We start from the raw sequence: 55,715 nt of genomic DNA, 5'->3' as shown, positions 1-55,715 counted from the left end.
TGGTTGTCGTATTGGCCTTCAGCGCGACCGGATAATAGGCCGCGCCCTGGGGCAGTTTCCAGACGCCCGCATCATGCGTGGCCTTGGTGCGCAACGCCTGCGCAAGGGCGATCTGGCGGTCGAGCGCGGGGAGGATTTCGGCGTCGTAGATCTGGGTGGCCTGCTGCCCGTAACGCTCGCCCAGCCCCTTTTCGGCGGTGCGACGCGCCAGCGACTGGACCACCAGCGCTTCCGACGCGGGCTGGCGGGTCTTGCCCATCTGCTCGAGCGCCAGATCGAGGATGAAGTCGGGCGGCACCACCCCCTGGCCTGCATCATGGCGCATCCGGTCGGTCTGTGCGTCGATCTGGCGGGCAAAGGCGCGCAGCCGCATCACATAGGCATCGGCATCGCCCGCGCTCGCGATCTTGTGCTTGGTGTCGAGAAAGTCCGGCACCGACTGGTATGCGCCCGACAGCTGCGACACGACATAGGGGCTGGGACCGTATGAGCTTCCGCCGAAGTCGAATGCCTGCACCGCCTGTGCCGAGCGGCGGGTGTAGAGGATCGATTCCAGGTCGATCCGCTCCTCGGGCGACAGGGTGGCGGGGTCGATCGCCTCCAGCCGCGACAGATCGGCCCTGGTCGCGGCCTTTGCCGCCGCGATCCCGGCGGGCGACTGGTCGGAGAGCTTGCTGCGCAGATCGGCGTTGGGACCGGTGTCGAGCCCCAGATTGGTGGCGCCCTCGGGACCACGGCGAAGCTGTTCCTGGACCAGCGTGTCGAACAGCGCCGTGAGTTTGGCCGAGGGGGTGTCCTGGGCGACGATGGCCTCGCTTTGCGCAGCGACGGCCATGGCGGCGGTCCCGCCCAGGAAATGGCGACGGTCGATCATGCTGGTCCCCTATGTGTCTTTGGGGGCAGCGTAACGGGATTTGGCGGGAATTGAACCGGTTATGTGGTGGGTTCAGCCCATGGCCTTCGACTTCGCTCAGCCTGAACAGCGGTTGGTATGGAGCCGCGCTTACCCCACCCCCGTTCAGCCTCAGCCAAGTCGAAGGCCACGCCCCACCCCCACGAAAAAGGGCGGCGCGTCCTCCGACGCACCGCCCTTCCCCGTCTCACCGGGCGAAGATCATCCCGCGCGTGTGCCCGACAGCGGGAAGCTGCCGAACGCGCCCGCGCCGACCGATCCGGTCAGCGTGTCGCCATCGGCGGTCGCTTCGCAGTCCAGCGTCATCGGCATCGGCGAGGAAATGGACATCTTCCAGTGGATCGTGTTGCCCGACACGTCGCCCTCGATATCCATTGCGCCCATCTGGCCGCCGCCCGAACCCGTGAAGCGATCACCCTCGGTCGTGACCGTCAGCGTCATCTCCTGGTCGCCCAGCGGCGACTTCACGATGCAGTCCCAGGTTCCGTCGATATCGGCCATTGCCACTCTCCCTTATTGTGCCGCCGGGGCGGACGCGACGACCGCCGATGGTTCGATCACCTCGACGGGCAGGCCCAGCGTATCGAGCTGCGGCTTGACCGTCTTGGCATCGCCGACCACCACCCAGACGAAGCTCTTGGGGTTCAACGCCGCCTGGATCGACTTGTTCAGCTCTGGCAGGGTCATCGCCTGATAACGCTGGGTGATCGTCGCATAGTAATTGTCCGGGCGACGATACAGGTCGTTGGCCTGCATCGCCGACAGGACCGCGCCCGAGGTTTCGAAATTGCCCGACAGCGAGCGGATCGCGCCGGTGATCGCGCGGTCGAACTCGACCCGATCCATCGGCTTGGTCGTCAGGAACTCCGCCACGTCCACCCGCAGCGCGTCGATCGAGGGGCCGGTCTTGTCCGCCTGGACCGGTGCCGACATGATGTAGGGCGCCGCGAATTCCGATGTCTGGAACCCGCCCCGCACGCCGTAGGACCAGTGCTTGTTCTCGCGGATGTCGGTGTTGATCCGGCTGAGGAAGCTGCCGCCCAGCGCGTCGTTCGCCGTGTTCTGGAGCAGCAGATTGTCGATGCCCTTCAAGGACGTCGGCGCACCCGCCATGATCATCGACTGCGGGCTGTCCGGGCGGTTGACCAGCACGATCTTCGGCGCGGAGGGCTGGCCCGCGGTGAAGTTCTTCACGCCGCCCGTACCGGTGGCGCGCCAGTCGCCGAACACGCGATCGAGCGCGGCCTTGACCTCGGCGAGCGGACGGTCCGAGGTCACGAACACCTTGGCCTTGTCGGGACGCAGCCAGGCCTGCTGGAACGCGACCAGCTGGTCACGGGTCATCGCCGCCACCGCCGCCGGATCGCCCGCGCCCTGCGCCTTGGCATAGGGGCTGGTCGGCCCATAGACGAGCGGCGGCAGGACACGGCCCGCCAGCCCCTGCGGGCTGGTCAGTTCCTGCTTGATGCCCGCCAGCGTCTGCGTCTTCACCCGCGCCAGTTCGGGATCGGGGAAGGCCGGGTTGCGGACGATATCGGCATAGAGGTCGAGCGCGGGGACCAGGTTGGCGCTCGGCACGTCCAGCCCGACGACGGTGCGGTCGTTCGACGCGCTCGACCCGATCGTCGCGCCCAGACGCTCCTGCTCCTCGGCGATGGCGATCGTGTTGCGGCGCGTGGTGCCCTCGTCCAGCATCGACTGGACCATGCGCTGCGTGCCCAGCTTGCCAGGCACGTCGGCCGCGATCCCGGCGTCGAAGGACATGGCGATCTGCGTTACCGGCACCGCGGTGCGCTGCGCGTAGATCAGCTCGATGCCATTGGCCAGGCGGCTACGCTGGACCGTCGGGAAGCTCAGCGGCTTGACCTGACCCACCTCGGGCAGGGCACCGCGCGTGCCCTTGGCGGGCTGGTCGGGCGCTGCGGGCACATCGGCGCGCGGCGGCACCTTGGCCTCTTCATAGGCGTCGCGGGCGCCCGGCACGACGGTCAGCGTATAGGCCGGACGCGACAGCCACTTGTCCGCCGCCGCCTTCACGGTCGCGGGCGTCTGCGCCGCGATCTGTTCCAGCTGCTTCTTATATTTGCCCGGATCGTTCGAATAGAGCGCGCCCTCGGCCAGCGCGACCGCCTTGCCGCCAAAGCCGCCGACCGATTCCAGTCCCTGGACACGGCCCGAGACATAACGGGTCACGGCGCGCTGCACCTCGTCGGCGGTCGGCCCCTTGGCCAGGAAGTCGGCCAGGATTTCCTGCATCCGCTTGTCGACCATTGCGGGGTCGACGCCGGGGCGCACGATCGCGGTCATGTTGAACATGCCCACCTGCGCGAAGGGACGGTCGCTCGCCGACACCTGCACCGCCAGCTTTTCCTGCTTCACCAGGATATTGTCGAGCCGCGACGAGGCCAGGCCGCCCAGGATCGAACCCGCGACCACCAGCGAGGCGCTTTCGGGATCGTTCAGGCCGGGCACCGCCCAGTTGCGGCTGACCATGACCGCCGCCACGCGGTCCTTCATCACCTCGTTGACGGGGGCGGGCAGCGTCGGGATCGTCACCGTCGGCAGCACGCTTTCTGGGCCCGCTTTGATCGCGCCGAAATACTTCTCGACCAGCGGCTTGGCGGTCGCCACGTCGATGTCACCCGCCAACACCAGCACCGCGTTGTTCGGGCCATAATGGCTGCGGAACCAGTCCTTCACCGTCTCCAGCGATGCCTGGTCGAGATCGGCCATCGAACCGATGGTGCTGTGCGCGTACGGATGGCCCTCGGGGAACAGGCCCGACAGGATCTTGTACTGGGTCAGGCCGTAAGGCTGGTTGTCGCCCTGGCGCTTCTCGTTCTGGACGACGCCGCGCTGCTCGTCGAGCACGCCCTGCGTCACCGCGCCGAGCAGATAGCCCATGCGATCCGATTCCAGGAACAGCGCACGGTCGAGCGCGGCGGTCGGCACCGTCTCGAAATAATTGGTCCGGTCGAAATAGGTGGTGCCGTTATAATCGGTGGCACCCACCGACTTGAGCGGTGCGAAGAAGTCGCCGGGGGCGTTTTCCGAGCCGTTGAACATCAGATGCTCGAACAGATGCGCAAAGCCCGTCTTGCCCTTGGGCTCATGCTTCGAGCCGACATCGTACCAGACGCTGACCGCGACGACGGGTGCCTTGCGGTCGGTGTGGACGACGACGCGCAGCCCGTTCTTCAGGGTGAAGGTCTGATAGGGAATATCGACCGCCTTCACGAGGGTAGACACGGGCGCGGGCTTTGATGCGGGCGCGGGCTTCGATGCGGTCTGGGCCAGCACGGCCGGGCTGGACATGGCAAATGCCAGGGCGGCGGCGCCGGTCAGCGCCACGGACTTGATACGCATATTGTTTGAGTCTCCCCACTCAAGTGTATGGCGCGACCATAGCGGGCGTGCGGCGGACCGCAATCCCACCACGACGAACCGATTTCGTCAGGAATGGCGGCGGACCCTTTCGTTATCGAAACGGCCATCCCATGTTGCGGACAGGAAATTCCGCCAACCCCTTGTGTTGCACAAATGCAACACCATCTGACCTGGAAAGCGACAGGAACCCCAGATGAACCTCGAAAAATTCACCGACCGCGCAAAAGGCTTCCTCCAAGCCGCGCAGACCGTGGCAATCCGCAACAGCCATCAGCGTATCGCCCCCGAACATCTCCTCAAGGCGCTGATCGAGGATGATCAGGGCATGGCGTCCGGCCTGATCCAGGCCGCGGGCGGCGATGCCAAGCGTGTCGAGCGAGAGACCGATGCGGCGCTTGCCCGTATCCCGGCCGTCTCCGGCTCGGGCGCGCAATCCTCGCCCGGCCTCGACAATGATCTGGTCCGCGTGCTCGACCAGGCCGAACAGGTCGCGCAAAAGGCGGGGGACAGCTTCGTCACCGTCGAGCGGCTGCTGCTCGCGCTGGCACTGGCGTCGACCAATGCGGCGGGCAAGGCGCTGGCGGCGGGCGGCGTGAACCCGCAAAGCCTGAACGGCGCGATCGAACAGCTGCGCAAGGGCCGCACCGCCGACACGGCGGGCGCGGAAGACCGCTATGACGCGTTGAAGAAGTTCGCCCGCGACCTCACCCAGGTGGCGCGCGACGGCAAGCTCGACCCCGTGATCGGCCGCGACGAGGAAATCCGCCGCACCATCCAGATCCTGGCGCGCCGGACCAAGAACAACCCCGCGCTGATCGGCGAACCCGGCGTCGGCAAGACCGCGATCGCCGAAGGGCTGGCGCTGCGCATCGCGAACGGCGACGTGCCCGACACGCTGAAGGACCGCAAGCTGATGGCGCTCGACATGGGCGCGCTGATCGCGGGTGCGAAGTATCGCGGCGAGTTCGAAGAGCGGCTGAAGGGCGTGCTCGACGAGGTGAAGGCCGCCGAGGGCGACATCATCCTATTCATCGACGAGATGCACACGCTGATCGGGGCGGGCAAGGGCGACGGGGCGATGGACGCCTCCAACCTCCTCAAGCCCGCCTTGGCGCGCGGCGAGTTGCACTGCGTCGGCGCGACCACGCTCGACGAATATCGCAAATATGTCGAGAAGGACCCCGCCCTCCAGCGGCGGTTCCAGCCCGTCTTCGTCGGTGAGCCCACTGTCGAGGACACCATCTCGATCCTGCGCGGCCTGAAGGAGAAGTATGAACTCCACCACGGCGTCCGCATCACCGACGGCGCGCTGGTGGCGGCGGCGACCTTGTCCAACCGCTACATCACCGACCGCTTCCTGCCCGACAAAGCGATCGACCTGATGGACGAGGCCGCCAGCCGAATCCGCATGGAGGTGGAGTCCAAGCCCGAGGAGATCGAAACGCTCGACCGGCGCATCCTGCGCCTGAAGATCGAGCGCGAGGGGCTACGCCGGGAGAGCGACGCCGCCAGCATCGACCGGCTCGGCCATCTGGAGGGCGAACTCGCCAATTTGGAGGAGCAATCGCACACGCTGACCCAGCGCTGGCAGGCCGAAAAGGACAAGATCGCGGGCGAAGCCAGGCTCAAGGAGCAACTGGATCAGGCGCGGATCGAGCTCGACCAGGCGCAGCGGGCGGGCGACCTCGCCAAGGCGGGTGAGCTGTCCTATGGCCGCATCCCGCAACTGGAAAAGCAGCTTGCCGAGGCGCAGTCCGCGACCGAGGGCGCGATGCTGCGCGAGGAAGTGACCGCCGACGATATCGCGGGCGTGGTCAGCCGCTGGACCGGCGTGCCGGTCGACCGGATGCTCCAGGGCGAGCGCGAGAAACTGCTCCGCATGGAAGAGGTGATCGGCAAGCGCGTGATCGGCCAGGAGGATGCGGTCCGCGCCGTCTCCACCGCCGTGCGCCGTGCGCGTGCGGGCTTGCAGGATCCGAACCGGCCGCTGGGCAGCTTCCTGTTCCTGGGGCCCACCGGCGTCGGCAAGACCGAGCTGACCAAGGCGCTCGCCGAATTCCTGTTCGACGACCCCAGCGCGATGGTGCGCATCGACATGAGCGAGTTCATGGAGAAGCACAGCGTCGCGCGGCTGATCGGCGCCCCTCCCGGCTATGTCGGCTATGAGGAAGGCGGCGTGCTGACCGAGGCGGTGCGGCGGCGGCCCTATCAGGTCGTGCTGTTCGACGAGGTGGAGAAGGCGCATGGCGATGTGTTCAACATCCTGCTCCAGGTGCTGGACGATGGTCGCCTGACCGATGGCCAGGGGCGGACGGTCGACTTCTCGAACACGCTCATCATCCTGACCTCGAACCTGGGCAGCCAGTATCTGGCCAATGTCGAGGACGGGCAGAGCGTGGAGAGCGTCGAGCCGCAGGTGATGGAGATCGTGCGCGGCCATTTCCGCCCTGAATTCCTCAACCGGCTGGACGAGATCATCCTGTTCCACCGGCTGGGCCAGAGCCATATGGGCCCGATCGTCGACATCCAGGTCGGCCGCGTCGCCAAGCTTCTGGCGGACCGCAAGATCGCCCTGCACCTGACCGATGCGGCGCGCGAATGGCTGGGCCGGGTGGGCTACGACCCGGTGTACGGCGCGCGCCCCCTGCGCCGCGCGGTCCAGCGCCACCTCCAGGACCCGCTGGCCGAGGAAATCCTGCGTGGGAATGTGAAGGACGGCTCGACCGTCACGGTCGACGAGGGTGACGGCAAGCTGGCGCTGTCGGTGGGGTAAGCATGGTGTGAAAGCCGGGAGAACCGCCCCGGCTTTGCCCCCTCAGGCCCGAACCGGCCCGCGTGGCAACCAGCCGGTGATCTGGTCACGGCAAGGCAGCGCGGCGCGGGTCGTTCCCAACACAGCTGCCCCATCCGACACACGGATCGTTTCGTGGCGATACTGGACGCCGGTATACGCGCCAGCCCAAGAAAAAGGGGGCGGCCCGTCAAGGCCGCCCCCGTGGAGTGAGGGTTTCCGGGGTAGGAAACCCTGGGGTTAGAGGTTGAACTTGGCGCCCGCGCGGAACGAGCGGCCGAAGATGCCGTCGCCGCCCTGCACCGCATTGTAGAGATATGCGCCGTAAGTGACCGGATCGACCGGCGGCAGGCGGTTGAAGACGTTCAGCACGTTCACGTAGAATGTGAAGCGGTCGTTGACCTTGAACGACGCGTTCGCATCGGCGGTGATGTAGCTCTTCACGCGGCAACCGAAATAGGCCGGAGCCTGGCCGCAATCCTTGTACGCGTCGCCTTGGTCCATGGCCGACAGGTCATAGCCCGAGGTGTAGTTGACCGTACCCGACAGGGCAAAGTTGCCGAAGTCAAAGGTGTTGACCCAGTTGCCCTTCCACTCGAACGTGCCCGAACCGGCGGTCAGGTTGAAGTTGCCCAGCGTGTCGACATAGGTTTGGCGAACGCCGTCGACCGTCGTGCTCAGCTCCAGGATCAGGCTGGCGTTCAGGTTGGTCGACCACTTGACCGCGCCGAAATCGTAGAAGCCGTTGACCCCGAAATCGATACCCTCGGACTTGATCGTCTGGGCGTTGATCAGCTGCGAGCGGACGAAGGCGATCTTCGGGATGGCGGTCGGGTTGTTGACGTCGACGGCATCCGGGATGACCTCGAACCCGGGCAAGGCCGCGCCGCCGGCATAATAGTTGGCGATCGCAGGCGCCAGGTTCGGCGTGGTGATCGCGCCGGTCTTGCGGATGTTGAAGTAATCGACGGTCAGCGACAGGCCACGCACCGGATCGACCTTGATGCCGGCGGTGAAGCTGCGCGACTTCTCAGGCGCCAGGTTCTGCGACGCCAGCGTCGTCTGCCCGATCGAATAGTTGGTGATATAGGCCGAGCAGAATTGCGGAGTCGCGGCAGAGCAGACCTGGCTGGCGCCCGGATTGATGCTGTATTGGCGCAGGAAGGCATCGGGGATGCTGTTCAGCGACTGGGTCACGTAACCCGTGGTGGGCAGTGCATTCGCCTCGCCGAACGAGGGGATGCGGAAGCCGCGCGAGTAGGTGCCGCGCAGCGCGACCTGGCGGATCGGCTTGAAGATCGCGCCGAACTTGGGCGAGAACGCGCTCTGACCGCTCGAATAATGGTCGTAACGACCCGAGGCGTTCAGCGTCAGCTGGTCGAGGACCGGTGCGTTGACCTCGTAAAAGGCCGACGAGACGGTGCGGTTGCCCTTGGTACCAAAGGCGTTCAGGCGGAAGTAGCGCTGGGTCGGGCCGTTCTCGTCCGAGTTGGCGCTGGGTGCGTCGATCGCTTCGTAGAAGATCGAGCCGCCGACCGCGACGCGCAGGTCACCGCCCGGCAGCGCCATGATCGCCTTGCCCAGGGTGAACTGCGCCTGCAGCAGGTCCGAACTGTCGTTGGTGATGTTGGTCGGCGTCAGATAGTTCAGCGTCGCCTGGCTGTTCAGTCCCGGATTGACGAAGTTGTAGCTGCCGTCCTTGATCACATCGAGCAGGTGCTGGATGTAGACATAGCCGCTCTGCTCGAGACGCAGGTCGGTGTGCATCGCGGTCGCATCGAAACGATAGTCGACATCGTCGAAGATCGTGCCATTGATGCCGAAGGCGGCGCGGTAGACGCGGCTGCGGGTGCGGGTCGATTCGAAGCTGTTCGGCAGCGCACCGACCAGACGCGCGACCTGCCCGGCGGCGGCGAACGGGTTGTTCGGGTTCAGCGTGCCGTTGGTCGCGTTACACGCGCCGACGGTGGTGCGGGCGCAGACATAGACCGGCAGCGCCAGGATCGCCGAGTTCGGATCGATCGCGGGCGTCGCGTTCTGCGACGTCGAATATTGCGGGAACAGGATACCGGCGGGGGCATTGGCGCGCAGCACCGTCGGGGTGCCGGTATAGCCGGTCGTCGCCTGCTGGAAGTTGAGCTGCAGATAGGCTTCCGACGTGTCACCGATCTTGGCGGTGAAGCGCGCCGATCCGCCGACACGCTCGATGTCCGGCGTGATGTTGCCATACAGCCGCTGGTTGTCGACCTGGCAGACGGTGCCCGGCGCCGTGGCGTTGGCGGGCAGCGCCAGTTCGGCTGCGGTCGGGTTGTACGGCGTGCCGGTGAGGCAGCCCGCCGCCGGGTTCAGCAGCTGGTAACGCCCGAGCGCCGTGGTGTTCGTCGCATCCGCCGGACGCACATAGAAGGTCGGCGTGCCGATCGCGAAGCCGTTGGTGTACTGGTTGTTCTGGTCCAGGCCGTTGGCGATGCCATTGGGGCCGCAGACCAGCGTGCCGGTCCGGTTGGAGCAGATGCCGCGCTCGTCGCTGGAGTTGAACGGCGCGGGCAGCTGGCGGGCCTTCACGCCCTCCGAACGGTAATAGAAGCCGCTGATATAGGCGTTGTAGCCCTGCTCATCGAGGTCGCCGGTGCCTGCGGTCAGCGACAGGCGCTGGTTCGCGTTATAGCCACGCTGCGAGATACCCGCCTCGGCGCGGCCCATCACGCCCTTCACCGAACGCTTGGTGATGATGTTGACCACGCCCGCGATCGCGTCCGCGCCGTAGCTGGACGATGCGCCGTCCCGCAGCACTTCGACGCGGTCGACGATGTCGTCGGGGATGGTGTTCAGGTCGACGAAGTTACGCGTGCCGTCATCCGACAGCGGATAATAGGCGGCGCGCAGGCCATCGAACAGCACCAGGGTCGAGTTGGTCGACAAGCCGCGCAGCGACACCGACGAGGCGCCGGTCGCGAATGCGCCATTGGCGGTGAACGAGTTGGTGAGCGCAGGGCCGTTATTGGACGCCAGCGCCTGAATGCCCGCCTGAACCGTGTTGATGCCGCGCGCGTCGAGATTCTCGGCGGTGATGGTCGATACCGGCGACGGACCGACATCGGCGCCGCGGATGATCGAGCCGGTCACGACGATGTCGCCGCTGGTCCCGGCATTGGCCTGCTCGGCGCCTTGCGCGACCTGCGCATTGTCCTCGGCGTTCTGGTTCGCGGCAGGCGCGGTCTGCGCCATCGCCGGCACCGCCAGCAGCATCGAAAGCGGTGCGACGGTCGCCATCAGGCCCAGCCGACGCTGACCGATCCACGAATTGGTCATCTTTATTACCCCTTTTTCATCCTGGCGTCCGTTTTCGGTGCGCCAGGGGCATGTTGTCCGTGAAACGGAATTTCTGCTCCGTAACTGAATGTTGCTTGAGTGATACCAACTCCGCCCCTTGTAAAGACGGGATTTTCGGCGGACGCGACGGGCTGTTGCGCAGCGAACAATGCGTCACCCCCTCTGCCTCACCTCCAGATAACGATTGCAGAACGCCGAGCGAGGCTAGCGCCGATACAAATTGCGACACTTTTTAAGACACTGATGTTTCCTTATTGCCACGATGAACCGATGGTTGGGCGCGACAAGCGGTGGAACCAATCGGCAATGTTGCAAACGCGATCTTTGGGTCTTGGGGCACGGCACCGCGTCATGGCGGATCGTTGGTCACGGGCCGGGATCGCGGGCATAAAAAAAGGGGCGATGGCCGAAGCCACCGCCCCTCATATGGAGTAGGTTGATCAGATCAGAGCGTAACGCGCGCCGTGACCGAGAACAGACGACCCAGCGGATCGTAGGTCGACGGATAGGTGTTGCCGCTGTTGAAGCTGGTCGAACCGATCGACGAACCGACGAACGGCGGCTTGCGGTCGAACACGTTACGCACCGCGAACAGCAGCGAGAAACGATCGGTTGCCTGGAACTGCGCGGCCAGATCGAAATAGTGATAAGCCTTGATGCGCTGATAGGCGGCGACCGGGCCACCACCCGACGCAATGTCGTCGGCCAGAGCCAGCGGCTCGTACTTGGTCGGCGACAGGAACCGCCACAGAACCGACAGGTCGACCTTGTCGATGCTCAGCGTGGTGCGCTGGTTGAACGAGAATTCCGGCTGGATCGACGCGCAGTTGACCGAATAATAGCCCACGCACTCACGATAGATCGAGGTCGGGGTCGCCTTGAACTTCGAACGGCTGGTCCAGTTGCCGTTGAAGTTCAGCCCCAGCTTGGCGAAGCCGAGATCATGACGGTAGTTGGCCGACAGGTCGATACCGTCGGTCAGCAGCTGGCCGATATTGGCCAGCGGCACCGGCAGACCCGGCGTGGTTGCGGCGCTGCCGTCGAGACCACCGGTCAGCGGGTTACGGCGGATGCCGGTGCAGGCCGCGCTGGTCGCACTGGCAGCGGTCAGGTTGGCGAAGCAGCCATTGACCACGTCACCCACGGTCGGCGAGCTGATCGCGTTGTTCACCTTGATGTTGTAATAATCGACCGTCAGCGAGAAGCCCGACAGGAAGGTCGGCTGGATCACTGCACCAATCGTCACGGTCGAGGCAGTTTCGACGCCAAGGTTCAGGTTGCCGCCACCGGTGGTGTTGATCTGACCCGACGAAGGCTGGTTGATATTGCCGATCGTGGCCGCCGGAGCGCCCTGTGCGATACAGACGGCGCGCAGGTTGGCGTTGTTCACGGGCGCGGCACCCGCGCACGGATCGACCGCCAGGTTGTCGAGACCGGTCACCGCCGGCGAGAACAGTTCGCCGATGTTGGGCGCGCGCACCGCACGGGTGTACAGACCACGGAACTTGAGCGACGCGACCGGCTCCCAGCCGCCACCCGCCTTCCAAGTCCAGTTGCCGCCCGAAAGCGAATAATCCGAATAGCGGGCACCGGCCTCGATATACAGGTTGCGGAAAAAGGGCTTGTCCTCGGCCAGGGGCACGTTGACTTCGACGAAACCTTCCTTGACGTCATAGCGACCGGTGGCGTTGGGCGTGGCGCCGCCATTGCCCAGCACCTCGGCCGGGGTCTGGGTGGCCGTGTCCGACGTCGTGCGCGCGGTGTACTTGCGATACTCGCCACCGAACGCGATGCTGACGGGCGTGTCGGCGAACGGGCTGGAGACGCCCAAGTCACCGCTGATGACGCCGCGCAGGGTGCCCAGCGAGGTCATCACGCCGCTGCTCGTGGTCACGCCGAGCAGATAGCCCAGCTGGTTCGCCGTGATGCTGCCAGCCGGACCGAACAGGTTGATCGGAACGCAGCCATTGGTCGCGGTAAGGCAGGTGCTGGTGTTGGTCGCCAGCGTCGCCTGCTGCAGGCGCGAAAGCAGGCCGTTACCCGACTGGCGCTGCGTGTTCTCGCTCTCGCCGTACGTGCCGAACACGTCGTACTTGAAGTTGCCGATGAGGTCGCCACGAACGCCCGCGCGGATGTTGAACAGCTGCGTGGTGTATTCCGAGATACGCGGACCTGCCTCGACGAAGCGGCGCGCGGCGGCCGTCGTGAAGGTGCGGTAGTTCGCATCGGTCGGGCTGGTCGCGGCGTAGTAGCTGTTGCACTGCGCCTGGGTCGGCGCCTGGCGGCCCGCCGTCAGCGGATCGGCGTCAACCGCGTTCAAGCAGAAGCTGTCACGCACGGCGCCCGACAGATACGGGTTGCTGATCGGAACGGTCAGCGCATTGCCGAAGGTGCCCGACGGCGCGATGATCGTCGACACGGTGTTCTTCGAGAACATCGCCTGGCTGTAGAATTCCAGGTGGTCGGAGACCTGATACTTGGTCGAACCGAAAATGTTGAAGCGCTTAAACGGCGTCTGGTAGATGTTGTACGGGTTGAAGTTGAACAGCGAGTAGGTCGGAACCAGCGCGCTGCCATCCTGGCTGATCTGGCGCGTACCGGTCGTACCGACCGAGAAGCGGCCTGGGATGGTCGTGCCCGAACCACCGGCGCCGCCGGTGTACGAATCGATCGACTGGATGCCGTAGTCGCGCGCGCCCTGATAGACGGGGTTCTGCTCTTGGTAGCCGATGCTCAGCACCGCGTTGCCGCGGCCGTCGTCCATATTGGCGCCGACGGTCAGTTCGGCGCGGTAGCTGTGGCCATCGCCCTTGCCGGTGATCTGGTCGGTCACGGCCAGATCAACGCCCGAGAAATCACTGCGCGTGATGAAGTTCACCACGCCCGCGACCGCGTCGGCGCCGTAGGTGGTCGATGCACCGCCGGTCAGCACTTCCAGGCGCTCGATCAGCGCCAGCGGGATGTTGTTGAGGTCGGTCGCGCCACCCAGGTTGGCGGGAGCGATGCGCGCGCCATCGAGCAGGACGAGGTTGCGGTTCGTGCCCAAGCCACGAAGGTTGACGAACGACGCGCCGCCATTGCCGTTGTTGACCTGCGAACCGATCGAGGGAACCGCGCCCGGCAGTTCGCGCAGGATCTGCTCGGCGACGTTGACCTGACGGAGGCGGATTTCCTCCTGGCCGACCACCTGGACCGGGCTGGTCGCGACGATGTTCGGGTTGCGGATCAGCGTGCCGGTAACGACGACGTCGCCGCTCTGCGTGGCGGGTGCGGTCGACTCGCTGGTCTGGACGCCCGGCTCCTGCGCGGCGGGCGGAGCCGCCACGGGCGCATTGCCGGTCTGATCGGTGGTCTGCGCAAAGGCGGGTGCCGCCCCAAACATGGCCGTACCGGCCAGCAAGCTGGTCGCCAGCAACTGGCCCCGGAAGAACTGCTTCATATCTAACCCCTTTTTCATGGGCCCGTTATCGGGCCTCAATCCTGCGCAAGTTGGCCTTGCCGCATGGGTAAGAGCGTAACCGCGCCGTAAAACGTTATACAATCGGCATTTGCACCAATGATTACCTTTTTGCTGCAATGTAGCATAACTGCAACAGACCCTGCCGAGAGCCCAATTCATGACAAATCCGATATGCTTCGGGCAACAAAGCGATCGTCTTGCACCCGCCGCGTTCCCATCGGATAAGCGCCGGATCAACAGGTTGGGGGCGGATCATGACGTATGGTGCACAACGATGACGACGGCTGATCGGTGTGGCAAAATGGCGATAGTCGCGGCGATGGCGCTGTGTCCCGTCACGCCTGCCTTGGCGCAGGACGGGGCCGCGGTTCGCCAGTTCGACGAGCTGCAACGCTGCAAGGCGATCACCGAGGACCGCGACCGCCTGGCCTGTTACGACCGCGCGACGGGCACCATCCTGGCCTCGCGTGCGGCGGGCGACCTGATGGTACTGGATCGCAAGACGGTGATCGCGCGCAAACAGTCGCGCTTCGGGCTGGCGGTGCCGACCAGCGAGATGTTCGGCGGCGGCAAGGACGACGATGCGACCGCGGTTCGCCAGCTCGACACCAAGGTCACGGTGGCCAAGTCCAGCAACGTCTATGGCCGCTGGAACCTGGAACTGGCCAACGGCTCGGTTTGGCAGACGGTCGACGCGCTCACCTTCCCGCCCGATCCCGGTGACAAGATCGTGCTGAAGGAGGCGCCGCTCGGCGGCTACCGCGCCTCGATCGCGGGCGGGCGCTCGATCCTGGTCAAACGAATCCGCTGATCGGTCAGGGCATCGGCCCGGTGACGAGCAGCGGGTCGAGCTTGCGCCCGCGCCATTGCAGGCTCCAGTGGAGATGCGGGCCGGTCGCGCGGCCCGTGGCGCCGACCGCGCCGATCGGCTGGCCCTGGCGGACATGCTCGCCGACGCGCACGTCGATGCGCGACAGGTGCAGGAAGGCGCTGTTCAGCCCCTGCCCGTGATCCAGCATCAGCAGATGCCCCTCCAGCGTGAAGGGCTGTTCGGCGGCCAGGATCACGACCCCGTCGGCGGGCGCACGCACGACGGTGCCGGTGGGGACCGCGACGTCGGTGCCCGAGTGGTAGCTGCCCGGCTCGCCGCGATAGATGCGCTGCGCCCCGAACAGGCCGGAGATACGCCCCTTGACCGGCCATATCAGCGTTTGTCGCCAGCCGGTCGCGTCGGTGGCCTGGCCACGCGCCGCGCGGATCTGCTCCAGCTCGGGCGGGCGCAGGCGCTGGAACTCGGGATCGGGGACCGGATATTTGGGCAGACGGTCCAGCCGCTCGATCCGCCAGGCGCGCGGCGCGACGGTCAGCGTCTGGCGAAACCGGCTGCCATCGGCGAGGTTCGCGACGAGTTCTGCCGATGGCCCGGCATCGCGATCGAACCCGGCCAGGAACGTGCCGTCCGGGGCCAGTGGCAGGACCTCGCCATCCAGCGTCACCGACACCGCGCCGGCAGGTGCCTGCCCCCGGATCAATCCCCCCTGGCTCAGCTGGCCGGTCCAGCGAAAGGACGGGGACGGCGGCGCCACCGGCATCGAACCGGCCTGCGACATGGAGCCTGTGGCGGGGCGCATGGCGAGCCCGGCGGACGCGACGCAGGCGGTCAGGCCCAGCAGCGTACCCGCGCCCCACAGCGTCATTGCGGTGCCAGCACCTGCGCGGTGGCATGGGCATCGGCATAGGCTTCCTGCCGTTCCGCGCTCCAATATTTCAGGTCTTCCAGCGGGATGCGCCGCCCGGTCACCGCGCAGACGACATGATCGCCCGGTGACAGGACCCGAAAGCCGTTGGCCAGATAGTGAAGCCGCGCGGGGCGATCGGTGTTGGACATCAGCATGATACTACTTTCGGTCAAAGGAGCGTCGGCTGGACCGGCTTGCCCGCTTTGGGTTGGGGCTGATCGGCCTTGGGCTCCCGCTTGGGCTTGTCATAGGTTTTGGGAGCGGGGCGCTCAACCCCGCCTCCGTCGATCGCGACATCGACCGTCCCGTCACGGAAACGGAGGGTCAGCGTATCCGCCGCCTTCGCAGCCTCGGCCGAGGACAGGGTCTCGCCGCCCGGCCGCGCGGTGATCCGGGCATAGCCGCGCTCGAGGATACGGTCGGGGTTGAGCGACTGGACCAGCCGCCAGGTCGAGGCCAGCCGATCGCGGCCGCGCTCCACCTGCCGCTCCAGGATCGCCGGGCGCAGCGCCGCACCCGCGCGGTCCAGTCCACCGCGCGCCAGCGTCACCCGCCGCTCCAGCCCCCGGTCCAGCCGCGCCCCCGCCTCGTCGGCGCGCTGGCGCTGCGGGCCCAGCAACTGGTCGCGCTTGGGCAGCAGCCGCGCCATCGCGTCCAGCCGCTCGCGCCCGCGCTCGACATAGCGCCGCGCGCAGCGTTCGGCGCGCTGGCCCTGCGCGGCGACGGTCAGGCGGATATCGGCGAGCACCGGCACCGCGATTTCCGCCGCCGCCGTGGGCGTGGGCGCACGCAGGTCTGCGGCATAGTCGCACAGGGTCGTGTCGGTTTCATGCCCCACCGCCGAGATGATCGGGATGGAACAGTCGGCGACCGCGCGAACGACGATCTCCTCGTTGAACGACCAGAGATCCTCGATCGAGCCGCCGCCCCGCGCGACGATCACCAGGTCGGGACGCGGCAGCGGGCCGCCGGGTTCGATCGCATCGAAGCCCCGGACCGCCGCGGCGATCTCCTTGGCCGAGCCCTCGCCCTGCACCTTGACCGGCCAGACGATGACATGGGTCGGACAGCGATCCTCCAGCCGGTGGAGGATGTCGCGGATTACCGCACCGGTGGGTGAGGTGACGACACCGATCACCGGCGGCATGAATGGCAGCGGCTTCTTGCGATCGCGGTCGAACAGCCCCTCGCCCGCCAGCTTGGCCTTCAGCTTCTCCAGCAGCGCCATCAGCGCGCCCGCACCGGCCAGCTCCATGCGCTCGACGACGATCTGGTATTTCGACCGGCCGGGGAAGGTGGTCAGGCGGCCGGTGGCGATCACCTCCACCCCGTCCTGCGGCTGGAAGGGCAGCGTGTTCGCCGCCCCCTTCCACATCACCGCGTCGATGACCGCATTCTCGTCCTTCAGGCTCATATAGACATGGCCCGAGGTCGCGCGCTTATACCCGGAAATCTCGCCGCGCAGGCGGACATGGCCGAACTCGCCCTCCACCATCCGCTTCAGCTTCAGGCTGAGTTCGCCCACCGATAGCGCGAGCGCGTTGTCGCCGGCGATCTCCTCGGCTACCAGCCTCGAACTTTCGTCATAGGGATAAGGATCGGGCATGAACGTCCTGCTGCTGGGATCGGGTGGCCGCGAACACGCGCTGGCGTGGAAGCTGGCACAGTCGAACGGGTTAGATACGCTCTACGCCGCGCCCGGCAACCCCGGTATCGCCGCCCATGCGACCTGTGTCGCGCTGAACGCGACCGATCACGGTGCCGTGGTGGCGTTCGTGAAGGATCACGCCATCGGCCTGGTCGTGGTCGGCCCCGAAGCGCCCCTGGTCGACGGCCTCGCCGATTCGCTGCGTGCTGAGGGGGTGCCGGTGTTCGGGCCCAGCAAGGCCGCCGCACAGCTCGAGGGGTCGAAGGGCTTCACCAAGGACCTGTGCCGCCGCGCCGACATCCCGACCGCGGGCTATGTCCGCGTGAACACGCTGGCCGAGGCGCAAGCCGCGCTCGCGACGACCTTCGGCCTGCCGGTGGTGATCAAGGCCGATGGCCTGGCGGCGGGCAAGGGCGTGACCGTCGCCTTCACCAAGGCCGAGGCCGAGGGGGCGATCACCGACCTGTTCTCGGTCCCCGGCGCCGAAGTGGTGATCGAGGAGTTTCTGGAGGGCGAGGAGGCCAGTCTCTTCGTCCTGACCGATGGTGAGGCGCTCCTCCCCTTCGGCTCGGCGCAGGATCACAAGCGCGTCGGCGACGGCGATACCGGCCCGAACACCGGCGGCATGGGCGCGTACAGCCCCGCGCGCGTGTTGACCCCCGAGCTGGAGCGACAGGCGATCGACCGGATCGTGCGGCCCACCGTCGATACGCTTCGTGCCGAAGGAACGCCGTTTTCGGGCGTGCTTTATGCCGGGCTGATGCTGACCGAGCAGGGTCCCAAGCTGATCGAATACAATGCCCGTTTCGGCGATCCGGAGTGTCAGGTGCTGATGCTGCGCTTCCAGGGCGACCTGCTGGCGGTGATGCTGGCGGTGGCCGAGGGGCGGCTGGCCGAAATCCCTGCGCCTGCTTTCTCGGACGATCCCGCACTGACCGTCGTGATGGCGGCGGCGGGCTATCCCGGCACACCCAAGGCGGGCGGCGGCATCGACGCGATCGACGCCGCCGAGGCGACCGGCGCGGTGGTGTTCCAGGCGGGCACGAAGATGGACGGCGAGCAGCTGGTCGCCAGCGGCGGCCGGGTGCTGGCCGTCACCGCCAGCGCGCCCACGGTGGGCAAGGCGCAGGCCGCCGCCTATCGCGCGGTCGATACGATCCGCTTCCCCGATGGCTTCTGCCGCCGCGACATCGGCTGGCGCGAGGTTGCGCGCGAAGCGGGAACTCCGGCCTGATCCGATGATTGGGCTGGCGATCGGGGCCTCGGGACATGATAGGGTGAAGCGATGAACGACACGACAGCAGCACCGGCGACCAGCCTGATTCCCGATGGCGTGGCCGCGATCACGACCATCCATTTCGTCCTGCTCGCCATCGTCGCGCTGGCCGCGATCGCGGTGATCGTGATCGGCACGCGCCTGAAGCGCCGCCGCCGCCATGCCGCGCGCCGGGTGGAGGAGAATGCGCAGGAAGCCGGAATGGCGCTGCGCCAGCCCGACAGCAAGCCGATCAGCGAAGCCTCGCTGACCGAGCCCCAGAAGGCTCCAGCGTCGACGCCCGTCCCGACACCGACCCCCACGCCGACACCGGTTGCGCCGCCGCCTCCCCCGACTCCGGCACCGACGCCGGTGATGCCGTCGCCCACGGCGCCGGAAGAATTGGTCGTCACGACCGAGCCGCTGAACGACGAACCGGTGGCCGCCGCCGCGCCGATGGCCGCAAGTCCGGCCGCCGAGGCCGCGCCTATCCCGGCCGAATCGGCACGTCCCGAGGATCAGCCGATCACCCTGCTCAAGGGCCTGGGCCCCAAGCTGACCCAGAAGCTGGCCGAACACGGCATCACCACGGTCGGCGACATGGCCGCGCTCAGCGAGGCGCAGGCCCAGTCGCTGGATGCGCAGCTCGGGGCGTTTTCGGGCCGCATGGCGCGCGACCGCTGGCTGGAACAGGCGCGGCTGCTGGCGGCCGGCGACCGTGCGGGGTTCGAGGCGGTGTTCGGCCGTCTCTGACGGAACGCCCCGCCGCCCCTGCCAGTTGAGAGGGCATGACGAAACTCGATCCCCGGACGACCGCGCTCATTCTGATCGACCTGCAACAGGGCATCGTCCCCCATGCGGGCGGACCGCGATCGGGTGAGGTGGTGGTGGCGACCGCCAGGACCCTCGCCGAGCGCTTTCGCCAAGCAGGCGCGCCGGTCGTCCTGGTCCATGTCGGCTTCACGCCCGAGACGCTGCCCAGCCTCAACGCCGACCGCCCCAGCCTGCCGCCCGAAGGCACGCCGCCCGCGTTCAGCGAATTCGTCCCCGACCTGCGCCAGCCCGGCGACATCGTCGTCTTGAAGCATCATTGGGGTGCGTTCACCGGCACCGACCTGGACCTGCAACTGCGGCGGCGCGGCGTGCGCACGGTGGTGATCGCGGGCATCTCGACCAATATGGGCGTCGAATCGACCGCCCGTTCGGCGTGGGAGCTATCCTACGACATCGTCATCGCCGAGGACGCCTGCGCCTCGCGGTCGAGCGAACTTCATACCTTCGCGGTAGAGCACATCTTCCCGCTGTTTTCGCGGGTGGTCGCGTCGGGGGATATCCAGCTGGCGGCGTGAGCGTCGGTCGAGGCGGCGGGTGCATCGGCCCGCCGCAAAGGCTTGCCGTCGAGGCCGCTTGTGGATCATAAGATGCCGTGCTGATCGCCTTGCTGCTCACCGCCGCCGCGCCCGAATGCACCTATGACCGGGCCGCGATCCTGAAGCTGCCCCAACAGGCGTTCGATCAGGATATGACGGGCGGCTGGCGGGCGCTGTCGATGCGCGGCTGCGAAGCCGAAGCCGCCGACCTGATCCGCGATTGGCGGGAGGCCAACACGCCGCAGCGTAATGCCACGATCCTATACTGGCATGAGGGCCAGTTGCGCGCCGACCTGGGCCAGAACGCCGCGGCGATCGCGCTGTTCGAACGATCGCGCAAAAGTGTCGAGGAGGATCACGGCATGGGCTGGAACCTCTATGTCGACGGCAGCATCGCGTTTCTCAAGCGCGACCGGGTCGCGTTCGACAGGGCGCATGCCGCGCTCGCCGCGCTGCCCAAGCCAGCCGGCTTCGACCCGCGCGGGCCCGACGGAAAACCGATCTCGATCCGCTGGCCGATGAACCTCAACGTGCTCGATGGCTTCGCGCGATGCTGGGACAAGTCCTACAAGGAAGCTTACGAGACGTGCACGACGCCGATCCGGGTGGTGAAGACGCGCGGCTGACCTGTCATTGGGGCGGGCGGATCAGCGCGGCGATCTTCCCGTCTCCCTGCGTTGCATAATAAGTCACTGGGGTTCGCCCTGCCTGAATCACATCGATCCGCTCGGAGATGAGGCCGCGGGGCGGCGGCGTGGACGTGTCTACCCCTGCGGCGGAGCGATCGAACGGACAACGGCGTGAGAGTGCTGCGTCCAATTCCCGCCCCTTATTCCTGTCAAGCGCCCACTCGATCCGCTTCATGGGGCTATAGGGCGCATCCTTCACCCAGATCTGGCTGCGGCCGACCGCGGTTCCGTGCCAAGTGCCATCACCCCCACGGGCCAGGACGATGCTGTATTCCTCGGTCGAAAGATGCCCGCCGCGACCGTGTAGCATTACCATCGTCCGCGCGTGCGGCATCGGTTCGCCCATTGCCTTGCGAAGGGCCTGATGGTCGGCGACGGCCGACGATGTGGGTGCCAGATTGTCCGAGGCAATCGGAATACAGGGCCGCGCGGCGGCACCGGTTTCGGCGATCGACAACATGGCGAGCAGCAGCGTGATCATCGCCGCAGATTGCTGCCACCATCGATGCCACACAAGGGCGCTTTCGACGTGACAGAGTCGATCGGCATATATTCCCCCTCCCCTGGACAGGCGCCCCTTGCATTCAGAGCCGAGGTGAGGAGCTGAGTTAGCCCTTGGCGTAAGGTACAGAAATCTGAGAACCAGAAGGGCTGCGACACGTATAGCAGCCGTCCAGTTGGAGACGGCCCCTAAGCCTGGCTGACAAGCAGCTTGTCGATACGCCGCCCGTCGAGATCGACGACCTCGAACCGCCAGCCCTGCTCGACGAAGCTCTCGCCCTCGCCCGGCAGGTGGCGGAAGACCGCCAGCGCCAGACCCGCGACGGTCGCATAGTCGCGGTCGTCGGGCAGGTCGATGCCCAGCCGGTCGGCCAGCGCATCCGCCGCCATCGTACCCGCCACCAGCAGCGAGCCGTCGTCGCGCTCGACCACCGAGGGGGCTTCGCCCGGATCGGCATCCGACGCGAACTCGCCCGCGATCGCCGCAAGCAAGTCGGCCGGGGTCACGATCCCTTCGAAATGGCCGTATTCGTCATGGATCAGCGCCATCGGCACCTCGGCCTGGCGCAGCGCCAGCAGCACGTCCATCGCGTCGATCCGGTCTATCACCACGGGCGCCTTGCGCATCAGCTGCTTCAGGTCGAGCGGATCGCCCCGGAACAGCGCCATGGCGATGTCGCGCGCCTGGACGACGCCGACGACCGCGTCGATCGACCCCTCGCCCACCGGCAGGCGGGTGCGCGGGCTTTCGAGCAGCTTGGCGCGAATCGCCTCGTCGCCCAGCGTGCAGTCGAGCCAGTCGATCTCGGTACGCGGCGTCATCACCTCGCGCACCGGCCGGTCAGCCAGACGCACCACGCCCGAAATGATCGAGCGTTCATGCTCTTCGATCACGCCGGACTTGGACGCCTCGGCGACGATCAGGTGCAGTTCCTCGGCGGTCACCTGATCCTCGTTGTCGCGGTTCAGGCCCAGCAGCTTGAAGATCACGCCGCTGGTCGAATCGAGGATCCACACGATCGGCGCGGTGCCCACCGCCAGCCAGCGCATGGGGACGGCGACGAAGGCGGCGATCGGCTCGGGCTTGCGCAGCGCGAACTGCTTGGGGACGAGTTCGCCCAGGATCAGCGAGGCATAGGTGGTCAGCCCGATGACCAGCGCAAAGCCCAGCGTCGCGGCGGTCGCCGGCGCGATGCCCAGCGCCTCCAGCCGTGCGGCGGTCGGCGTGCCCAGGCTGGAGCCCGAATAGGCGCCCGCGATGATGCCGGTCAGGGTGATGCCGATCTGGACGGTCGACAGGAACTTGCCGGGGTCGGCGGCCAAGGTCAGCGCGGCCTGCGCGCCTTTTCGCCCGCTACGCGCCATCGCGTCCAGACGGGCGCGCCTGGACGACACGATCGCCAGCTCGCTCATTGCGAATACCCCGTTCAACGCGACAAGCGCGAAGATGATGAGGACGTCGATCCACGGAAAGGGGGGCAGCGGTGCCATCGTTATAGGGTGCTCATAGCGGGGCGGGAGGGCCTTCGACAACTCCTGTCGTCATCTTCCGTTCAGTTCGGTTGCGGAACAAGGCCACGCGACACGGCGTTCCGGGGGACGAGACGCCGTGCAGAAATAACAAGGATCATGTTTATGCGACTGCCGCCCAAGTTTCTGACCGCCGCCGCGCTGTCCGCGCTCGTCGTCACCTCGGCCTGCACCACCGACCCGGAGACGGGCGAGCGCCGCCTGTCCAAGGCCGCGATCGGCGGCCTGGGCGGTGCGGTCGGTGGCTATCTGCTGGGTGATCTGGTCGGCGGTCGTCGCGACCGGACCGAGAAGATCCTGGGCGCAGGGATTGGCGGCCTCGCGGGTGCCGGCATCGGCGCCTATATGGACAAGCAGGAGCGTGACCTGCGCGCACGCACCGCGGGCACCGACGTGCAGGTGGTTCGCCAGGGCGACGACCTGTTGCTGAACCTGCCGTCGGGCATCACCTTCGCCTATAACTCGGCGCAGGTGCAGCCGCAGTTCCGCCAGACGCTGGACCAGGTCGCCGACATTCTGTCGCAGTATAAGCAGACCTATATCGACGTGTACGGCCACACCGATTCGACCGGCAGCGACGCCTATAACCAGCGCCTGTCCGAACAGCGCGCGACGTCCGTCGCCGACTATCTCGCTTCGCGCGGGGTGCAGCCCGCCCGCATCGGCACGCGCGGATTCGGCAAGTCGCAGCCGATCGCGTCGAACGACACCGAGGAAGGCCGCGCCGCCAACCGCCGCGTCGAGATCAAGATCGTGCCGATTCGCGAGGGCGACCTGCGCTGATCGCCGATCACTTGAGTACCGAAGGGGGCCGTGCGGGATGCCGCACGGTCCCTTTCCTCATGGTTCGCGCCATTTCGTATTGGGCAGGACCGCCGCGAAGACCGGCTCCATGCAGGGGCGGACATCCTCGACCTTTTGCACCTTCGCCGCGCAGTCCAACATTCCCGCACAGATATAGTCGTCGAGTTGCGCATCGCCGCTGCGCCGCTTGAAGACGCATCGACGGATACCGGTCCTGCGATCCGTCCTGGTCACGATTCGCAAGTCCTTCAGCCGTTGTCCGGTGACCACGATGTCGTCCGATGCGGGCGGCGGCGGCACCGCCTGCCCCGGCGTCGCGATGGCGAGCAGCAGCGCCAGCATCACCGCCCCTGGGCCCGCACCGGAATCATCGGCGTCACCGCACTGGATGAAGGTCCCTTCGCGTTGATGCTGTTCAGTATCGGGCTCGCCCTGCGACGCCTGGGTGGCAAGCGGTGCGAACCGCTGGCCGAAGCACTGCCCTGGCTGCGGCGCGCATCGCTGGCGGCGATGATCTGGGCGATCGGGCGGCCGCTGTCGGACAGTCTGATGGTCAGCCTTTTGTCGCCGGGCACCCCGGAGGGCCGCCAATGGGCGATCACCGTCGACATGCTCGACATCGGCACCGCGCTGATGCTGACCGTCGCCGCCTATGCCACGGTCTGGGCGCTGGAGGCGGGCCTCGAGGCGCAGCGCGATCTGGAGCGGTTCGTCTGATGCCGGTGATCGTCCAACTCGACGTCATGCTGGCCAGGCGCAAGATACGCTCGAAGGAACTGGCCGAGGCGATCGGCATCACCGAATCGAACCTGTCGCTGCTGAAATCGGGCAAGGTGAAGGGCGTTCGCTTCGCGACGCTGGCCGCCATCTGCCGCTATCTGGAATGCGAGCCGGGCGACCTGTTGTCCTATGAACCCTCGGACGACGACCTCAATCCCGACCCGGATTGAGCCACGCTATCCTGCCGCAGCGCCAGGGGTTCGCCGCTGTAGACCCGAATGCGGTCGAACCCCTCCGCCAGCGACGGGCCCTCGAACTGCGCGGCGACCGACCGGATCGCGTCGGCGGGTACGACCTTGTCCGGTGATCGGCCTGTATTGCGCGCCAGGGCCGTGGCGAGCGGCGTGTCGATCCACACCGCCTCGATCGCCGCGCCACCATCGCGGGCGATGGCGATGATTTTTGCCCGGTGACGAATACCGGGCAGTGCTGCGTCGAAATAGAGGACACCGGGCACCGGCGGTTGAGTCGCGATCCAGCTCGTCTTGCCCGCCCCCTGAATGCCGCAGACCAGGATGACGCGGGCGTCGCCCGCCATGTCCGTGATCGCCTGCGCCAGCGCGGCATAGCATTGCGCCCACGCCGCCGCATTGCGCTCGGGCGTCCAGATGCGCCCCTCCGGCGTCTCCAGCAGATCGTCCGGGTTGATCGTTCTCATGCAATTCATCACCGCTTGGCGGCGAAGAAATTGCGCAGCAGCGTCGACGCCTCGCCCTCCCCGATCCCGGCATAGATTTCGGGCCGGTGGTGGCAGGTGGGCTGCGAGAAGAAGCGCGGGCCATGCTCGACCGCCCCGCCCTTCCTGTCGCTCGCCCCGTAATAAAGTCGTGCGATGCGGGCATGGGCGATCGCGCCCGCGCACATCGCGCAGGGCTCCAGCGTGACCCAAAGGTCGCAATCCTCCAGCCGGTCGCGGCCCAGCAGGGCGGCGGCGGCGCGAATCGCCTGGATCTCGGCATGGGCGGTCGGATCGTGCAGGCGACGCGGGGCATTGGCCCCCGTCGCGACGATGACGCCGTCGCGTACGATCACCGCCCCCACCGGCACCTCGCCACCCGCCCCCGCATGGGCAGCGGCATCGAGCGCGGCGCGCATCGGGGCGGGAAGCGGAAACATCACCCCTCCCTGCCCCGCGTCGGCCGGCGGAGCAAGGGGAGCGAATCACCCCGGTTACTGGGCGTTGTCGGCGGGCTTCTCGACCTTCACCGTCGGCACCTCGACCGTCTTCTGGGTGGTGCCGACCGAAACCTTGGGCCCCTCGGCACGGAAGGTCGGGGCCTGGACGACGGCGGGACGGGTCTGGTCGATGCTGATCCAACCCATGGCCATGGCCCCTGCGGCCAGAAGAAGGACGATGCCGATAAGGACAAGAAAGGCACGCATGGTTCTGGCTCCCAAGTGGTTCGTTGCCGTAACAACGCCACAACCAAGAGCCCGGTTGCACACCCCCGATTGGGGAATCGGTTGACGACTGCGCCAGGACGCGGTAATCGCGCGGCCTTTCCGGGCATTGCCTGAAACCAGGATAACGATCATGTCGCGCATTTGCGAGCTGACCGGCAAGGGCCGGCAGGTGGGCAACAATGTTTCCCACGCCAACAACAAGACCAAGCGGACGTTCCTGCCGAACCTGCAGAACGTGACGCTGATTTCCGATTCGCTGGAGAAGAGCGTGCGCCTGCGCGTCTCGACCCACGGCCTGCGTTCGGTCGAGCACAATGGCGGCCTGGACAACTGGCTGGTCAAGACCTCGGACGATCTGCTTTCGCTGCGCGTGCGTCGCCTGAAGCGCGACGTCGTCAAGAAGCTGGCCACCGCCAAGACCGAAGCCGCCGCCGCGTAATTCGCGACGGTCGGTTGACGGGTTGAAACCCGCCGCTCCCTGGAGCGGCGGGTTTTCGTCGTTGTGGATTAGCGTGGCTGCGGTGAGTGCGGGCCGCAGCCTTCGACTTCGCTCAGGCTAAGGCCACGCGGAAACCACCGCGAATCACCGCCCCACGGCGGTGCGGTCCAGACGGAATTTCAGCAGATAGCTGCGCTCCAGGAACAGCTGGTTGTCGTCGGACACCAGCCACAGGATCGTCTGGCCCGCCTCCTGGGTCACCGCCACCCCTTCGAAATTGTCGTGGATCAGCGGCCAGTCGAGCTCGGCGATCAGTCGCCCGCGCGCCACCCGCCTGGGGGAGACCTGATCGGCGGGCACCAGCATGATGCGATTCGAAAAGCGGAAGGGCAGCCGGAAACGCCGTTCGACGACGACCAGCGAGCCATCGGGCAGTGCGGCGACATCGGCGACGTCGTGATCGGGTGACACATGATAGGCAAAGGCGCGCGCGGGCCCCTTCAGCGGATCGCCCGGAAAGATCAGCCCCTGGCGCGTGTTGCGCCGGACCGCCAACGGGACCTGCCAGGCCTTCCACGGGACGATCGCTTCCTCCGAAATCGTGACGAATCGGCCGTCGGGCAGGCGGGCGAGTGATTCGGGTCCGCCATTGCTGGGCCAGCCCTTCACCGCCTGGGGCGCGATATAGCCTTCCGCCCGGGCGAAGCCGGGGGCGTAGCGCCAGATCTGGTTGAAATTCTCGAACCCGACCCACAAACGCCCCGTCTGCGGATCGATGGCCAGCGATTCGCTGTCGCGATCGGACTTGAGCCAGCCGGTGCCGGGCCCGGCGGGCAGATTGTCGAAACGCAGGCCATGCGGTTGCCAGTCGGCCCCCATTGCGAACTGGACGATGTTGCCGCCGTCGCTGAGCAACGTGAAGCGGTCGCCCTGCACCGCCAATGAGGAATAGCCGCCAAAGGCGCGTGCGCGGCTGCTGAGCGTCACCCCGCCCAGATAGGTCAGCGCACCGATCCGGCGATGGTTGGAATCGTTAGGGTCCAGTTGCACCGGCCGCACATCCATCTGCGCCCGCCCGTCGAACAGCGGCAATCGATCACGCCCGGACCAGCCGGGCACCAGGGCCAGCACCAACAGGCAGGACAGGAGGACGCGCATGGCGCCTCATACGCGGTGCAGCGCAGCACGACAGCCCCAATCCCGTCGCGCGGCTTGGCACCGATCCCGAAGCAGGATGGTCCCCATGTCGCGTCGCCCGTCCCTGACGTCCGTGCCGGACAACGACAAAAGCCGAGGCGGCGGCCCCCCCGATCCTGCCGCCACAACGCAAGCCCCGTGGTATCGTGGCGGTCTTCGAGAACCCGTGCGGCAATCACCGGGACCTGAACCAACCCGCCACCTGAACGGCGGATAACCGCGACATTCAGGAAAGGCTCAACGCGAATCACCCAGAAGCGGGGCAACGACGACGGAGGGACCGTCGATCGACACGAGTTTCGGGAGTGAACCCATGATGAAGACCCTGACCCTGGCGGCGACCACCCTGGCGATGATCGGCGGCGCCGTGCTGCCCGCGACCGCTGCGGATGCGCACCGCTATCGCCGGGCCTATCATGCCGACCGGTACAACCGGGGCTATAGCGACGGCGCACGGGCGGAGTATCAGGCCAGCAAGTGCCGCCGTTCGGGCACCACCGGCACGATCGTCGGCGCGGTGGCGGGCGGCCTGTTGGGCCGGACCATCGACACCCAGGGCGATCGCACGCTGGGCACGCTGATCGGCGGCGGTGCCGGCGCCCTGGCGGGCCGCGCGATCGAGCGGTCGGGCCGTCCGGGCTATTGCCGCTAAAACAGTTCGGGCGGGCGGGGCCTGTATCCGCCCCACCCGCCCCCATATTTCTCGCGTAGCGTATCGAGAACGGAACGCCGATCTCCTTAATTGGAGGTCGGCGTTTTTGCAGCCACTGACATCCTTCCCCTGCGAGGGAAGGAAAGCCCTTAGTACATATGCTGGCCGCCGTTGATCGACAGGGTCGAGCCGGTGACGAAGCCCGCCTCGTCCGAACACAGGAAGGCGACGCCGCGCGCGATCTCGTGCGCCTGGCCCAGGCGCCCGACCGGGATCTTGGCGACGATCTTTTCCAGCACGTCGGCGGGGACGGCGGCGACCATGTCGGTGTCGATATAGCCCGGTGCGATCGCATTCACGGTCACGCCGACGCGCGCGCCTTCCTGCGCCAGCGCCTTGGTAAAGCCGTGGATGCCCGACTTGGCGGCGGCATAGTTCACCTGGCCATATTGGCCCGCCTGGCCGTTGATCGAACCGATATTGACGATACGACCCCATTTGCGCTCGCGCATGCCGGGGAACACCGCCTTGGCCATGTTGAAGCAACCGCCCAGATTGGTGTCCATGACCTCCTTCCACATCTGGTAGGTCATCTTCAGCAGCGTGCCGTCGCGGGTGATGCCCGCATTGTTGACGACGATGTCGACCGGGCCCAGTTCTTCGGCGACCTGCGCGACACCGGCCTGCACCGCGTCGTAATCGGCGACGTCCCACTTGTACGCCTTGATACCCGTGCGCTCCGAGAATTCGCGCGCGCGTTCGTCATTGCCCGCATAATTGGCGGCGACGGTCACGCCCGCCTCCTTCAGGGCCAGGCTGATCGCCTCGCCAATACCGCGCGTACCACCCGTCACGATCGCAACCCGAGCCATTCAACCTCTCCCATTTTGAGATTGTGGCTTAAAAGGGGCATGCGCGATCCGCAATGGTGAAGACCGGCCGCCATGTAATATTACGTTACGGCAACCAGCCCCGAAGCTCGCGTTCGATCAATCCCCGCAGCATCGCGATCCCGACATCGCTGTCGTTAAGACACGGTAGATAGGCGAAATGGGTGCCGCCCGCCCCCTCGAAACTTTCGCGACCACGAATCGCCAGTTCCTCCAGCGTCTCGATACAGTCCGCCGAGAAACCAGGGGCCAGGATCGCGATCTTGCGAATGCCGCGCCCCGGCAGCGATTCCAGCACCGTGTCGGTCGCGGGTTCCAGCCACTTGGCACGGCCGAATCGCGACTGGAACGCGACCAGCATCTCGCGCCCCGCCAGCGTGTCCTTCATCGCCTCGCCCAGCAGCCGCGCGGTCTTGCGGCAATGGCAGTGATAGGGATCGCCCAGCTCCAGCGTGCGCTGCGGCATGCCGTGGAAGCTGGCCAGGATCGCCTCGGGCTCGAAATCCAGCGTCGCGAGCTGTGCCTCCACTTGCTGCTTCAGCGCATCGATATAGAGCGCGTCGTCATAATAGGGCGGCAGGGTGCGGATCGCGGGCTGCCAGCGCATCGTCGCCAGATGCGCGAACGCCTTGTCATGCGCGGTCGCGGTCGTCGCCGCGCAATATTGCGGATAGAGCGGGGCCAGCAGGATGCGCTCGCACCCGGCATCCTTCATCGCCTGGATCTGGTCGGCGATGGCGGGGCGGCCATAGCGCATCGCCCAGTCGACCATGACACCGGGACCGAAGCTATCCTTCAGTGCCACCGCCTGCGCCCTGGTGATCGCGGCCAGCGGCGAGCCGTCGTCGCGCCACACCAGCGAATAGGCATGGGCCGACTTCTTCGGCCGGGTGTTCAGGATGATCCCGCGCAGGATCGGCTGCCACAGCAGCGCGGGGATCTCGATCACCCGGCGGTCGGACAGGAACTCGCCCAGATAGCGTTTCACCGACTTGGGATCGGGCGCGTCGGGCGTGCCCAGGTTCATCAGGAGCACGCCGATCTTCGGACGCGGGACGGGCGGATGATCGGGAGGCAGCATCAGACGGACAACTCCATCGGCAGGCTTCGTATCCGTGGGAAGCCGGGCAGGGTGGCAAGCGCGTTGGCGATGGCAGGTGCGACCGGCGGCACCGCCAGCTCCCCCACCCCGCCGGGATCGTCGTCGGAGCGGATCAGCTCGACCGTGATATCGGGCGTATCGGCCAGACGCGGCAGGTTCAGCGCGCCCAGCCGCGACGGCTGTGCCATCCCATCGGCAAAGCCCACCGCGCCGCCGCGCAACGCCGCCAAGCCGAAGACGAGGCCGCCCTCGATCTGCTGTCGCACGATGTCAGGGTTTACGACGCGCCCGCAATCGACCGCCGCGACCAGCCGGTCGACGATCGGCCGCCCGTTCGCGTCGCGGTGCGCCTCGGCCAGCACGGCGACATAGCTGCCGCGAAAGCCGTGGCCAGCGATCCCCTGCCCGCTGCCCGCCCCGCCGCCTTCCCAGCCGCCCAGCGACGCCGCAGTCGACAGGCACCGGGTCAGCCGGGGCTCCTGCGCCAACAGGCGGAGCCGCCAAGCCAGCGGATCGGCCCCGGCCGCCCGCGAACACTCGTCGATGAAGGATTCGGTGATGAAGCAGTTGGCGACATGCGCCCCGCCCCGGACATGGCCGGTCGGGATGGGCAGCGCGGCGACGTGATGGCGGATCGACAGCGCCGGGATGGCATAGGGGGGCACCGCACCGCCCATCGCATAGGCATCGCCCCGCCCCTCGCCCTTCAGCCCCAGCCGGACCATTCCGCCGGGCATCACCCGCCGGGCGAGCGCCTGTCCGGTGGCGGGGGTCGCGATCTGCGCCCGCCACGCGGTCAGCCGCCCCTGCTCCACCCGCGCGGTCATCCGGGCGGTGGCGGGCGCGCGCCAGGCGTCGCGGCGCAGGTCGTCGGCGCGCGACCACTGGACATTGACCGGCCGCTTCAGCTTTGCCGCGATCATCGCCGCCTGCGCCACCGCCTCATGCTCCAGCCCGATGCCGAAGCCGCCGCCGATCGGCATGGCGTGGACGACCACCCGGTCCGCCGCGACGCCCGCCGCCTCGGCCGCCACCGTCCTGGCGCGCTCGGGCGCGAGGGTCGGCGCCCAGAGTTCGAGGCCGCCGTCCCGCCATGCCGCCACCGCCGCGCGGGGCTCGATCGCGGCGTGAACGCCGGTGCCGACCTGATAGTCCGCCTCGATCAGCCCCCCGCCCGCCAGCGCGGATTCGGCATCGCCCTGCGCGGCGACGCTATGCCCGTCTTCCTTCAAAGCGGCGGCGAGGCTTTGCGCGATCGCCGCGGAGGTCGGCCCCGTGCCTGCGCTGACCGCCTGCGGGGCCAGCGCGTCCAGCCCCTTTTGCGCGATCCACCAGCTCCCCGCCGCCACCGCGCCCCAGTCGCCGCCGTCGATCACCTCGACGACGCCGGGGACCTTCATCGCCGCCGCGCGGTCGATGCGGATCGCGCGTGTCCGGCCCAGCGGCGCGTGGCGCACCGCGACATGGACCATGTCGGGCAGGCGGATATCGGCGGTGAAATTGGCCGAGCCGTCGACCTTGGCGGGCGAATCGAGCCGGGGGACGTCCTTGCCCGCCAGTGCCCCCGCCCCGCCGCTGCCCAGCGGCAGGGGCTGCGGCACCGTCTCGCCCGCCGCCGCCTCGGCCAGTTCGGCGAAGCGCAGCCGCTGCGTGCCGTGAGTCATGAAGCCGTCCCTGGCCTCGCAAAGGCTCCAGTCCACGCCCCAGCGCCGGGCGGCGGCCTGTGCCATCAACGCGCGGGCGGTCGCGGCGGCGGCGCGCGCGGGCCCCTCGAACATGCGCAAGCTGCTCGACCCGGCGGTCAGCATCACCCGGTCGCGCCGCAACCATTCGGTGCGCACGACCTCGGGCAACCGGTCGAACCCGCCCTCGAACAGCGCGTCGACGCCGATCGGATTGGCGTAGAGCGGGCTGATCGGCGCAGGCTCGACCGCCACCGTGCGCCAGTCCGCGCCCAACTCGTCGGCGACCACCTGCGCCAGCGTGGTGGCGATGCCCTGGCCATGTTCGGCCTGCGGCACGGCGACGGTGACGATACCGTCGCGCCCGATCTTCAACCAGGCCCCGAACGCCTGCTCGCCCGGCGCGACCGTCAGGTTCGGCGGATAGGCGCGCGGCCACACGCCCCAGGCGACCAGCAACCCGACCCCTGCTCCCCCGCCGACGAGAATGTTGCGCCTGCTGAACTCCATCGCGGCCAGCCTTAGCCGACGGGCATGGGCAGACAAGCCGGGGGTTTCGCTGTCTCAGAACGAGGGGGTCGATTGTTCGGGCAATGCCGCCAGGTTTTTTTGCGCGCAGAGGCGCGGAGGACGCAGGGAAGGATCGGCGGCGCAGGCGTCCTGCTTTTGCGACCGGAAGACCGTGCCGCTCGCGATGCGCAGACCGGCCGTACGACCGGGCTCGACATCTCTGCGTCCTCCGCGCCTCTGCGCGAACCACATGTCTTCGCGGCTTCGCGTGAGTCCGGAATGAGAGCGACCGTTTTGGCGTGGCCTTCGACTTCGCTCAGGCTGAACGGAGCGGGGGGATTGTCACCGCCCCTGAATCGAGGGCGTCATACCACTCTCCGTTCAGCCTGAGCGAAGTCGAAGGCCACGTACTCTCCCCCACCAACGGCACCGAAGCCATGGTCTTGGTGTTGTCGTCCCGCCGCTCTATGAGGGCGGACCAGAAAGGGAAACGCGCTTGATCCTCTCCATGCTTGCGGCCGCGGGCGGCCATATCCGGTTCGAGGATCTGGGGTTGCACCCGGACATCTTCTCGATCGGCTTCTTCACGCTGCGCTGGTACAGCCTGGCCTATATCGCGGGCATCCTGTTCGGCTGGTGGTATCTGGGCAAGATGCTCGACCGGCCGGGCGCGCCGATGTCGCGCACCCATGCCGACGATCTGGTCTTCTATGCGACGCTGGGCATCATCCTGGGCGGGCGCATCGGCTATGTGATCTTCTACGCGCCCGAGATGTTCCTGCGCCCGTTGCGGATCATCCGGCTGTGGGACGGCGGCATGAGTTTCCATGGTGGCGCGATCGGCGTCGGCATCGGCGTCATCCTGTTCGCCCGCAAGCACAAGCTCAGCTGGCTGCGCATCCTCGACTATCTGGTCTGCACCGCGCCGGTCGGCCTGTTCCTGGGTCGCCTAGCCAATTTCGTGAACGGCGAGCTGTGGGGCAAGCCGTCGGACGCGCCCTGGGCGATCGTCTTCCCGCGCACCGTGCCCTTCGGCCTGGTCGATCCGGCGCGCCATCCCAGCCAGTTGTACGAGGCGGGGCTGGAGGGCCTGGTGCTGTTCGCGGTCATGAGCTTCGCCTTCTGGCGGACCAGGGCGCGTTACGATCCGGGCAAGCTGTCTGGCCTGTTCCTGCTCGGTTACGGCATTGCCCGCTTCATCGTCGAGTTCTTCCGCGAACCCGACCAGCAGTTGCGCGCCTTTGCGGAAGTGACCGGGCTGCATATGGGCCAGTGGCTGTGCGTGCCGATGATCCTGGGCGGGCTGTACCTGATGAACTCCGCCAAGGCGCGTCGCGTCCGGGTCGAACCGATCGCCGGGGCCGACAGCATTTCCTGATCCTCTTGCGGCGAAGGGATGGGATCGGCAGAGCGAGGCCATGACCAACCCGCTGATCCCCCCCGCCGATCACAAGCCCGCGCCGGAGGACGCGCTGCCCGAACGCCTGGCCCGCGCCATCGCGCTGGCCGGGCCGATCCCGGTGGCGCAGTTCATGGCCGCCGCCAACGCGCAATATTACGGCACCCGCGATCCGCTGGGCGCGGGCGGCGACTTCACTACCAGTCCCGAGATCAGCCAGATGTTCGGCGAGCTGGTCGGCCTGTGGTGCGCGGACCTGTGGGACCGCGCGGGGCGGCCCGAGACCTATTGGGTCGAGCTGGGGCCGGGGCGCGGCACGCTGGCCGCCGATGCACGGCGGGCGATGGCCAAGGCGGGCTTCACCCCGACCATCCACTTCGTCGAAACCAGCGCGAGCCTGCGCACCGCGCAAGCCGAGCGCGTCGCCGATGCGCAGTGGCACGACACGGTCGAGACGCTCCCCACCGACCGCCCGCTGATCGTCGTCGCCAACGAATTCTTCGATGCAATGCCTATCCGCCAGCTCGTCCGGCGTGGCGATGGCTGGCATGAGCGGCTGGTCGCGGCGCAGGACCTGTTGTTCCTGCCGATCGCCGGACCGCCCGTCCCGCCCGAGATCATTCCCGAACCGCTGCGCGAGGCGGAGGCCGGTTCGGTGATCGAGGTTTCGCCCGCCAGCGTCGCGATCATGCGCACCCTATCGGCGCGGATCGCGGCGCAGGGCGGGGCCGCGCTGATCGTCGATTACGGCTATGAGGGGCCCGCCATCGCCGACACGCTCCAGGCGGTACGCGGCCATGCCTATGCCAACCCCTTCGACCGGCCCGGCGAACAGGATCTGAGCGCGCATGTCGATTTCACGACGCTGGCCGCCGCCGCGCAAAGCACCGGCCTCGCCGCCTTCGGCCCGGTGACGCAACGCGACCTGCTGGGCGCACTGGGCATCGACCAGCGCACTGCGGCCCTTGCCCGTGCACATCCCGACCGCGGTGATGCGCTGCTCGCCGACCGCAACCGGCTGATGCAGGACATGGGCACGCTGTTCCGCGCACTGGCGGTGGCGCGCCCCGACTGGCCGGTGCCTGCGGGATATGGCGAATGACCGCCTATCGCGACGCAGTACCCGGTGACGGCGAGGCGCTGGCCGTGATGGCGCAGGCCGCCTTTACCGACACGTTCGGCCATCTCTATCCCCCCGCCGACCTGAGCGCCTTTCTGTCCGAAGCGTTCGGCCCCACCGGCCTGCCCAGCCAGATCGGCCATCCCGACTTCACCATCCGCCTGGCCGTGGACGGTGATGCGATCATCGGTTTCGCCAAGATCGGCCCGGTCGGCTTTCCCGGCGAATGGCCGGAGGATGCGGTCGAACTCTATCAGCTCTATGTCGCGTCCAGCCATTTGGGGGCGGGCGTGGGCCCCGTCCTGATGGACTGGGCCATCGCCACCGCCAGGACGCGCGGCGCGCGCGAGTTGATCCTGTCGGTCTATGTCGACAATCACCGCGCCAAGGCCTTTTACGCCCGCTACGGCTTTGTCGATATCGGCCGCTACGACTTTCCCGTCGGCGACACGATCGACGAGGACCGGATCATGAGGCTGTCGCTATGACCATCGAGGCACTCCGCACGCCCCTGCTGGAGGCGATCCCGCACGGCTTTCTCGGGCGGCGCGGCGGCGTGTCGGCGGGTATTCACGGCGGGCTGAATGTCGGGCTGGGCTCGCAGGATGATGCCGAGGCGGTCGCCGAGAATCGGGCCCGCGCGCGCGACGCGGTGCTGCCGGGCGCGCGGCTGATCACCTGCTACCAGATTCACTCGGCCGAGGCGGTGACGGTGTTGAGCCCGCCGGAGGATGATATCCGCCCACATGGCGACGCACTGGTCACCAACCGGCCGGGGCTGCTGCTCGGCATCCTCACCGCCGACTGCGCGCCCGTGCTGTTCGCCGATGTCGAAGCGGGTGTCGTCGGCGCGGCCCATGCCGGGTGGAAGGGCGCGCTGGGCGGCATCACCGATGCGACGCTGCTCGCCATGGAAGCGCTGGGCGCGCGGCGCGAACGGATCGCGGCGGCGATCGGCCCGTGCATCGCCCGCGCCAGCTATGAGGTGGATGCCGCCTTCCTGCGCCGCTTCGCAGAACAGGCCCCCGAGAATGAGCGCTTCTTCGCCGATGGGACGCGGCCCGATCACTACCAGTTCGACCTGGAGGCCTATGTCGCCCACCGCCTCGCCGCCGCCGGGGTCACGCGCGTGGCCGCGCTGGGTGAGGACACCTATGTGCAGGAGGACCGCTTCTTCAGCTTCCGCCGTTCGACGCACCGCGACGAGCCATCCTATGGCCGCCAGATTTCGCTGATCGGCCTCCCGCTCTGAAATTCCTCCCCTTTCAGGGCAGGAAGATTGAGCATCTCGCCAAAGCCGCCCGCCACGTTATCCTTGAGACAGGGCCGCCGGCAGAGCGGCATCCGTTCCCGAGGAGACCGACATGCCGACCGAATCCGATCTTACTGGCGTTCCACAACAGGGCCCGGCCGCATCCAAGAGCGAGGTGACCAGCATCGGCGACCGCAAGCTGAAGCCTTCGACGCTGATGATGGGCTATGGCTTCGACCCCGTACTGTCGGAAGGATCGCTGAAGCCGCCGATCTTCCTGACCTCGACCTTCGTCTTTCCCAATGCGGCGGCGGGCAAGCGGCATTTCGAGGGGGTCACCGGCAAGCGTCCCGGCGGAGCCGACGGGCTGGTCTATTCGCGCTTCAACGGGCCGAACCAGGAAATCCTGGAGGATCGCCTGGCCATCTGGGACGAGGCGGAGGACGCGCTGACCTTTTCCAGCGGCATGGCGGCGATCGCCACGCTGTTCCTGTCGATGGTCCAGCCGGGCGACGTCATCGTCCATTCGGGCCCGCTCTATGCCGCGACCGAGACGCTGATCGGGCGCATCCTGGGCCGGTTCGGGGTGCAGTGGCTCGACTTTCCCGCAGGCGCGACGCGCGAGGAGATCGACGCGGTGCTGACCAAGGCCGCCGCGACCGGCCGGGTGCCGCTGATCTATCTCGAAAGCCCCGCCAACCCGACCAACGCGCTGGTCGATATCGAGGCGGTGGCCGCATCGCGCGACGCGGTCTTCGCCGACATGCCCGAAAAGCCGCCGATCGCGATCGACAATACCTTTCTTGGCCCGCTCTGGCAGCGCCCGCTCAAGCACGGCGCCGATCTGGTCGTCTATTCGCTGACCAAATATGCGGGCGGCCATTCCGATCTGGTCGCGGGCGGCGTGCTGGGGTCGAAGGCGCACATCGCCACCATCCGGTCGATGCGCAACACCATCGGCACGATCTGCGATCCCAACACCGCCTGGATGCTGCTCCGCTCGCTGGAAACGCTGGAGCTGCGCATGAGCCGCGCCGGGGAAAACGCGGCCAAGGTCTGCGCCTTCCTGCGTGACCATCCGAAGGTCGAGCGGGTCGGCTATCTCGGCTTCCTGGCCGATACGCCTGGGCTGGAGCGACAGGCCGATATCTATCGCCGTCACTGCACCGGCGGCGGCTCGACCTTCTCGCTGTATCTGAAGGGTGGCGAGGCGGAATCCTTCCGCTTCCTCGACGCGCTTCGCATCGCCAAGCTGGCGGTCAGCCTTGGCGGGACCGAGACGCTGGCCAGCCACCCCGCCGCGATGACGCACCTGTCGGTCCCCGACGCGCGCAAGGCGGCGCTCGGCATCACCGACAATCTGGTGCGTATCTCGATCGGTGTGGAGGATGCCGACGACCTGATCGCCGATTGCGAACAGGCGCTGGCCGCGATCTGACCCTCACGCGGCGGCGGCGAGCGCGGTGTAGAGCCGCGCCGTCAGCCGCCCCAGCGTCGCGCGGAACAGCGAAGGGTCGTTCAGGGCGCGCGCCAGCACGACCGCACCCTGGATGCCGCTGACCACGTCCTGCGCCAAGGTGGCGGCATGATCCTCCGCCACCCCGGCCCGCACCAACCGCGTCTGGAGCGCGGCGATCCAGCGCCGGAAATAGGCCGCGATCGGCTCGCCAAAGGGATCGCGGGTCGCCCCCAGACCCCAGGCACCGATCAGGCAGGCGCGCTGTCCGGAGCGGAAATAGCGGTCGATCTCGACCATCATCGCGTCGATCCCGGCGCGCGGGTCCTCCGCCTGTTCCAGCGGTACGAACACCGCCGCGTCGAACCAGGCGGCGACATCGGCGAGCACGGCGGCCGCCATCTCCTGCTTTCCGCCGGGGAAAAAGTGATAGAGGCTCCCGCGCCCCAGCCCGGTCGCGGTGCCGATCAGCGACAGGCTGGCCCCGGCATAGCCATATTCGCGAAACACCTCGGCAAGGCCCGGCAGCGCATCGGCTCGCTCGGCGATCATCCGCGCCATGGTTACAGCCCCAGGTCGCTTAAACCGGGATGATCCGCCGGACGGGGTCCAAGCGGCCAGCGGAACAGCCGCTCCTCCCCGGTGATCGCCAGGTCGTTGATCGACGCGATCCGCCGCCGCATCCGGCCGTCCCCGGCAAAGTCCCAATTCTCATTGCCATAGGACCGGAACCACCGACCCTCCGCATCATGCCATTCATAGGCGAAGCGCACCGCGATCCGGTTGCCCTGATGCGCCCAATATTCCTTGATCAGGCGATAATCCCGCTCCCGCGCCCATTTGTCGCGGAGGAATGTGACGATGGCATCATGCCCGGCCAGGAACAGGTCGCGATTCCGCCAGGGACAGTCGGGCGTATAGGCCAGCGCGACGCGTGTCGGATCGCGGCTGTTCCAGGCGTCTTCCGCCATGCGAACCTTCTGGACGGCGGTTTCGGTGGTGAACGGTGGCAACGGCGGGCGGTCGGTCATCCGGTGTTCCGATCCTTCATTCTCGACTGTAACGATCGGTACAATGAATGGCCGCCTCGGGCAATGCCCCATGCCCTCAGCGGCGGAGCGATCAGCCTTCCCTGCGATTGGCCTCGGCCAGGCGCCAGCGTTCGAGTTGGGTCAGCACGTCGTTGGCGATCTGTCCGGTGGTGAAGCCGGTCAGGTCGCGAAAACCCGTCTCACCATTGGTCTGCGCGGCGAGCATCCAGGCCAGGCTGCGGCGGCGTTCGGGCGCCTCCAGCGCGGTATAGGCGGCCAGCGGGCGCGAGCGGGGCGACAGGCGATAGACGAAGGGGCGACCATCGCGCGCGGTGATGGTCAGCGCGACCTGGTCGTCCTCGCTCTCCAGCCGACTGGCGGTCCAGCCCTCCGCCTCCATCGCCTCCTGCACGCTTTGGAGCGCAGCCTCCCCCTGTGCGCGGATCTGCGCGACGATGTCGGTGCGGCGGGCCGGTACGATCAACCGCTTGATCCGCTCGCTGATGGCAGGGCTGTCACCGGGCAGCGTGACGCCCGCCAGATCGGCATTGGTCTGGCGCACCAGTCCCACCGCCAGCAACAGCATGATGAAGCAGAAGGGGAGCGCGGCCAGCAGCGTGGCCGACTGCAACGCGCCCAACCCGCCCGCGACCAGCAACAGCGTCGCCGTGGTCCCCAGCAATACGCACCAGTACATGCGCTGCCAGCGCGGCGTCTCCTCGGTCCCGCCCGAGGCCAGCGTGTCGATGACCAGCGCGCCCGAATCGGCAGAGGTCACGAAGAAGAAGCCGACCAGGACGATCGCCAGGGTCGAGGTGACGCTGGCGGCGGGCAGATATTCCAGGAACTTGAACAAGGCGGTCGACAGGTTCGCCTGCACCGCCGCCGCGATGCCGCCATGCGCCCCGCCCAGGTCGAGCGCGATCGCGGTGTTGCCGAACACCGTCATCCACAGGAAGGTGAAGGCGGTCGGCACGAACAGCACGCCGATCACGAATTCGCGGATGGTCCGCCCGCGCGAGATGCGCGCGATGAACATGCCGACGAACGGCGACCAGGCGATCCACCACGCCCAGTAGAACAGCGTCCAGTCCGCCATCCAGGCGCGCGGTTCATAGGCGTAGAGGGTGAAGGTGCGCTTGACGAAATGATCGAGATACAGGCCGAAATTCTGCACCAGCGCACGCAGTAGGAACAGGGTCGGGCCGACCGCCATGACGAACAGCATCAGCAGGACGGCGAGGACGAGGTTCAGCTCGGACAGGCGGCGAATGCCCCGGTCCGCGCCGCTCAGCACCGACAGGGTCGCCGCACCCATCACCAGCACGATGACCGCGATCTTGACGGTCAGCGTGTCGGGCAGGCCATATTCGTAATTCAGCCCCGCCGTCATCTGCGACACGCCGAACCCCAGCGAGGTCGAGACGCCGAAGACCGTGCCGCACACCGCGAAGATGTCGATCGCATCGCCCAGCGGCCCGTCGATCCGCTTGCCCAGGATCGGCGACAGGCCCGACCGCATCGTCAGCGGCAGGTCCTTGCGATAGGTGAAATAGGCCAGACTCATGCCGACCAGCGCATAGATCGCCCAGGCGTGGACGCCGTAATGGTGGAAGGTGATCGCCATCGCCTCGCGCGCGGCCAGGATCGTGCCGCTGGGCGCTTCGGGGGGCGAGATATAATGCTGGATCGGCTCGGCGACCGCGAAATACATCAGGCCGATGCCCATGCCCGCCGCGAACAGCATGGCCAGCCAGGACAGATAGGGAAAGTCCGGCTCGGCATCGTCCGGCCCCAGCTTCAACTTGCCCGCGGGACCGAATCCCAGCGCCAGCACGACGACCAGGAAGACCGCGACCGACGCGATATAGAACCAGCCGAACGTGTCGATCGCCCAGGCCTGTGCCGCCTTGAACGCGGCGTCGGCGGTGCCCGGCATGGCCAGCGTCGTCACCAGCAACAGCGCGATGATCCCGGACGCGCCCCAGAAGACCCGCGGGTTGATTTCACTCTTTATCATATCAACAGGTTAGCATCGGTTCGGAAAGATGGCGAATGGCCGCTCCCCTTGCGGGCCGCGCGGGGGCCTCCGGCGGCGTCCGTGAACCAATGCCCGTCGTCCGCGTATCCCCTGCACCGCACCGCCGACCATGAGGTACAGGATGACGCCCCGCCCCCTGCCGCGACCGCCGCTGATCCTGGGAGGCGCCGGGGTCCTGCCGCCGATCCTGTGCATCGCGCTTGTGCTGGTCGCCCCCCGCCTGACTTTGCCCACGATGATCGCCGGGGGCCTATATGCCGCGCTGATCCTGTCGTTCCTGGGCGGGTTGTGGTGGATGGAGGCGCTGATTCGGCGGGAGCCCCGCGTCACCCCCTATGTGGCGGCGGTGGCGCCGAGCCTGATCGGGTGGATCATATTGTTGCCGCCGTTGCTGGGCGGCGGGTCGTTGCGGATCGCGCTGCTGATCCTGGGCGCGGTCATCCTGGTGACGCCCCTGGTCGATGCCCGCATCGGGCGATGGGTGCACGACATGCCGGGATGGGGCCGGTTGCGGCTGGCCCTGTCGACCGGGCTCGGGGCTGCGACGATCTTGCTCGGCTTGATCGGCGTGATGTGACGACGATCAGGCGCGCTCGTCCGATGGCGGGCGCGCGGGTGCATCCTCGCCCTCACCCACCTGCCGGGCCTGGGCCTTTCGCCGCTTCAGATTTTCCCGGAGCGCCGCTGCCAGCCGCTCCGCGCGTTCGTCCTTTGCCATGGCATTTCGCATAATCCGCACAAAGGTCGCTTGACAATGCCCGCCCGATCGTCTCTAGGCGCGCTTCCGCGGTCAAACGCGAGTGCTGCCGTAGCTCAGTGGTAGAGCGCATCCTTGGTAAGGCTGAGGTCGTGAGTTCAATCCTCACCGGCAGCACCATTCTCCCCCAGGCCCGATCGGGCCAGCCCCATGCGGGGCGGGATAGCGGAGATCAGGACATGGGGAGCTTTCCTCCCCCCACACAAAACTTGGTTGGGATCGTTTCACCGGCTTGTTAGCTATGGTCGGATGAAATTCCGTTTTTCCTTCGGGGCGCAGGTGTTTGTCGGCATGGCCGTCGGCCTGTTGCTCGGCCTGCTCGCCCGGTCGCAGGGTATCGCCGGCCTTGCCGAGGCCCTGCGTATCGTCGGCGAAAGCTTCGTCCAACTGCTCAAGGTGCTGGTCGTGCCGCTGGTGTTCACCGCCATCGTCGCCTCGATCGCGGCGCTGCGCGACCTGAACAATGCCGCGCGGCTGGTCGCCGCCACCTTCATCTGGTTCGCCATTACCGCGCTGATCGCGGTCAGTATCGGGCTGACGCTGGGCACCGTCCTGCAACCCGGCCTCCATGCGGGCATCGCACCGGGCAGCGCGGTCAGGCCCGACACGGCCGGGTCCTGGCTCGATTTCCTGCGCGGGCTGATCCCGTCCAATATCCTAGGCCTGTCCGCCTCGACCAGCGCGGGCGATAACGGCGCGCTCAAGACCGGACTGTCGTTCAACATCCTGCAGATCATCGTCATGGCGGTCGCGATCGGCGTCGCCGCCGTTCGGGTGGGCGACAAGGGCGAGGGCTTCCTGTCGTTCAACGCCTCCGCGCTCGCCATCTTCCGGCGCATCCTGTCCTGGGTCATCCGGCTGACCCCGATCGGCTCGGGCGCGCTGCTGGGCAATGCGATCGTGCGCTATGGGTGGCAGTCGCTGTCCGCGCTCGGCAGCTTCGCGCTGGCGGTCTATATCGGGCTCGGCCTGGTGCTTTTCGTCGTCTATCCGCTGCTTCTGCTGGCCAACGGGATGTCGCCCAGGCGCTTCTACGCCGCGGCCTGGCCCGCCATCCAGCTGGGCTTCGTCTCGCGCTCGTCGATCGCGACGCTGCCCGTCACCGAGGATGCGGTCGAGCGGCGGCTGGGCGTGCCGCGCGCCTATTCGGCCTTTGCCGTACCCTTTGCCGCGACCACCAAGATGGACGGGTGCGCCGCCATCTATCCCGCCATTTCGGCGCTGTTCGTCGCGCAATATTACGGCCTGCCGCTGCATGTCGGCGATTATGTGCTGATCGTGCTGGTGTCGGTGCTGGGCTCGGCGGCGACGGCCGGGCTGACCGGCGCGGTCGTGATGCTGACGCTGACCCTGTCGACGCTGGGCCTGCCGCTGGAGGGCGCGGGGCTGTTGCTGGCAATCGATCCAATCCTCGACATGGGGCGGACCGCGATCAACGTGGCGGGCCAGGCGCTGGTCCCGACCATCGTCGCGCACCGTGCCGGGCTGATCCAGGACACGCCCCCCGCGGACCGCTTGCCCGAGGTGCCGCAAACAGGGTAAACGCGTGCATGAGCTTGCGCGCGGTGTTCTGGTTGAGTAATACACGCGAGTGGCCGACCGCCGGAACCCTGTAATGCGCCCCGATCCGTTCAATCCCGACCGCACCCCGCTGGACCGTCCGTACGAGCCGGTCGGACCCCATTATCCGCTCTACGACGCCGAGACGCAGAGCTGGTCCTTCGGCTCGGACGACGAACCGCCGGAGACGGGGCGCCCGCGTCGTCGTATCCGCTGGGGCCGGTGGATCATGCGGGGGCTGGGCGCGGGGATCATCCTGCTGGTGATCGCGATCATCTGGCTGGCGATCACCGCACCACTGTCGCGCTCGCTCCAGCCGCCGACCCCGCCCTCGATCACGCTGACCGCCGATGACGGCACGCCGATCGCGCGGCGCGGTTCGATCATCGGCGCGCCGGTCGACGCGGCCAAGCTGCCCGCCCATGTGCGCGAGGCGTTCATGGCGATCGAGGACCGGCGCTTCTATTCGCACTGGGGCGTCGACCCGCGCGGCATCCTGCGCGCCGCCTGGCACAATTTCGGATCGGGCGGCGTGCGCGAAGGCGGCTCGACCATCACGCAGCAGCTGGCGAAGAACGCCTTTCTCGATTCCGACCGCACGGCGGGCCGCAAGATTCGCGAGGCGATGATCGCCTTCTGGCTGGAGGCGTGGCTGACGAAGGACGAGATCCTGTCGCGCTATCTGTCGAACGTCTATTTCGGCGACAATGTGTACGGCATCACCGCCGCCTCGAAGCATTATTTCGGCCGTACGCCCGACAAGCTGAACATCGGCCAGGCGGCGATGCTGGCGGGGCTGGTCAAGGCGCCGTCGCGGCTGGCCCCCACCACGAACCTGAAGGGTGCGCGCGCACGCCAGGCCGTCGTCGTGGCGGCGATGGAGGATGCGGGCTTCCTGACCAAGCGCGAGGCCGACGCCGTCCAGCCGCAGCGCGTGCTCGCCTCCCGGCCCGAGACGCTGCCCAGCGGCACCTATTTCGCCGACTGGGTGCTGCCCGAGGCGCGCGACCAGGCGGGCGAGATCAAGACCGAGGCGACCGTCCAGACGACGCTCAATCCCCGGTTGCAGCGGGTTGCCGAGCGCGCGGTGCGCAGCGCCGGGCTGAACCAGGCGCAGGTCGCGCTGGTCGCGATGCGCCCCGATGGCCGCGTCGTGGCGATGGTCGGCGGCAAGGATTATTCCAAGAGCCCGTTCAACCGCGCCACCCAGGCCCGCCGCCAGCCCGGATCGGCGTTCAAGCTGTTCGTCTACCTTGCCGCACTGCGCTCGGGCATGACGCCGGACTCGACGATCGAGGACGAGCCCGTCGATATCGCCGGGTGGAAGCCGCGCAACGCCGATGGCCGCTATCTGGGCAAGATCACGCTTCGCCAGGCCTTTGCCCGCTCGTCCAACGTCGCCGCCGCGCGGCTGACCCAGGCGGTCGGCGTGAAGTCGGTCATCAAGGCGGCACGCGATCTGGGCATCACCACGCCGATCCCCAACGAGGCGACGATCGGCCTTGGCACCTCGACCGTCAGCCTGTTGGAGTTGACCGCCGCCTATGCCGCGGTCGCCAATGAAAGCTATCCGGTGGCCGCACGCGGGCTGTCCGACGTCAAGGACAAGGGCTGGTATCAGTCGCTGACCAATCGCAAGACGGGCTTCTCCTCGGCGGTGCATGACGGGATGCTCGACCTGCTGTCCTCCTCGATCAAGACGGGGACGGGGCGGCAGGCGCTGCTGACCGTCGATGCCTATGGCAAGACCGGCACGACGCAGGATTCGCGCGACGCGCTGTTCGTCGGCTTCGCGCGCGACCTGGTGGTGGGCGTGTGGGTCGGCAATGACGACAATACGCCCAATCCCGGCCTGTCGGGCGGCGGCGTGCCCGCGCGCATCTGGCGTGCCTTCATGCAGTCGGCGCTCGACATCCCGCCGGTGCCCGCGCCGGTGGTGCAGCAAGAGGTCGACCCGGACGCGATCAGCAACGGCCTCGACGAAGACGCCGTGCCCGTAGAGGCCGACCCGGTGGGCGAGATCATCCAGGGGCTGGGCATCGACCTGCGCACCGGCGAGGACGGGTCGATCACCGTCGGTCCTGGCCGCCGCCGCGATCGCCCCGGCCCCGGCCCCGACGATCGCCGCCCCGACGACCGCCGTGGGCCCGACGAAGGCGATGGTGGCGAGGAGTAGGGCAGAAGCTTGCCAAGCTGACGGCGGCGAACGGCGATCGGTGCTTTCGTTCGGCCAGGGGATCAGCGGGGTTTTGGCGAGCTTGGGGATTCATCGCTGGCGGTGTCCCCTCCCCCCGGCCCCCTCCCGCCTGCGGGAGGGGGAGCGCATGTGGCGGCGTTTTCCTCCCCTGCAAGGAGTAGGTGGCAGGCCGAAGGCCTGACGGAGGGGTGTTACCCTCTCGACAGCCCCCCCCCCGCTGCCCCCCTCGATGGGGCACCGGTGTTGACCTGATCCGCCGCCTCCCCCAAACGCTGGGGCCATGCGCTTTTTCTCGGACAATGCCGCCCGTATCCACCCCAAGGTGATGGCCGCCATCGCCGGTGCCGACCAGATGGACAGCCCCTATGACGGCGACCGCTGGTCCAGGGCGCTGGACGCGCGCTTGTCCGATCTGTTCGGGACCGAGGTGGAGGCGCTGTGGGTGCCCACCGGGACGGCGGCCAACTGCCTGGCGCTGGCCGCGCTTTGCCCGCCCTATGGCGGCGTGGTCTGTCATCGCGACTCGCACATCCAGAATGACGAGGGCGGCGCGCCCGAATTCTACACCCACGGCGCCAAGCTGATGCTGGCCGATGGCGAAGGGGCCAAGCTGACCCCCGACACGATCCGGACCGTGGTCGACGCGATCGCCAACGACGTCCACCGCGTCCAGCCGCACGCGATCTCGATCACCAACGCCACCGAATATGGCCGCGTCTACAACCCCGACCAGGTCGCCGCGATCGGCACGCTGGCCAAGGAACGCGGGCTGGGCTTCCATATGGACGGCGCACGCTTTGCCAATGCGGTCGCCCGGCTGGGCTGCACCCCCGCCGCGCTGACCTGGCAGGCCGGGGTCGACGCGCTGTCCTTCGGCTTCGTCAAGAACGGCGCGATGAGTGCCGAGGCGCTGGTCTTCTTCAAGCCCGGCTTGATCGACGCCACCCGCCGCCGCCGCAAGCGCGCCGGGCTGCTGATGTCCAAGGGCCGCTATCTGGCCGCGCAGGTGCTGGCGATGGTCGAGGACGATCTGTGGATCGCCAACGGCGCGCTCGCCAATGCCTGTGCCGAACGGCTGGGCGCGGCGGCGGGCAACCGACTGATCCACCCGGTCGAGGCGAACGAGGTCTTCCTGCGCGCCACGCCCGACGAGGCCGCGAAACTGCGCGCGCAAGGTTTCGATTTCTATGACTGGGCGGAGGGCGAGATCCGCCTCGTCACCGCCTGGGACACCGATGCGGGCGCGGTCGGCCGCCTCGCCGACGCGATCGCCGCCTTATGAGTTCGTTCGACACCGGCCCCCGCTCGACCCGCGCCGCGGTCCTGATCCCCTTTGCGATCGTCACGCTGATCTGGGGATCGACCTGGCTCGTCATCCGCGACCAGATCTCGGTCGTGCCCGCCACCTGGTCGGTCAGCTATCGCTTCCTGATCGGCGGGCTCGCCATGGGGGCCTTTGCGCTGGCCCGGCGCGAGAGTTTTCGCCTGGGCACCACCGGCTGGCTGTTCGCCGCCGGGATCGGGCTGTTCCAGTTCGTGCTCAATTTCAACTTCGTCTATCATGCGGAGGGTTACATCACCTCCGGCCTGGTCGCGGTCGTCTTTGCGATGCTGCTGATCCCCAATGCCGCGTTCGCGCGTATCTTCCTGGGCCAGCGCATGGGGCGGCAGCTGCTGGTCGGCTCGGGGATCGCCATGGCGGGCGCGGCGCTCCTGTTCTTGCACGAGGCGCGGGTCGATCCCGCCGGACCCGCCCGCGCGCTGACCGGTATCGCGCTGACCATCGTCGCGATCCTGTCCGCCTCGACCGCGAACGTCATGCAGGCGACCAACACCGCCAAGCGTTTCCCGATGCATGCGACCCTCAGCATCGCGATGCTGGTGGGATCGGCGCTGGACGCCGTCATCGCCTATACACTGAACGGCCCGCCGGTGTTCGAGATGCGCGCGGGCTATATCCTGGGCATCCTCTATCTCGGCCTGTTCGCCTCCGCGCTGGCCTTCCCGCTCTATTACCGCGTGCTGCGCACGATCGGCCCGGCCAAGGCGGCCTATTCCAGCGTCATCGTGCCCGTCATCGCCATGAGCCTGTCGACGGTGTTCGAGGGTTATCGCTGGTCGCTGCTGGCGGGCGCGGGTGCGGGCGTGACCGCGATCGGGCTGGTCATCGCGCTCAGGGCACGCAGGCCCAACCGGTAATCGGGATAGCGCGGGCGCCAGCCCAGCACCCGCTTGGCCTTGCCGTTCGCCACGCGCCGGTTCTCGGCATAGAAACCGCGCGCCGCCGCCGACAGGCTGTCCAGCGGCACCAGCGGCGGCGGCGGCAGGCCCGCCAGCTCGGCGGCATAGGCGACCACCGCATCCTGGTCGCAAGGGTGATCGTCCGCCAGGTTGTACGCCCCGGCCGGGCCATCGAACCCGGCGATCACGCCCGACACGATGTCGGCGATATGCACCCGGCTGAACACCTGACCGGTCAGCCCGACCCGGTGCGCACGACCGGCTCGAACCCGGTCGATCGGCGAGCGGCCAGGACCATAGATGCCGGGCAGGCGAAACACCCGCGCGCCCAGGGTCTGCCAGTCGGCATCCGCCACCGCCCGCGCGACGCGCCGCCCCGAGCCGATCGCCGCCGTCTCGTCCACCCACGCGCCGCCTGCATCGCCATAAACGCCGGTCGAGGACAGATAGCCGAGCCAGGCATCCGATTTCACGAGATGCGCGCCATAGGCGACCAGCACCGGGTCCGCCTCTCCTTCGGGGGGGACCGAAGACAGGATATGCGTGGCGGCGGCGATCTCCGCCTCCACGCGCGCCCGGTCGTCGAAACGCACCGTGCCGCCGCGACCGTCACGCGTCGTTCCCGCAACGGACCAGCCGCGCCCTTCCAGCAAGGCCGCCAGATGACCGGCGGCATAGCCCATGCCGAAGACGAACAACTTACTCACCCTACCTCCGTTCGCACTGAGCGAAGTCGAAGTGCACGTCCCCGACGAGCCACTTGGCAAAGGCCATCCCTTTGGCCTTCGACTACGCTCAGGCTGAACGGACGGGAGGGAGATTTGGCTTCAAACAGCCGAAACGCTCCCGTTCCTCACTTCGCCATCGGTCCCTTGTAGAGCGTGCCGAAATAATCGCCCTTGTTCCACACCGGCCGCTCGGGCGCGTCGGCGATCTCGCGGGCGATCGCGTAGTTCACGCTGACGAAGCGCGGCCCCTGGCTCCAGTCGATGCCCTGGTCGACCTCATCGCCCGGACGGTGATAGCGGTGGCTCATAAAGTCCTCGACCGCCGCCTTGCCCGGCCCGGCCTGACCCGGCCACAGGAAGACCGAGGGGATGCCCTTCTGCACGAAGCGGAAATGGTCGGAGCGTACGAAAATCCCCTCCTCGGGCATCGGATCGGGTGCGACGGGCAGGCCCATCGCTCCCACCGCCTTGCGCACGATCGGGCCCAGCGTCGAGCGATCGGCGCCGAACACCACCATGTCCTCGAACTTGTAGGTCAGGATCGGCATGTCGAGATTGACGTCGGCGACGATCGACTTCAGCGGCACGGTCGGGTGGTTGGCGAAATAGTCGGAGCCCACCAGCCCCTTCTCCTCCGCCGTCACCGCCAGGAACATCACGGTGCGCTTGGGCGGGGTGGCGGCGGTCTTGAACCGCTTGGCCTCCTCGATCAGGCTGGCGATGCCGATGGCGTTGTCGAGCGCGCCATTGTTGATCCGGTCGCCATTGCCGCCTTCATTGGTGCCGATATGGTCGAGATGCGCCGACAGGACGACCACCTCGTTCTTCAGTTTCGGGTCGCTGCCCGGGATCAGGCCGATGACGTTGCTGCTGTCCATCGGCTTGAAGCTGGTCTTCGACGCGACGGTCATCGTACCGCGCGCGACCAGCGGCTTATAGGCGGGCTTCGGCGCGGTGGCGGCCTTCATCACCGCGTCCCAGTCCTTGCCGAACAGCTTGGCCGCGCCCGCCTGCGACAGGGTGCCGAGCACCGGGGTCGAAGGCGTCATGGCGTGCGCGGTGCCGTCCGGGTTCGCCCAGGTCACGCGCGGCGCATTGTAGAAGCGGGCCAGCGCGGCGAAAGGCCGCTGGCGCGGTCCGGCGCGCGGCATGTCGATCTGGATCGCGCCGACCGCGCCCCTGGCCGCGGCCAGCGAAGCCTTGTTGCCCGCCGAGCCGAAGAAAGCGCGCGCCTCGCCGTCCAGTCCCTCGGGCGTGCCGGGGACGAAGGCGACGATCTTGCCGCGCACATCGACGCCCTTGTAATCGTTCAGGCCATATTGCGCGGCGTCGATGCCGTAACCGACGAAGACGACCGGCGCGCTGACGCTCGTCTCGCGCTTGTCGGGCACGGGCGACGGCACGAAGTCCTCGGCGAAGACCAGTTCCTGGCCCTGGCCACCGACGGGCGTCCACATCGCGCTGCCCTTGTCGGCGACGTTGTACGCGACCAGCTGCACCTTCTGCAGGAAGCCGCCATCGTCGCCGCCGGGACGCAGGCCCGCCGCATAGAATTGCGCCGCGACATATTGCGCGGCGATGTCATAGTCGCGCGTCCCCGCCTCGCGACCCGCCATGGCGTCGGATGCCAGGAACATCACATGCGCCTTCATCGCGGCCTGATCCTCGGGCAGCGCGGCGGTGACGATGGCATTGCGTTCGGCGGCGCTACGCTGCGGTGCCGGGGTCGCCGCCGGGGCAGGGGCGGCCTGAATATGGTCGTAGCCATGATCGTGATCGTGCGCGAAGGCGGCGGTGGACAGGAGAAGAAGCGGCAGCAGAGCCGTCATGCGCGACATGCAGGACCTTTCGGGACAGGATATGACACAGGCGTAACACGCCGCCTTGCACGATCAACCCCCGCCCGCCGCCGGGGCACGTCGATTTTCATGGGCCTGCGATCACCGGACGGGCTATAGTCCGGCCATGGACATTCAGCGCAGCGCCGCCCAGCCCAGCATGACCCCCGCCGCCATCCGGCGCGAGGATTACAGCCCGCCTGCCTGGGCCGTGCCGCAGGTGTCGCTCGACTTCACGCTCGACCCGTCCGAGACGCACGTCCGCGCCACGCTGACCGTCGAGCGGCACAGCCCCCACGGCGAACCGCTGCGCCTGGACGGGGCGGGCCAGACGCCGCTGTCGGTCATGGTCGACGGCGTGGACTGCCAGGGTTGGCGGATCGAGGGCGAACAGCTGGTCATCGACCTGCCCGGCGACGCCCATGTCGTCGAGACCCATGTCGTCATCGCCCCCGACCGCAATACGCAGCTCATGGGCCTCTATGCCTCGGGTGGCAATCTGTGCACCCAGTGCGAGGCCGAGGGGTTTCGCCGTATCACCTGGTTCCCCGACCGCCCCGACGTGCTGAGCGTCTACCGCGTGCGCATGACCGCAGACGCCCGGCGTTTCCCGGTGCTGCTCGCCAATGGCGATCCGGTGGCCAAGGGGGTGAACGAGGATGGCACCCATTGGGCCGAGTGGCACGACCCCTTCCCCAAGCCCTCCTATCTGTTCGCGCTGGTCGCGGGCGACCTGGCGGTCAATGCGTCCACCTTCACCACGATGAGTGGCCGCGTCGTCGATCTGGGCATCTGGGTCCGCGCCGCCGATCTCGCCAAGACCGACCACGCGCTCGAGGCGCTGAAGCTGTCCATGGCCTGGGACGAGCGGGTCTATGGTCGCGAATACGACCTGGACGTGTTCAACATCGTCGCGGTCGACGATTTCAACTTCGGCGCGATGGAGAATAAGGGGCTGAACATCTTCAACAGCCGCTACATCCTGGCCGATCCCGACACCGCGACCGATTACGACTATGACGCGATCGCCGCCGTCGTCGCCCACGAATATTTCCACAACTGGTCGGGCAACCGGATCACCTGCCGCGACTGGTTCCAGCTTTCCCTGAAGGAAGGCTTCACCGTCTATCGCGACCAGTGCTTCTCCGCCGACCAGGGTTCGGCGGCGGTCAAGCGGATCGAGGATGTGCGCGGCCTGCGCGCCAGCCAGTTCCCGGAGGATTCCGGCCCGCTGGCGCATCCGGTGCGCCCCGAAAGCTATATCGAGATCAGCAATTTCTACACGGCCACCATCTACAACAAGGGGGCCGAGCTGATCCGGATGATGGCGACCATGCTGGGCCCGGTCAGGTTCCGTGCCGCCACCGACCTGTACTTCACCCGCTTCGACGGTACGGCCGCCACCTGCGAGGATTTCGTCGCCTGCATGGAGGAAGCGAGCGGCGTCGACCTGTCGCAATTCCGCCTGTGGTATTCCCAAGCGGGCACGCCGCGCGTCGCGGCGGGGCTTACCCACGAACCCGGCGGCGGTCGTGCCGAACTTCGCCTGGCGCAGCATATTCCCGCCACGCCGGGGCAGAGCGTGAAGCAGCCGATGCTGCTCCCGCTGAAGGTCCGGCTGTTCGGTGCGGAGACCGGTCGCCCGCTGACCGACGAAAAGCTGATCCTGCTCGACCAGGTGGCCGAGACGATCACCTTCGAGGCGATCACCGAGCGGCCCGTCCTGTCGATCAATCGCGGCTTTTCCGCCCCCATCGTGATCGAGAGCGACCGGACGCCTGCGGATCTGGCCTTTTTGTCGGCGCATGACGACGATCCCTTCGCCCGGTACGAGGCGATGCAGCAGCTGATGCTCGACACGCTGGTCGCGGGCACGATCCACGGCACGGTCGAGGCCGAGGCGGTGATCGACGCGGTCGCCCGCACCCTGAACGCCGAGGGGCTGGAGCCCGCCTTCCTGGCGGAGGCGGTGCTGCTGCCGTCCGAGAATTTCATCGGCGATCAGCTCGTCACCGTCGATCCCGACGCGATCCATATCGCGCGCGAGGCGCTGCGCACCCGGCTGGGCCAGGCGCTTGAGCCGACCTGGCGGCGGCTCTATGCCGAAATGGCGCAAGGGCCCTATGTCTATTCGCCCGACGCCAAGGGACGTCGCCGCCTGCGCAACGTGGCGCTGGGCTATATCGCCGCCAGCGGGGCGGAAGATGCCGCCGCCCTGGCCTTCGCGCAGTTTGAGGCGGCGGACAACATGACCGACCGGCAGGCGGCGCTGACCACGCTGGTCAGTTCGGATGCGTCCGAGCGCGAGGAGGCGCTGGCCCGCTTCCACGCCCGCTATGCCGACAATCCGCTGGTCCTCGACAAATGGTTCCAGACCCAGGCGCTGTCGTCGCGTGACGATACCGGTGCGCAGGTCACGCGGCTGGCCGAGCATCCCGACTTCACCCTCGCCAACCCCAATCGCGCGCGCGCGCTGCTGGGGGCGTTCGGGGTCAACCAGCGCGCGTTCAACGCCGCAGACGGCGCGGGCTATCGCTTCCTGGCCGACCAGCTGATCGCGCTCGACCGGCTGAACCCGCAGACCGCGGCCAAGCTGCTGCCGCCGCTCGGCCGCTGGCGCCGATTCGACACCAAGCGGTCGCGCCTGATGTGTGCCGAGCTGATCCGCATCGTCGGCACGCCCGGCCTGTCCAAGGACCTGTTCGAGCAGGCGTCGAAGAGCATCGAATAATCCTCCCCGTACCGGGGAGGGGGACCGCCCGCAGGGCGGTGGGGGGCCTCCTCCCGCGATTCCCTCTGTGGCGCGCGCCCTCCACCACCGCTACGCGGCGGTCCCCCTCCCCTTGCAGGGGAGGATTAATTGGCCTTTTGGAACCCCTCCATCACCATCCAGCGATAAAAGGCGTCGAACCAGCCGGTACTGGTCGTCTTCTTCGGATACATGCCGAAGCCGTGGCCGCCCCGGCCGTACAGGTGGAACTCGACCGGCTTCTTCGCCGCCATCCAGGCATCGATCAGCCCGAAGCCCTTGCCCGAAAACAGCGGATCGTCGGCGGCGATCGCGGCGAACATCGGCGGCGCGGCGGCGGGCACCGTCATCGGCTGGAGCGGGCCATAGATGTCGCCGATAAAGGCAGGCCTAGCCTGTCCGTCGAGCACGGTCGCCACGGTCAGCATCGCGCCCGCCGAAAAGCCGACCATGCCGATCCGGTCGGGGTCGACCTTCCACTCCCCCGCCCGCTGACGGACCAGCGCGAAGGCGGCGCGGGCGTCGGCGATCTGGGGGGCGAGGCCCTTCAGCGCGTCTTCCGGGCTGGGGCGCGATGCGGGGCGTGCCACGCTGGAGAACATCGCGGTCATCGACTTTTCGAATTCGCCCATATCGGCGGGCGTCTGGTTCAGCCGATATTTCAGGACGAAGGCGGCGATGCCGCGATCGGCCAGCGCCTTGGCCACGTCCCACCCTTCATTCTGCATCGACAAGGTGCGGAAACCACCACCCGGCGCGACGATGACGGCGGTGCCGGTCGCCTTGGCCGGATCGGGCAGGAAGGGCGTCAGCGTCGCTTGCGTGACGTTGCGGGCAAAGACGCTGTTATACTGACTGTGCCAGCTTTCCTTCACGGTCGCACCGGGCAATGGCCCGGTGTTCAGCGGAATGGCGGTTGCTTGCGCGGGTATGGCGATCGGTGCCATCTTGTCGCCCTGCGCCACGGCAGGTGCCGCCACCGAGAGCGCTAGCAAAGCGGCCAGCGCATGGCTGGCCCAGCGATTGGTCATCATATCCCCTCCTGTCCTCCGCGGGTTTGTCCCGCGGTCGGATGGGGATGGTACGCTTTGCCCCGACAGGCGCAAGCAGAAATGGTAAGGCTAACAGTTTTGGAAAGCCAAGGGGTTAGCGTGAGGCGTGGGCTTCGACTTCGCTCAGCCTGAACGGGGTTGAGTACTCAGTACCCGTCCCCCACTTCCGTTCAGCCCGAGCGAACTCGAAGGCCAAGGGAAACCCTCAGAACAAACGCCCCCCATTGGGCACCGCCAGATCGGGCGCGATCAGCACCACCTCCCCATCCGCATCGGGAAAGCCCAGCGTCAGCACCTCGGACATCATCGGCCCGATCTGGCGCGGCGGGAAATTGACGACCGCCGCCACCTGCCGCCCGACCAGCGTTTCCGGCGTATAGTGCCGGGTGATCTGCGCCGAGGATCGCTTCACCCCCAGCCCCTCGCCAAAATCGATGGTCAGCTTGATCGCGGGCTTGCGCGCCTCGGGAAAGGGTTCGGCGGCGATGACGGTGCCGACACGGATGTCGACCGCCAGGAAGTCGTCGATCCCGATGCGGGCGGCGGGCGAGTCAGAAGTCGACATTGTCGTAATGCGACGGCGGCGTGACCATCTCCATCCTCTCGGACAGCAGCGGGCGGAAGGAGGGGCGGCTCTTCAGCCCGCGATACCAGCGCGCGGTCTGCTCATGCCCCTTCCAGTCGATACCACCCAGATAGTCGGCGACCGAAATCTGCGCGGCCGCCGCCAGATCGGCCAGGCTCATCGTCGCGCCGCCCAGCCAGTTGCGATGGTCGAGCAGATAGTCGGTATAGTCGAGATGCCCGACCGCGGCCTTCATCGCTTCGCGCAGCCCCTTGGCATCGGGGCTGCCGGTGCGCGCGACGCGCTTGACCATGCGTTCGTGGAGCAGCGGGCCGGTCACGTCCTGATAGAAATGCGTGTCGAACCACGTCACCAGCCGCCGGATCTCGGCGCGGCCGACCCCGGTGCCGTTGATCATCGCCGACTTCTCGACCGTTTCCTCGAAAAACTCGCAGATCGCCATGGAGTCAACCAGCAGGACGCCGCGCTCTTCATCGACCATCACCGGGGTTTGCCCGGCGGGGTTCATGTCGAGAAATTCGTCGCGCCGCTGCCAGGGCGACTCGCGGACCAATTCGTAACCCACGCCCTTCTCGCCCAGCAACAGCCGGACCTTGCGCGAAAAGGGACAGAGCGGGAATTGATAGAGTTGCCACATGGGGCCCATCTAAGCGTCGGGGGGCCGCTCCGCCAAGCCCGCGGACACGCTTTTCACCCTTTGGTGCGCGCGGGGCGGCGCAAGGCGTCCGCACAAGTCCGCCAAACTGCGCTAAGGAGCGGCCATGGCACGCAAGAACCGCTATCTGACGGCAACCATGGCCGATGGCTATGTGAAGACGATCGGCCCGACCTCGCAGCCCTTCACCCATTACTGGCGGATCGTCGCCGATCTGGGCAGCGGCAAGATCGAAGTGTTCTGGGGCCATGCCAAGTCGCGCAAGGCGGCGATGGCCAACGATGCCGCAATGGCCGAAGCGGTCCGGCAAAGGGGGTGGGTCGGTTACCGGTTCGAGGTGGTCGAACTGGTCGAGACGGATGCGCCGCCCGAAGGCCCGAAGAATTCCTCCCCTAAAAGGGGAGATGGCAGGGCGAAGCCCTGACGGAGGGGTGACCCTGCTGTGATCATCCCCCTCCGTCAGCTTTGCCGTTCCCCTTGCAGGGGAGACGCCTGGCTTTTTTCTTCGGCTTTTTCCTGGCCCGAAGCGTCCGAAACGACCGGCCCTGCCAAACGCAAGTCGCGGCCCGCGCCGTTGACGGTGTTGCAGGCCGTCAGCGTCAGCACGGCAAACAGGGTGGCACCCAAAGCGATCTTCTTGGTCATGGCGATCTCCTCTTTCAGAAAGGGATGCGGCGGGCCCGATCCGCCGGCCCGCTGCGGGTACTCAGCGCAGGCGGCGGCACGCGGCCGACGTTGTACCAAAGGTGGAGCCACCGGCACCGACCAACAGCGCGAGCATCAGAGCGCGGGCGCACGTGCGCTGGTCGTGTCGCGGCTGGCCGATCCGTCCAGCCGCGATTGGTCACTGCGCTTCGTACAGCCGGTGAGTGCGGACCTGGTCGTCACGCCACTCGACCGGTTGATCAAACCGGTCGAGCAGGCGGTTCGCAGCGCACCTGATGTAATCGCAGCAGCGAACAAGGTCGGTCGCATCC

52 protein-coding genes and 1 tRNA gene (1 of these 53 running past the window's edge) are annotated in these 55,715 nt (G+C 67.5%); 25 read left to right on the top strand and 28 right to left on the bottom strand.

From position 1 onward, the window contains the following. From SOM26_RS03345 to SOM26_RS03335, 3 genes are all read right to left on the bottom strand, one after another. Positions 1-874 carry the 5' portion of a DUF885 domain-containing protein gene (locus SOM26_RS03345; protein ID WP_320451332.1) on the bottom strand. 932 nt of this gene lie to the left of the window's left edge, so 874 of the gene's 1,806 nt are visible here — the first part of the coding sequence; its start codon is at positions 872-874; the stop codon falls past the left edge of the window. Positions 875-1,114: 240 nt separating this feature from the next. Next, a complete protein-coding gene (locus SOM26_RS03340) occupies positions 1,115-1,414 on the bottom strand; it encodes a hypothetical protein (protein WP_320451331.1) in 300 nt (99 codons plus the stop codon). Between the two features lie 12 nt (positions 1,415-1,426). Next, positions 1,427-4,279: a M16 family metallopeptidase gene (locus SOM26_RS03335; RefSeq protein ID WP_320451330.1), complete on the bottom strand. Its 2,853-nt coding sequence runs from the start codon at positions 4,277-4,279 to the stop codon at positions 1,427-1,429. Between the two features lie 214 nt (positions 4,280-4,493). Here SOM26_RS03335 and clpB point away from each other — a divergent pair, with 214 nt between their 5' ends. Then, entirely contained in the window at positions 4,494-7,073 is a 2,580-nt protein-coding gene (clpB, locus tag SOM26_RS03330; RefSeq protein ID WP_320451329.1) for an ATP-dependent chaperone ClpB, read from the top strand. A gap of 258 nt (positions 7,074-7,331) precedes the next feature. On the opposite strand, the gene SOM26_RS03325 is transcribed toward clpB, so the two are convergent. Next, on the bottom strand, positions 7,332-10,403 hold the full coding sequence (locus SOM26_RS03325; RefSeq protein ID WP_320451328.1) for a TonB-dependent receptor domain-containing protein: 3,072 nt from the start codon (positions 10,401-10,403) through the stop codon (positions 7,332-7,334). Between the two features lie 466 nt (positions 10,404-10,869). Beyond that, positions 10,870-13,863 (bottom strand): TonB-dependent receptor plug domain-containing protein, encoded by a 2,994-nt coding sequence (locus SOM26_RS03320; RefSeq protein ID WP_320451327.1) that lies wholly within the window; start codon positions 13,861-13,863, stop codon positions 10,870-10,872. A gap of 322 nt (positions 13,864-14,185) precedes the next feature. Here SOM26_RS03320 and SOM26_RS03315 point away from each other — a divergent pair, with 322 nt between their 5' ends. Continuing rightward, entirely contained in the window at positions 14,186-14,695 is a 510-nt protein-coding gene (locus tag SOM26_RS03315; RefSeq protein WP_320451326.1) for a hypothetical protein, read from the top strand. 4 nt (positions 14,696-14,699) lie between these two features. On the opposite strand, the gene SOM26_RS03310 is transcribed toward SOM26_RS03315, so the two are convergent. From SOM26_RS03310 to xseA, 3 genes are read right to left on the bottom strand one after another with little or no spacing between them, the layout of a single operon-like run. Continuing rightward, the gene (locus tag SOM26_RS03310) at positions 14,700-15,581 is read right to left on the bottom strand and encodes a M23 family metallopeptidase (RefSeq protein WP_414712008.1); all 882 of its coding nucleotides are present in this window, start codon (positions 15,579-15,581) and stop codon (positions 14,700-14,702) included. After that, positions 15,578-15,778 carry a DUF2093 domain-containing protein gene (locus tag SOM26_RS03305; protein WP_320451325.1) on the bottom strand — a complete coding sequence of 67 codons (201 nt, stop codon included), beginning with the start codon at positions 15,776-15,778 and terminating at the stop codon, positions 15,578-15,580. The genes SOM26_RS03310 and SOM26_RS03305 overlap by 4 nt, the downstream gene beginning before the upstream one ends. A gap of 14 nt (positions 15,779-15,792) precedes the next feature. Beyond that, entirely contained in the window at positions 15,793-17,229 is a 1,437-nt protein-coding gene (gene xseA, locus SOM26_RS03300; protein WP_320451324.1) for an exodeoxyribonuclease VII large subunit, read from the bottom strand. On the opposite strand from xseA, the gene purD reads away from it, so the two are divergent. The 4 genes from purD (at position 17,228) to SOM26_RS03280 (ending at position 20,522) form a co-directional block, all read left to right on the top strand. Then, on the top strand, positions 17,228-18,505 hold the full coding sequence (purD, locus tag SOM26_RS03295; RefSeq protein ID WP_320451323.1) for a phosphoribosylamine--glycine ligase: 1,278 nt from the start codon (positions 17,228-17,230) through the stop codon (positions 18,503-18,505). The two genes, xseA and purD, sit on opposite strands and share 2 nt — an antisense overlap. Before the next feature lie 51 nt (positions 18,506-18,556). Next, positions 18,557-19,279 carry a helix-hairpin-helix domain-containing protein gene (locus SOM26_RS03290; protein WP_320451322.1) on the top strand — a complete coding sequence of 241 codons (723 nt, stop codon included), beginning with the start codon at positions 18,557-18,559 and terminating at the stop codon, positions 19,277-19,279. A gap of 35 nt (positions 19,280-19,314) precedes the next feature. Continuing rightward, entirely contained in the window at positions 19,315-19,875 is a 561-nt protein-coding gene (locus tag SOM26_RS03285; protein ID WP_320451321.1) for a hydrolase, read from the top strand. Between the two features lie 77 nt (positions 19,876-19,952). Beyond that, complete coding sequence (locus SOM26_RS03280) at positions 19,953-20,522, top strand: hypothetical protein (protein ID WP_320451320.1); 570 nt, start codon at positions 19,953-19,955, stop codon at positions 20,520-20,522. 4 nt (positions 20,523-20,526) lie between these two features. Here SOM26_RS03280 and SOM26_RS03275 read toward each other — a convergent pair whose 3' ends face one another. Together SOM26_RS03275 and SOM26_RS03270 are read right to left on the bottom strand one after the other, a co-directional pair. After that, positions 20,527-21,066 (bottom strand): hypothetical protein, encoded by a 540-nt coding sequence (locus SOM26_RS03275; RefSeq protein ID WP_320451319.1) that lies wholly within the window; start codon positions 21,064-21,066, stop codon positions 20,527-20,529. A gap of 209 nt (positions 21,067-21,275) precedes the next feature. Continuing rightward, the gene (locus SOM26_RS03270; RefSeq protein ID WP_320451318.1) at positions 21,276-22,577 is read right to left on the bottom strand and encodes a hemolysin family protein; all 1,302 of its coding nucleotides are present in this window, start codon (positions 22,575-22,577) and stop codon (positions 21,276-21,278) included. Positions 22,578-22,721: 144 nt separating this feature from the next. Here SOM26_RS03270 and SOM26_RS03265 point away from each other — a divergent pair, with 144 nt between their 5' ends. Continuing rightward, positions 22,722-23,399 (top strand): YiaD family glycine zipper/OmpA-like lipoprotein, encoded by a 678-nt coding sequence (locus SOM26_RS03265; protein ID WP_320451317.1) that lies wholly within the window; start codon positions 22,722-22,724, stop codon positions 23,397-23,399. A gap of 57 nt (positions 23,400-23,456) precedes the next feature. Here SOM26_RS03265 and SOM26_RS03260 read toward each other — a convergent pair whose 3' ends face one another. Next, the gene (locus SOM26_RS03260; RefSeq protein WP_320451844.1) at positions 23,457-23,762 is read right to left on the bottom strand and encodes a hypothetical protein; all 306 of its coding nucleotides are present in this window, start codon (positions 23,760-23,762) and stop codon (positions 23,457-23,459) included. 63 nt (positions 23,763-23,825) lie between these two features. Here SOM26_RS03260 and SOM26_RS03255 point away from each other — a divergent pair, with 63 nt between their 5' ends. Then, on the top strand, positions 23,826-24,137 hold the full coding sequence (locus SOM26_RS03255; RefSeq protein WP_320451316.1) for a hypothetical protein: 312 nt from the start codon (positions 23,826-23,828) through the stop codon (positions 24,135-24,137). Continuing rightward, a complete protein-coding gene (locus SOM26_RS03250) occupies positions 24,137-24,370 on the top strand; it encodes a helix-turn-helix domain-containing protein (RefSeq protein ID WP_320451315.1) in 234 nt (77 codons plus the stop codon). The genes SOM26_RS03255 and SOM26_RS03250 overlap by 1 nt, the downstream gene beginning before the upstream one ends. Here the strand turns inward: SOM26_RS03250 and SOM26_RS03245 are convergent. The 3 genes from SOM26_RS03245 to SOM26_RS03235 form a co-directional block, all read right to left on the bottom strand. Further along, positions 24,328-24,858 (bottom strand): AAA family ATPase, encoded by a 531-nt coding sequence (locus tag SOM26_RS03245; RefSeq protein WP_320451314.1) that lies wholly within the window; start codon positions 24,856-24,858, stop codon positions 24,328-24,330. The two genes, SOM26_RS03250 and SOM26_RS03245, sit on opposite strands and share 43 nt — an antisense overlap. Positions 24,859-24,866: 8 nt before the next feature. Continuing rightward, the gene (locus SOM26_RS03240) at positions 24,867-25,295 is read right to left on the bottom strand and encodes a nucleoside deaminase (protein ID WP_320451843.1); all 429 of its coding nucleotides are present in this window, start codon (positions 25,293-25,295) and stop codon (positions 24,867-24,869) included. A 75-nt stretch (positions 25,296-25,370) separates the two neighbouring features. Next, positions 25,371-25,583, bottom strand: coding sequence for a hypothetical protein (locus SOM26_RS03235; RefSeq protein WP_320451313.1), 213 nt, complete (start codon positions 25,581-25,583; stop codon positions 25,371-25,373). Positions 25,584-25,734: 151 nt separating this feature from the next. Between SOM26_RS03235 and rpmB the strand changes: the two genes are divergently transcribed. After that, entirely contained in the window at positions 25,735-26,043 is a 309-nt protein-coding gene (gene rpmB / locus SOM26_RS03230; protein ID WP_320451312.1) for a 50S ribosomal protein L28, read from the top strand. Positions 26,044-26,187: 144 nt separating this feature from the next. Here rpmB and SOM26_RS03225 read toward each other — a convergent pair whose 3' ends face one another. Continuing rightward, positions 26,188-27,201 carry an esterase-like activity of phytase family protein gene (locus SOM26_RS03225; protein ID WP_320451311.1) on the bottom strand — a complete coding sequence of 338 codons (1,014 nt, stop codon included), beginning with the start codon at positions 27,199-27,201 and terminating at the stop codon, positions 26,188-26,190. A 352-nt stretch (positions 27,202-27,553) separates the two neighbouring features. Between SOM26_RS03225 and SOM26_RS03220 the strand changes: the two genes are divergently transcribed. After that, positions 27,554-27,892 carry a glycine zipper 2TM domain-containing protein gene (locus SOM26_RS03220; RefSeq protein ID WP_320451310.1) on the top strand — a complete coding sequence of 113 codons (339 nt, stop codon included), beginning with the start codon at positions 27,554-27,556 and terminating at the stop codon, positions 27,890-27,892. A gap of 149 nt (positions 27,893-28,041) precedes the next feature. Here the strand turns inward: SOM26_RS03220 and phbB are convergent, their stop codons facing one another. The 3 genes from phbB to SOM26_RS03205 form a co-directional block, all read right to left on the bottom strand. Further along, positions 28,042-28,764 (bottom strand): acetoacetyl-CoA reductase, encoded by a 723-nt coding sequence (gene phbB / locus SOM26_RS03215; protein ID WP_056432167.1) that lies wholly within the window; start codon positions 28,762-28,764, stop codon positions 28,042-28,044. An 85-nt stretch (positions 28,765-28,849) separates the two neighbouring features. Next, on the bottom strand, positions 28,850-29,863 hold the full coding sequence (gene hemH / locus SOM26_RS03210) for a ferrochelatase (protein WP_320451309.1): 1,014 nt from the start codon (positions 29,861-29,863) through the stop codon (positions 28,850-28,852). Further along, positions 29,863-32,076, bottom strand: a complete 2,214-nt coding sequence (locus SOM26_RS03205; RefSeq protein WP_320451308.1) for a xanthine dehydrogenase family protein molybdopterin-binding subunit — start codon at positions 32,074-32,076, stop codon at positions 29,863-29,865. The genes hemH and SOM26_RS03205 overlap by 1 nt, the downstream gene beginning before the upstream one ends. 508 nt (positions 32,077-32,584) lie before the next feature. Here SOM26_RS03205 and lgt point away from each other — a divergent pair. The 5 genes from lgt to SOM26_RS03180 all read left to right on the top strand — a co-directional run bounded on the left by lgt (position 32,585) and on the right by SOM26_RS03180 (position 37,285). Beyond that, the gene (gene lgt, locus SOM26_RS03200) at positions 32,585-33,454 is read left to right on the top strand and encodes a prolipoprotein diacylglyceryl transferase (RefSeq protein WP_320451307.1); all 870 of its coding nucleotides are present in this window, start codon (positions 32,585-32,587) and stop codon (positions 33,452-33,454) included. 40 nt (positions 33,455-33,494) lie between these two features. Beyond that, entirely contained in the window at positions 33,495-34,577 is a 1,083-nt protein-coding gene (locus SOM26_RS03195; RefSeq protein WP_320451306.1) for a class I SAM-dependent methyltransferase, read from the top strand. Then, complete coding sequence (locus SOM26_RS03190) at positions 34,574-35,083, top strand: GNAT family N-acetyltransferase (RefSeq protein ID WP_320451305.1); 510 nt, start codon at positions 34,574-34,576, stop codon at positions 35,081-35,083. Before SOM26_RS03195 ends, SOM26_RS03190 begins: the two co-directional genes overlap by 4 nt. Further along, positions 35,080-35,847, top strand: coding sequence for a peptidoglycan editing factor PgeF (pgeF, locus tag SOM26_RS03185; protein WP_320451304.1), 768 nt, complete (start codon positions 35,080-35,082; stop codon positions 35,845-35,847). The genes SOM26_RS03190 and pgeF overlap by 4 nt, the downstream gene beginning before the upstream one ends. Positions 35,848-35,959: 112 nt before the next feature. Continuing rightward, positions 35,960-37,285 carry a cystathionine gamma-synthase family protein gene (locus tag SOM26_RS03180; RefSeq protein WP_320451303.1) on the top strand — a complete coding sequence of 442 codons (1,326 nt, stop codon included), beginning with the start codon at positions 35,960-35,962 and terminating at the stop codon, positions 37,283-37,285. Positions 37,286-37,288: 3 nt separating this feature from the next. On the opposite strand, the gene SOM26_RS03175 is transcribed toward SOM26_RS03180, so the two are convergent. The 3 genes from SOM26_RS03175 to SOM26_RS03165 form a co-directional block, all read right to left on the bottom strand. Then, positions 37,289-37,864: a TetR/AcrR family transcriptional regulator gene (locus SOM26_RS03175; protein ID WP_320451302.1), complete on the bottom strand. Its 576-nt coding sequence runs from the start codon at positions 37,862-37,864 to the stop codon at positions 37,289-37,291. Positions 37,865-37,866: 2 nt separating this feature from the next. Beyond that, positions 37,867-38,334: a nuclear transport factor 2 family protein gene (locus tag SOM26_RS03170; protein ID WP_320451301.1), complete on the bottom strand. Its 468-nt coding sequence runs from the start codon at positions 38,332-38,334 to the stop codon at positions 37,867-37,869. Positions 38,335-38,425: 91 nt separating this feature from the next. Continuing rightward, positions 38,426-40,354: a BCCT family transporter gene (locus SOM26_RS03165; protein ID WP_320451300.1), complete on the bottom strand. Its 1,929-nt coding sequence runs from the start codon at positions 40,352-40,354 to the stop codon at positions 38,426-38,428. A 142-nt stretch (positions 40,355-40,496) separates the two neighbouring features. Between SOM26_RS03165 and SOM26_RS03160 the strand changes: the two genes are divergently transcribed. After that, positions 40,497-40,952: a DUF3429 domain-containing protein gene (locus SOM26_RS03160; RefSeq protein WP_320451299.1), complete on the top strand. Its 456-nt coding sequence runs from the start codon at positions 40,497-40,499 to the stop codon at positions 40,950-40,952. Positions 40,953-40,958: 6 nt separating this feature from the next. On the opposite strand, the gene SOM26_RS03155 is transcribed toward SOM26_RS03160, so the two are convergent. Next, positions 40,959-41,093: a hypothetical protein gene (locus tag SOM26_RS03155; RefSeq protein ID WP_320451298.1), complete on the bottom strand. Its 135-nt coding sequence runs from the start codon at positions 41,091-41,093 to the stop codon at positions 40,959-40,961. Positions 41,094-41,177: 84 nt separating this feature from the next. Between SOM26_RS03155 and SOM26_RS03150 the strand changes: the two genes are divergently transcribed. The 5 genes from SOM26_RS03150 to SOM26_RS03130 all read left to right on the top strand — a co-directional run bounded on the left by SOM26_RS03150 (position 41,178) and on the right by SOM26_RS03130 (position 47,088). Continuing rightward, positions 41,178-41,252, top strand: a tRNA-Thr gene (locus SOM26_RS03150). Positions 41,253-41,381: 129 nt separating this feature from the next. Further along, entirely contained in the window at positions 41,382-42,674 is a 1,293-nt protein-coding gene (locus SOM26_RS03145) for a dicarboxylate/amino acid:cation symporter (protein WP_320451297.1), read from the top strand. Positions 42,675-42,747: 73 nt separating this feature from the next. Further along, the gene (locus SOM26_RS03140; RefSeq protein ID WP_320451296.1) at positions 42,748-44,868 is read left to right on the top strand and encodes a transglycosylase domain-containing protein; all 2,121 of its coding nucleotides are present in this window, start codon (positions 42,748-42,750) and stop codon (positions 44,866-44,868) included. Positions 44,869-45,169: 301 nt separating this feature from the next. After that, positions 45,170-46,171 (top strand): threonine aldolase family protein, encoded by a 1,002-nt coding sequence (locus tag SOM26_RS03135; protein ID WP_320451295.1) that lies wholly within the window; start codon positions 45,170-45,172, stop codon positions 46,169-46,171. Then, positions 46,168-47,088 carry a DMT family transporter gene (locus SOM26_RS03130; protein WP_320451294.1) on the top strand — a complete coding sequence of 307 codons (921 nt, stop codon included), beginning with the start codon at positions 46,168-46,170 and terminating at the stop codon, positions 47,086-47,088. Before SOM26_RS03135 ends, SOM26_RS03130 begins: the two co-directional genes overlap by 4 nt. On the opposite strand, the gene SOM26_RS03125 is transcribed toward SOM26_RS03130, so the two are convergent. After that, on the bottom strand, positions 46,998-47,813 hold the full coding sequence (locus SOM26_RS03125; RefSeq protein ID WP_414712019.1) for a Rossmann-fold NAD(P)-binding domain-containing protein: 816 nt from the start codon (positions 47,811-47,813) through the stop codon (positions 46,998-47,000). The two genes, SOM26_RS03130 and SOM26_RS03125, sit on opposite strands and share 91 nt — an antisense overlap. A gap of 170 nt (positions 47,814-47,983) precedes the next feature. Then, complete coding sequence (locus SOM26_RS03120; RefSeq protein ID WP_320451292.1) at positions 47,984-49,696, bottom strand: M28 family metallopeptidase; 1,713 nt, start codon at positions 49,694-49,696, stop codon at positions 47,984-47,986. Positions 49,697-49,823: 127 nt separating this feature from the next. On the opposite strand from SOM26_RS03120, the gene pepN reads away from it, so the two are divergent. Then, positions 49,824-52,427 (top strand): aminopeptidase N, encoded by a 2,604-nt coding sequence (gene pepN, locus SOM26_RS03115; RefSeq protein ID WP_320451291.1) that lies wholly within the window; start codon positions 49,824-49,826, stop codon positions 52,425-52,427. A gap of 125 nt (positions 52,428-52,552) precedes the next feature. Here the strand turns inward: pepN and SOM26_RS03110 are convergent, their stop codons facing one another. The 3 genes from SOM26_RS03110 to SOM26_RS03100 form a co-directional block, all read right to left on the bottom strand. Next, entirely contained in the window at positions 52,553-53,476 is a 924-nt protein-coding gene (locus tag SOM26_RS03110; RefSeq protein ID WP_320451842.1) for an alpha/beta hydrolase, read from the bottom strand. Positions 53,477-53,702: 226 nt separating this feature from the next. After that, positions 53,703-54,062: a tRNA-binding protein gene (locus SOM26_RS03105; RefSeq protein WP_320451290.1), complete on the bottom strand. Its 360-nt coding sequence runs from the start codon at positions 54,060-54,062 to the stop codon at positions 53,703-53,705. Continuing rightward, positions 54,049-54,720 (bottom strand): glutathione S-transferase family protein, encoded by a 672-nt coding sequence (locus tag SOM26_RS03100; RefSeq protein ID WP_320451289.1) that lies wholly within the window; start codon positions 54,718-54,720, stop codon positions 54,049-54,051. Before SOM26_RS03100 ends, SOM26_RS03105 begins: the two co-directional genes overlap by 14 nt. A gap of 124 nt (positions 54,721-54,844) precedes the next feature. On the opposite strand from SOM26_RS03100, the gene SOM26_RS03095 reads away from it, so the two are divergent. After that, positions 54,845-55,162 (top strand): hypothetical protein, encoded by a 318-nt coding sequence (locus tag SOM26_RS03095; protein WP_320451288.1) that lies wholly within the window; start codon positions 54,845-54,847, stop codon positions 55,160-55,162. Between the two features lie 35 nt (positions 55,163-55,197). On the opposite strand, the gene SOM26_RS03090 is transcribed toward SOM26_RS03095, so the two are convergent. Next, positions 55,198-55,383, bottom strand: coding sequence for a hypothetical protein (locus SOM26_RS03090; RefSeq protein WP_320451287.1), 186 nt, complete (start codon positions 55,381-55,383; stop codon positions 55,198-55,200). Here SOM26_RS03090 and SOM26_RS03085 point away from each other — a divergent pair. Then, the coding region (locus SOM26_RS03085) for a hypothetical protein (RefSeq protein ID WP_320451286.1) at positions 55,382-55,715 on the top strand (334 nt) is incomplete at its 3' end. The genes SOM26_RS03090 and SOM26_RS03085 overlap by 2 nt on opposite strands.

The sequence above is a fragment of the Sphingomonas sp. CFBP8993 genome, from assembly GCF_034044895.1.
GTDB lineage: Bacteria > Pseudomonadota > Alphaproteobacteria > Sphingomonadales > Sphingomonadaceae > Sphingomonas.
Note: the sequence above shows the minus strand (reverse complement) of the source record. Positions and strands in the feature narration are given on the sequence as shown.

Excerpts from the sequence above, each read along its gene's own strand:
- SOM26_RS03285 (WP_320451321.1), top strand. The coding sequence starts at position 19,315 with ATGACGAAACTCGATCCCCGGACGACCGCGCTCATTCTGATCGACCTG.
- SOM26_RS03235 (WP_320451313.1), bottom strand. The coding sequence starts at position 25,583 with ATGCGTGCCTTTCTTGTCCTTATCGGCATCGTCCTTCTTCTGGCCGCA.
- SOM26_RS03290 (WP_320451322.1), top strand. The coding sequence starts at position 18,557 with ATGAACGACACGACAGCAGCACCGGCGACCAGCCTGATTCCCGATGGC.
- SOM26_RS03120 (WP_320451292.1), bottom strand. The coding sequence starts at position 49,696 with ATGTCGCGCATGACGGCTCTGCTGCCGCTTCTTCTCCTGTCCACCGCC.
- clpB (WP_320451329.1), top strand. The coding sequence starts at position 4,494 with ATGAACCTCGAAAAATTCACCGACCGCGCAAAAGGCTTCCTCCAAGCC.
- SOM26_RS03205 (WP_320451308.1), bottom strand. The coding sequence starts at position 32,076 with ATGGAGTTCAGCAGGCGCAACATTCTCGTCGGCGGGGGAGCAGGGGTC.
- lgt (WP_320451307.1), top strand. The coding sequence starts at position 32,585 with ATGCTTGCGGCCGCGGGCGGCCATATCCGGTTCGAGGATCTGGGGTTG.
- SOM26_RS03245 (WP_320451314.1), bottom strand. The coding sequence starts at position 24,858 with ATGAGAACGATCAACCCGGACGATCTGCTGGAGACGCCGGAGGGGCGC.
- SOM26_RS03305 (WP_320451325.1), bottom strand. The coding sequence starts at position 15,778 with ATGCTGATGTCCAACACCGATCGCCCCGCGCGGCTTCACTATCTGGCC.
- SOM26_RS03135 (WP_320451295.1), top strand. The coding sequence starts at position 45,170 with ATGCGCTTTTTCTCGGACAATGCCGCCCGTATCCACCCCAAGGTGATG.
- SOM26_RS03140 (WP_320451296.1), top strand. The coding sequence starts at position 42,748 with ATGCGCCCCGATCCGTTCAATCCCGACCGCACCCCGCTGGACCGTCCG.
- SOM26_RS03160 (WP_320451299.1), top strand. The coding sequence starts at position 40,497 with ATGACGCCCCGCCCCCTGCCGCGACCGCCGCTGATCCTGGGAGGCGCC.
- hemH (WP_320451309.1), bottom strand. The coding sequence starts at position 29,863 with ATGCTGCCTCCCGATCATCCGCCCGTCCCGCGTCCGAAGATCGGCGTG.
- SOM26_RS03340 (WP_320451331.1), bottom strand. The coding sequence starts at position 1,414 with ATGGCCGATATCGACGGAACCTGGGACTGCATCGTGAAGTCGCCGCTG.
- SOM26_RS03325 (WP_320451328.1), bottom strand. The coding sequence starts at position 10,403 with ATGACCAATTCGTGGATCGGTCAGCGTCGGCTGGGCCTGATGGCGACC.
- purD (WP_320451323.1), top strand. The coding sequence starts at position 17,228 with ATGAACGTCCTGCTGCTGGGATCGGGTGGCCGCGAACACGCGCTGGCG.
- SOM26_RS03190 (WP_320451305.1), top strand. The coding sequence starts at position 34,574 with ATGACCGCCTATCGCGACGCAGTACCCGGTGACGGCGAGGCGCTGGCC.
- SOM26_RS03175 (WP_320451302.1), bottom strand. The coding sequence starts at position 37,864 with ATGGCGCGGATGATCGCCGAGCGAGCCGATGCGCTGCCGGGCCTTGCC.
- SOM26_RS03170 (WP_320451301.1), bottom strand. The coding sequence starts at position 38,334 with ATGACCGACCGCCCGCCGTTGCCACCGTTCACCACCGAAACCGCCGTC.
- SOM26_RS03145 (WP_320451297.1), top strand. The coding sequence starts at position 41,382 with ATGAAATTCCGTTTTTCCTTCGGGGCGCAGGTGTTTGTCGGCATGGCC.
- SOM26_RS03310 (WP_414712008.1), bottom strand. The coding sequence starts at position 15,581 with ATGACGCTGTGGGGCGCGGGTACGCTGCTGGGCCTGACCGCCTGCGTC.
- pgeF (WP_320451304.1), top strand. The coding sequence starts at position 35,080 with ATGACCATCGAGGCACTCCGCACGCCCCTGCTGGAGGCGATCCCGCAC.
- xseA (WP_320451324.1), bottom strand. The coding sequence starts at position 17,229 with ATGCCCGATCCTTATCCCTATGACGAAAGTTCGAGGCTGGTAGCCGAG.
- SOM26_RS03100 (WP_320451289.1), bottom strand. The coding sequence starts at position 54,720 with ATGTGGCAACTCTATCAATTCCCGCTCTGTCCCTTTTCGCGCAAGGTC.
- SOM26_RS03335 (WP_320451330.1), bottom strand. The coding sequence starts at position 4,279 with ATGCGTATCAAGTCCGTGGCGCTGACCGGCGCCGCCGCCCTGGCATTT.
- SOM26_RS03110 (WP_320451842.1), bottom strand. The coding sequence starts at position 53,476 with ATGACCAATCGCTGGGCCAGCCATGCGCTGGCCGCTTTGCTAGCGCTC.
- SOM26_RS03320 (WP_320451327.1), bottom strand. The coding sequence starts at position 13,863 with ATGAAGCAGTTCTTCCGGGGCCAGTTGCTGGCGACCAGCTTGCTGGCC.
- SOM26_RS03220 (WP_320451310.1), top strand. The coding sequence starts at position 27,554 with ATGATGAAGACCCTGACCCTGGCGGCGACCACCCTGGCGATGATCGGC.
- SOM26_RS03180 (WP_320451303.1), top strand. The coding sequence starts at position 35,960 with ATGCCGACCGAATCCGATCTTACTGGCGTTCCACAACAGGGCCCGGCC.
- SOM26_RS03095 (WP_320451288.1), top strand. The coding sequence starts at position 54,845 with ATGGCACGCAAGAACCGCTATCTGACGGCAACCATGGCCGATGGCTAT.
- SOM26_RS03240 (WP_320451843.1), bottom strand. The coding sequence starts at position 25,295 with ATGCGCGCCGCGCTCGATGCCGCTGCCCATGCGGGGGCGGGTGGCGAG.
- SOM26_RS03165 (WP_320451300.1), bottom strand. The coding sequence starts at position 40,354 with ATGATAAAGAGTGAAATCAACCCGCGGGTCTTCTGGGGCGCGTCCGGG.
- pepN (WP_320451291.1), top strand. The coding sequence starts at position 49,824 with ATGGACATTCAGCGCAGCGCCGCCCAGCCCAGCATGACCCCCGCCGCC.
- SOM26_RS03155 (WP_320451298.1), bottom strand. The coding sequence starts at position 41,093 with ATGGCAAAGGACGAACGCGCGGAGCGGCTGGCAGCGGCGCTCCGGGAA.
- SOM26_RS03130 (WP_320451294.1), top strand. The coding sequence starts at position 46,168 with ATGAGTTCGTTCGACACCGGCCCCCGCTCGACCCGCGCCGCGGTCCTG.
- SOM26_RS03260 (WP_320451844.1), bottom strand. The coding sequence starts at position 23,762 with ATGCTGGCGCTGCTGCTCGCCATCGCGACGCCGGGGCAGGCGGTGCCG.
- SOM26_RS03125 (WP_414712019.1), bottom strand. The coding sequence starts at position 47,813 with ATGGGCTATGCCGCCGGTCATCTGGCGGCCTTGCTGGAAGGGCGCGGC.
- SOM26_RS03225 (WP_320451311.1), bottom strand. The coding sequence starts at position 27,201 with ATGCGCGTCCTCCTGTCCTGCCTGTTGGTGCTGGCCCTGGTGCCCGGC.
- rpmB (WP_320451312.1), top strand. The coding sequence starts at position 25,735 with ATGTCGCGCATTTGCGAGCTGACCGGCAAGGGCCGGCAGGTGGGCAAC.
- SOM26_RS03105 (WP_320451290.1), bottom strand. The coding sequence starts at position 54,062 with ATGTCGACTTCTGACTCGCCCGCCGCCCGCATCGGGATCGACGACTTC.
- SOM26_RS03265 (WP_320451317.1), top strand. The coding sequence starts at position 22,722 with ATGCGACTGCCGCCCAAGTTTCTGACCGCCGCCGCGCTGTCCGCGCTC.
- SOM26_RS03195 (WP_320451306.1), top strand. The coding sequence starts at position 33,495 with ATGACCAACCCGCTGATCCCCCCCGCCGATCACAAGCCCGCGCCGGAG.
- SOM26_RS03250 (WP_320451315.1), top strand. The coding sequence starts at position 24,137 with ATGCCGGTGATCGTCCAACTCGACGTCATGCTGGCCAGGCGCAAGATA.
- SOM26_RS03315 (WP_320451326.1), top strand. The coding sequence starts at position 14,186 with ATGGCGATAGTCGCGGCGATGGCGCTGTGTCCCGTCACGCCTGCCTTG.
- SOM26_RS03090 (WP_320451287.1), bottom strand. The coding sequence starts at position 55,383 with ATGACCAAGAAGATCGCTTTGGGTGCCACCCTGTTTGCCGTGCTGACG.
- SOM26_RS03275 (WP_320451319.1), bottom strand. The coding sequence starts at position 21,066 with ATGATCACGCTGCTGCTCGCCATGTTGTCGATCGCCGAAACCGGTGCC.
- SOM26_RS03270 (WP_320451318.1), bottom strand. The coding sequence starts at position 22,577 with ATGGCACCGCTGCCCCCCTTTCCGTGGATCGACGTCCTCATCATCTTC.
- phbB (WP_056432167.1), bottom strand. The coding sequence starts at position 28,764 with ATGGCTCGGGTTGCGATCGTGACGGGTGGTACGCGCGGTATTGGCGAG.